The organism is Chelativorans alearensis (assembly GCF_010993735.1).
Classification (GTDB): Bacteria; Pseudomonadota; Alphaproteobacteria; order Rhizobiales; family Rhizobiaceae; genus Chelativorans; species Chelativorans alearense.
The window spans coordinates 110260-166432 of the sequence record NZ_WQNI01000006.1 but is presented as its reverse complement, the minus strand read 5'-3'; the positions used below and the strand labels follow the sequence as shown (position 1 = coordinate 166432).

52 protein-coding genes and 1 other RNA gene (2 of these 53 running past the window's edge) are annotated in these 56173 nt (G+C 65.7%); 15 read left to right on the top strand and 38 right to left on the bottom strand.

Going from position 1 to position 56173, the window contains the following annotated elements; all coding sequences use genetic code 11:
- From recN to mraZ, 19 genes are all read right to left on the bottom strand, one after another.
- Window positions 1-539: the start of a DNA repair protein RecN gene (recN, locus tag GPJ75_RS11210; RefSeq protein WP_163268104.1), read on the bottom strand. 1135 nt of this gene lie to the left of the window's left edge; 539 of the gene's 1674 nt are visible here — the first part of the coding sequence; it begins with the start codon at window positions 537-539; its stop codon lies beyond the left edge, outside the window.
- A gap of 12 nt (window positions 540-551) precedes the next feature.
- Window positions 552-1418 carry an outer membrane protein assembly factor BamD gene (locus tag GPJ75_RS11205; RefSeq protein WP_163268102.1) on the bottom strand — a complete coding sequence of 289 codons (867 nt, stop codon included), beginning with the start codon at window positions 1416-1418 and terminating at the stop codon, window positions 552-554.
- Between the two features lie 166 nt (window positions 1419-1584).
- Window positions 1585-2535, bottom strand: coding sequence for a UDP-3-O-acyl-N-acetylglucosamine deacetylase (lpxC, locus tag GPJ75_RS11200; protein ID WP_163268100.1), 951 nt, complete (start codon window positions 2533-2535; stop codon window positions 1585-1587).
- A gap of 274 nt (window positions 2536-2809) precedes the next feature.
- On the bottom strand, window positions 2810-4435 hold the full coding sequence (gene ftsZ / locus GPJ75_RS11195) for a cell division protein FtsZ (RefSeq protein ID WP_163268098.1): 1626 nt from the start codon (window positions 4433-4435) through the stop codon (window positions 2810-2812).
- A gap of 67 nt (window positions 4436-4502) precedes the next feature.
- Window positions 4503-5813, bottom strand: a complete 1311-nt coding sequence (gene ftsA, locus GPJ75_RS11190; RefSeq protein ID WP_163268096.1) for a cell division protein FtsA — start codon at window positions 5811-5813, stop codon at window positions 4503-4505.
- A complete protein-coding gene (locus tag GPJ75_RS11185; protein WP_246249024.1) occupies window positions 5810-6709 on the bottom strand; it encodes a cell division protein FtsQ/DivIB in 900 nt (299 codons plus the stop codon). The genes ftsA and GPJ75_RS11185 overlap by 4 nt, the downstream gene beginning before the upstream one ends.
- The gene (locus tag GPJ75_RS11180; RefSeq protein ID WP_163268092.1) at window positions 6697-7623 is read right to left on the bottom strand and encodes a D-alanine--D-alanine ligase; all 927 of its coding nucleotides are present in this window, start codon (window positions 7621-7623) and stop codon (window positions 6697-6699) included. The genes GPJ75_RS11185 and GPJ75_RS11180 overlap by 13 nt, the downstream gene beginning before the upstream one ends.
- Before the next feature lie 591 nt (window positions 7624-8214).
- On the bottom strand, window positions 8215-9177 hold the full coding sequence (gene murB, locus GPJ75_RS11175) for a UDP-N-acetylmuramate dehydrogenase (protein WP_205602506.1): 963 nt from the start codon (window positions 9175-9177) through the stop codon (window positions 8215-8217).
- Window positions 9174-10571 carry a UDP-N-acetylmuramate--L-alanine ligase gene (murC, locus tag GPJ75_RS11170; RefSeq protein ID WP_163268090.1) on the bottom strand — a complete coding sequence of 466 codons (1398 nt, stop codon included), beginning with the start codon at window positions 10569-10571 and terminating at the stop codon, window positions 9174-9176. The genes murB and murC overlap by 4 nt, the downstream gene beginning before the upstream one ends.
- Window positions 10568-11692 carry an undecaprenyldiphospho-muramoylpentapeptide beta-N-acetylglucosaminyltransferase gene (gene murG, locus GPJ75_RS11165; RefSeq protein WP_163268088.1) on the bottom strand — a complete coding sequence of 375 codons (1125 nt, stop codon included), beginning with the start codon at window positions 11690-11692 and terminating at the stop codon, window positions 10568-10570. Before murG ends, murC begins: the two co-directional genes overlap by 4 nt.
- A 2-nt stretch (window positions 11693-11694) precedes the next feature.
- Complete coding sequence (gene ftsW, locus GPJ75_RS11160; protein WP_163268086.1) at window positions 11695-12849, bottom strand: putative lipid II flippase FtsW; 1155 nt, start codon at window positions 12847-12849, stop codon at window positions 11695-11697.
- Window positions 12846-14249: a UDP-N-acetylmuramoyl-L-alanine--D-glutamate ligase gene (murD, locus tag GPJ75_RS11155; protein WP_163268084.1), complete on the bottom strand. Its 1404-nt coding sequence runs from the start codon at window positions 14247-14249 to the stop codon at window positions 12846-12848. Before murD ends, ftsW begins: the two co-directional genes overlap by 4 nt.
- 25 nt (window positions 14250-14274) lie before the next feature.
- Window positions 14275-15357: a phospho-N-acetylmuramoyl-pentapeptide-transferase gene (gene mraY / locus GPJ75_RS11150; RefSeq protein ID WP_163268082.1), complete on the bottom strand. Its 1083-nt coding sequence runs from the start codon at window positions 15355-15357 to the stop codon at window positions 14275-14277.
- A gap of 32 nt (window positions 15358-15389) precedes the next feature.
- Window positions 15390-16817 carry a UDP-N-acetylmuramoylalanyl-D-glutamyl-2,6-diaminopimelate--D-alanyl-D-alanine ligase gene (locus GPJ75_RS11145; RefSeq protein WP_163268080.1) on the bottom strand — a complete coding sequence of 476 codons (1428 nt, stop codon included), beginning with the start codon at window positions 16815-16817 and terminating at the stop codon, window positions 15390-15392.
- Window positions 16814-18268, bottom strand: a complete 1455-nt coding sequence (locus GPJ75_RS11140) for a UDP-N-acetylmuramoyl-L-alanyl-D-glutamate--2,6-diaminopimelate ligase (protein WP_163268078.1) — start codon at window positions 18266-18268, stop codon at window positions 16814-16816. Before GPJ75_RS11140 ends, GPJ75_RS11145 begins: the two co-directional genes overlap by 4 nt.
- A 53-nt stretch (window positions 18269-18321) precedes the next feature.
- Window positions 18322-20028: a peptidoglycan D,D-transpeptidase FtsI family protein gene (locus GPJ75_RS11135; RefSeq protein ID WP_163268281.1), complete on the bottom strand. Its 1707-nt coding sequence runs from the start codon at window positions 20026-20028 to the stop codon at window positions 18322-18324.
- Between the two features lie 2 nt (window positions 20029-20030).
- Complete coding sequence (gene ftsL, locus GPJ75_RS11130; protein WP_246249023.1) at window positions 20031-20396, bottom strand: cell division protein FtsL; 366 nt, start codon at window positions 20394-20396, stop codon at window positions 20031-20033.
- A gap of 4 nt (window positions 20397-20400) precedes the next feature.
- A complete protein-coding gene (rsmH, locus tag GPJ75_RS11125; RefSeq protein ID WP_425483144.1) occupies window positions 20401-21423 on the bottom strand; it encodes a 16S rRNA (cytosine(1402)-N(4))-methyltransferase RsmH in 1023 nt (340 codons plus the stop codon).
- Window positions 21423-21887: a division/cell wall cluster transcriptional repressor MraZ gene (mraZ, locus tag GPJ75_RS11120; protein WP_163268074.1), complete on the bottom strand. Its 465-nt coding sequence runs from the start codon at window positions 21885-21887 to the stop codon at window positions 21423-21425. The genes rsmH and mraZ overlap by 1 nt, the downstream gene beginning before the upstream one ends.
- A 514-nt stretch (window positions 21888-22401) precedes the next feature.
- Between mraZ and GPJ75_RS11115 the strand changes: the two genes are divergently transcribed.
- Both GPJ75_RS11115 and GPJ75_RS11110 read left to right on the top strand, forming a co-directional pair.
- Entirely contained in the window at window positions 22402-23298 is an 897-nt protein-coding gene (locus GPJ75_RS11115) for a transferrin-binding protein-like solute binding protein (protein WP_163268072.1), read from the top strand.
- A gap of 1 nt (window position 23299) precedes the next feature.
- Window positions 23300-24463, top strand: a complete 1164-nt coding sequence (locus GPJ75_RS11110; RefSeq protein ID WP_163268070.1) for a surface lipoprotein assembly modifier — start codon at window positions 23300-23302, stop codon at window positions 24461-24463.
- A 44-nt stretch (window positions 24464-24507) separates the two neighbouring features.
- Here the strand turns inward: GPJ75_RS11110 and rnpB are convergent.
- The 8 genes from rnpB to GPJ75_RS11070 all read right to left on the bottom strand — a co-directional run bounded on the left by rnpB (window position 24508) and on the right by GPJ75_RS11070 (window position 30464).
- An RNA gene (gene rnpB, locus GPJ75_RS11105) (RNase P RNA component class A) lies at window positions 24508-24920 on the bottom strand.
- A gap of 146 nt (window positions 24921-25066) precedes the next feature.
- The gene (locus GPJ75_RS11100) at window positions 25067-25795 is read right to left on the bottom strand and encodes a polysaccharide deacetylase family protein (RefSeq protein WP_163268068.1); all 729 of its coding nucleotides are present in this window, start codon (window positions 25793-25795) and stop codon (window positions 25067-25069) included.
- A gap of 13 nt (window positions 25796-25808) precedes the next feature.
- Window positions 25809-26585: a glycosyltransferase family 25 protein gene (locus tag GPJ75_RS11095; RefSeq protein ID WP_163268066.1), complete on the bottom strand. Its 777-nt coding sequence runs from the start codon at window positions 26583-26585 to the stop codon at window positions 25809-25811.
- Between the two features lie 488 nt (window positions 26586-27073).
- Entirely contained in the window at window positions 27074-27718 is a 645-nt protein-coding gene (locus tag GPJ75_RS11090; RefSeq protein ID WP_163268064.1) for a lytic transglycosylase domain-containing protein, read from the bottom strand.
- 161 nt (window positions 27719-27879) lie between these two features.
- On the bottom strand, window positions 27880-28647 hold the full coding sequence (locus GPJ75_RS11085) for a peptidoglycan recognition protein family protein (protein WP_163268062.1): 768 nt from the start codon (window positions 28645-28647) through the stop codon (window positions 27880-27882).
- Window positions 28644-29351, bottom strand: a complete 708-nt coding sequence (locus GPJ75_RS11080) for a J domain-containing protein (protein ID WP_163268060.1) — start codon at window positions 29349-29351, stop codon at window positions 28644-28646. The genes GPJ75_RS11085 and GPJ75_RS11080 overlap by 4 nt, the downstream gene beginning before the upstream one ends.
- Before the next feature lie 232 nt (window positions 29352-29583).
- Window positions 29584-29796, bottom strand: coding sequence for a hypothetical protein (locus tag GPJ75_RS11075; protein ID WP_163268058.1), 213 nt, complete (start codon window positions 29794-29796; stop codon window positions 29584-29586).
- Between the two features lie 146 nt (window positions 29797-29942).
- On the bottom strand, window positions 29943-30464 hold the full coding sequence (locus tag GPJ75_RS11070) for a winged helix DNA-binding protein (RefSeq protein WP_163268056.1): 522 nt from the start codon (window positions 30462-30464) through the stop codon (window positions 29943-29945).
- Window positions 30465-30595: 131 nt separating this feature from the next.
- On the opposite strand from GPJ75_RS11070, the gene GPJ75_RS11065 reads away from it, so the two are divergent.
- Complete coding sequence (locus tag GPJ75_RS11065) at window positions 30596-34246, top strand: hydantoinase B/oxoprolinase family protein (RefSeq protein WP_163268054.1); 3651 nt, start codon at window positions 30596-30598, stop codon at window positions 34244-34246.
- A 50-nt stretch (window positions 34247-34296) separates the two neighbouring features.
- Here GPJ75_RS11065 and GPJ75_RS11060 read toward each other — a convergent pair whose 3' ends face one another.
- Both GPJ75_RS11060 and GPJ75_RS11055 read right to left on the bottom strand, forming a co-directional pair.
- Window positions 34297-34695 (bottom strand): type II toxin-antitoxin system HicB family antitoxin, encoded by a 399-nt coding sequence (locus GPJ75_RS11060; RefSeq protein WP_163268052.1) that lies wholly within the window; start codon window positions 34693-34695, stop codon window positions 34297-34299.
- Between the two features lie 29 nt (window positions 34696-34724).
- Window positions 34725-34934 carry a type II toxin-antitoxin system HicA family toxin gene (locus GPJ75_RS11055; RefSeq protein ID WP_163268050.1) on the bottom strand — a complete coding sequence of 70 codons (210 nt, stop codon included), beginning with the start codon at window positions 34932-34934 and terminating at the stop codon, window positions 34725-34727.
- A 192-nt stretch (window positions 34935-35126) separates the two neighbouring features.
- Between GPJ75_RS11055 and GPJ75_RS11050 the strand changes: the two genes are divergently transcribed.
- The gene (locus GPJ75_RS11050; protein WP_163268048.1) at window positions 35127-36371 is read left to right on the top strand and encodes a BtaA family protein; all 1245 of its coding nucleotides are present in this window, start codon (window positions 35127-35129) and stop codon (window positions 36369-36371) included.
- On the top strand, window positions 36371-37039 hold the full coding sequence (locus GPJ75_RS11045; RefSeq protein WP_163268046.1) for a class I SAM-dependent methyltransferase: 669 nt from the start codon (window positions 36371-36373) through the stop codon (window positions 37037-37039). Before GPJ75_RS11050 ends, GPJ75_RS11045 begins: the two co-directional genes overlap by 1 nt.
- Window positions 37040-37066: 27 nt before the next feature.
- On the opposite strand, the gene GPJ75_RS11040 is transcribed toward GPJ75_RS11045, so the two are convergent.
- Window positions 37067-38467 carry a serine hydrolase domain-containing protein gene (locus tag GPJ75_RS11040; protein WP_163268044.1) on the bottom strand — a complete coding sequence of 467 codons (1401 nt, stop codon included), beginning with the start codon at window positions 38465-38467 and terminating at the stop codon, window positions 37067-37069.
- Window positions 38468-38529: 62 nt separating this feature from the next.
- On the opposite strand from GPJ75_RS11040, the gene GPJ75_RS11035 reads away from it, so the two are divergent.
- From GPJ75_RS11035 to GPJ75_RS11025, 3 genes are all read left to right on the top strand, one after another.
- On the top strand, window positions 38530-39336 hold the full coding sequence (locus tag GPJ75_RS11035; RefSeq protein ID WP_163268042.1) for a glycoside hydrolase family 25 protein: 807 nt from the start codon (window positions 38530-38532) through the stop codon (window positions 39334-39336).
- Between the two features lie 33 nt (window positions 39337-39369).
- Window positions 39370-40548 (top strand): lytic murein transglycosylase, encoded by a 1179-nt coding sequence (locus GPJ75_RS11030; protein WP_163268040.1) that lies wholly within the window; start codon window positions 39370-39372, stop codon window positions 40546-40548.
- A 170-nt stretch (window positions 40549-40718) separates the two neighbouring features.
- Window positions 40719-41639, top strand: a complete 921-nt coding sequence (locus tag GPJ75_RS11025; protein ID WP_163268038.1) for a DMT family transporter — start codon at window positions 40719-40721, stop codon at window positions 41637-41639.
- A gap of 497 nt (window positions 41640-42136) precedes the next feature.
- Here the strand turns inward: GPJ75_RS11025 and metF are convergent, their stop codons facing one another.
- Window positions 42137-43057, bottom strand: coding sequence for a methylenetetrahydrofolate reductase [NAD(P)H] (metF, locus tag GPJ75_RS11020; RefSeq protein ID WP_163268036.1), 921 nt, complete (start codon window positions 43055-43057; stop codon window positions 42137-42139).
- Window positions 43057-44076: an ArsR/SmtB family transcription factor gene (locus GPJ75_RS11015; RefSeq protein WP_163268034.1), complete on the bottom strand. Its 1020-nt coding sequence runs from the start codon at window positions 44074-44076 to the stop codon at window positions 43057-43059. The genes metF and GPJ75_RS11015 overlap by 1 nt, the downstream gene beginning before the upstream one ends.
- A 173-nt stretch (window positions 44077-44249) precedes the next feature.
- On the opposite strand from GPJ75_RS11015, the gene GPJ75_RS11010 reads away from it, so the two are divergent.
- Entirely contained in the window at window positions 44250-44567 is a 318-nt protein-coding gene (locus GPJ75_RS11010; protein WP_163268032.1) for a DUF2293 domain-containing protein, read from the top strand.
- 22 nt (window positions 44568-44589) lie between these two features.
- Here GPJ75_RS11010 and GPJ75_RS11005 read toward each other — a convergent pair whose 3' ends face one another.
- Together GPJ75_RS11005 and ettA are read right to left on the bottom strand one after the other, a co-directional pair.
- Window positions 44590-45729, bottom strand: coding sequence for a beta-ketoacyl-ACP synthase III (locus tag GPJ75_RS11005; RefSeq protein WP_163268279.1), 1140 nt, complete (start codon window positions 45727-45729; stop codon window positions 44590-44592).
- Window positions 45730-45947: 218 nt separating this feature from the next.
- Complete coding sequence (ettA, locus tag GPJ75_RS11000) at window positions 45948-47597, bottom strand: energy-dependent translational throttle protein EttA (RefSeq protein ID WP_163268030.1); 1650 nt, start codon at window positions 47595-47597, stop codon at window positions 45948-45950.
- Window positions 47598-47729: 132 nt separating this feature from the next.
- Between ettA and GPJ75_RS10995 the strand changes: the two genes are divergently transcribed.
- From GPJ75_RS10995 to GPJ75_RS10980, 4 genes are all read left to right on the top strand, one after another.
- Window positions 47730-48665 carry an alpha/beta fold hydrolase gene (locus GPJ75_RS10995; RefSeq protein ID WP_163268028.1) on the top strand — a complete coding sequence of 312 codons (936 nt, stop codon included), beginning with the start codon at window positions 47730-47732 and terminating at the stop codon, window positions 48663-48665.
- Window positions 48666-48788: 123 nt separating this feature from the next.
- Window positions 48789-49964, top strand: a complete 1176-nt coding sequence (locus GPJ75_RS10990) for a CaiB/BaiF CoA transferase family protein (RefSeq protein WP_163268026.1) — start codon at window positions 48789-48791, stop codon at window positions 49962-49964.
- Window positions 49961-51610, top strand: coding sequence for a thiamine pyrophosphate-binding protein (locus GPJ75_RS10985; RefSeq protein WP_163268024.1), 1650 nt, complete (start codon window positions 49961-49963; stop codon window positions 51608-51610). Before GPJ75_RS10990 ends, GPJ75_RS10985 begins: the two co-directional genes overlap by 4 nt.
- 172 nt (window positions 51611-51782) lie before the next feature.
- Window positions 51783-52667, top strand: a complete 885-nt coding sequence (locus GPJ75_RS10980) for a YdcF family protein (RefSeq protein WP_163268022.1) — start codon at window positions 51783-51785, stop codon at window positions 52665-52667.
- Window positions 52668-52740: 73 nt separating this feature from the next.
- On the opposite strand, the gene GPJ75_RS10975 is transcribed toward GPJ75_RS10980, so the two are convergent.
- From GPJ75_RS10975 to GPJ75_RS10960, 4 genes are all read right to left on the bottom strand, one after another.
- On the bottom strand, window positions 52741-53073 hold the full coding sequence (locus tag GPJ75_RS10975) for a DUF2019 domain-containing protein (RefSeq protein WP_246249022.1): 333 nt from the start codon (window positions 53071-53073) through the stop codon (window positions 52741-52743).
- A gap of 104 nt (window positions 53074-53177) precedes the next feature.
- On the bottom strand, window positions 53178-53252 hold the full coding sequence (locus GPJ75_RS27730; RefSeq protein WP_425483143.1) for a hypothetical protein: 75 nt from the start codon (window positions 53250-53252) through the stop codon (window positions 53178-53180).
- Window positions 53253-53432: 180 nt separating this feature from the next.
- Window positions 53433-53633 carry a hypothetical protein gene (locus tag GPJ75_RS10965; protein ID WP_159589239.1) on the bottom strand — a complete coding sequence of 67 codons (201 nt, stop codon included), beginning with the start codon at window positions 53631-53633 and terminating at the stop codon, window positions 53433-53435.
- A gap of 58 nt (window positions 53634-53691) precedes the next feature.
- Window positions 53692-54306: a TetR family transcriptional regulator C-terminal domain-containing protein gene (locus GPJ75_RS10960; RefSeq protein WP_163268020.1), complete on the bottom strand. Its 615-nt coding sequence runs from the start codon at window positions 54304-54306 to the stop codon at window positions 53692-53694.
- Window positions 54307-54530: 224 nt separating this feature from the next.
- Here GPJ75_RS10960 and aptA point away from each other — a divergent pair, with 224 nt between their 5' ends.
- Together aptA and GPJ75_RS10950 are read left to right on the top strand one after the other, a co-directional pair.
- On the top strand, window positions 54531-55859 hold the full coding sequence (aptA, locus tag GPJ75_RS10955) for an omega-aminotransferase AptA (protein WP_163268018.1): 1329 nt from the start codon (window positions 54531-54533) through the stop codon (window positions 55857-55859).
- Window positions 55860-55869: 10 nt separating this feature from the next.
- Window positions 55870-56173, top strand: partial view of a Zn-dependent hydrolase gene (locus tag GPJ75_RS10950; RefSeq protein ID WP_163268016.1) — the 5' portion only. The gene runs 947 nt beyond the window's last position; 304 of the gene's 1251 nt are visible here — the first part of the coding sequence; it begins with the start codon at window positions 55870-55872; its stop codon lies beyond the right edge, outside the window.

Sequence of the window (56173 nt, the reverse complement as noted above, 5' to 3'; positions counted from 1 at the left end):
ACCTTCGCCCGGTGGCGGGAAAGCGCCTGCTCGGCCTCGCGCCAGGCGCGCCATGCCGCCCGCACGGCCTCGGCACGCAGCCCGAGCCCGCCGAAGGCGTCGAGCAGGTCGCGGTGCGCGGCCGTGTCAACCAGCGCGCGCTCGTCGTGCTGGCCGTGGATTTCCACCAGGGCATGGCCGAGCCGGCGCATCAGGGCGACGCTGGTCGGCTGGTCGTTGATGAAGACGCGGGTGCGCCCGTCGGCCGTCTGCACGCGGCGCAGGACGATATCGCCCTCCTCGTCGACCGCGTTCTCGCGCAGCAATTCGCGCGCCGGGTGCGCGGCCGGCAGGTCGAAGACCGCCGTCACCTGCCCCTGGGCCGCCCCATGACGCACCAGCGACGCATCACCCCTGGCGCCGAGCGCCAGGGAGAGCGAATCGAGCAGGATGGATTTTCCCGCCCCCGTCTCGCCCGTCAGCACCGACAGCCCGGAGGAAAAGTCGATGTCGAGCCGTTCGATCAGGACGATATCGCGGATCGAAAGGTGCGAGAGCATCGATTTGCGCGATTAGCTTCCCGTGATGAGGGATGCGGCCCTGGAGATCCAGGAGCCGGTGTTCTCGCGCGGCTCCAGGCCGCCCGATTGCAGCAGCGCGTAGGAATCCTTGTACCAATCGCTCTCGGGGTAGTTGTGCCCCAGCACGGCCGCCGCCGTCTGCGCTTCCGAGGCGACGCCCATGGCGTAGTAGGATTCGGTGAGGCGGGCCAGCGCCTCCTCCACGTGACGGGTGTTGCCGTAGTTTTCCACAACGCCGCGGAAGCGCCGGATGGCGGCGATATACTCGCGCCGCTCCAGATAGTAGCGGCCGATCTGCATCTCCTTGCCGGCGAGCTGATCGTTGGCGAAGCGGATCTTTTCCCGGGCATCGGCCACATATTCCGAATCGGGCCAGCGCTGTACCACCTGCTCCATGGCTTCGATGGTCAGGCGCGCGTCCCTCTGGTCCTGCGTCACTTCGCGGATCTGCCGGAAGTGGCTGAGCCCCGTCAGATATTGCGCGTAGGCGGCGTCCTCGCTCGTGGGATAGAGCGTGACGTAGCGCTTGCCGTTGTTGATGGCCTCGGGGTATTGCCCCTGCCTGTAGTTGGCGAAGGTGCTCATCAGAAGCGCTTTGCGGGCATATTCCGAATAGGGATGCTGCCGATCGACCGCCTCGAACTTGGCGATCGCCTCCTTCATGCGCCCGGAGTTCAGGTTGGCAAGGCCCTGATTGTAGAGCGCGTCGGCCGGCTCCGTCTGCTCGACATAGGTCGACAGATCGAGGTCCTTTTCCGCGTTGCAGGCGGTCAAGAGAAGCGGTGTGACCGTTGCGGCGATCACCAGTGAAGAGAACCGAGGCCGGCGATCGGTGCTGGCAGCGCGTCTAAGGAACATTCGCGGGTCGCCCCTCCGGCGTTTTTCTGAACAGAAATAATGCACGCACTCTTAATGCAAAAACGGCGCGCGCGGCAACGCTATCGAGGTGCAATGGCACTTTTTTGTGGCAAGGGAGGACAGAAAGGCCCTTGTCCCCACATCATCCCGCCCTGGGGCGAAAGGATCAGAGCATCCAGGGCGCGTAGACCGGCGCGTTGACGGCGACCATCTCGGCGCCGCGGCCGCGCTCGCGCCGTGCCGTCTCGACGATCTCGAAGGCCGAACGGTCGGTGAGGAGATGCCTGAGCGCGGTCGCGTTGAGGCGGTGGCCGCCGCGGTAGGAGCGGAAGCAGCCGATGAAGCGCGCCCCGGCCAGCGCCAGATCGCCCACGGCGTCCAGCATCTTGTGGCGGACGAACTCGTCCTTGTAGCGCAGGCCTTCCATATTGATGACCCGATGATCCTCGCCGATGACGACGGAGTTCTCCAGCGAGGAGCCGAGCGCGTAGCCGGCCGCCCACAGCCGCTCGACATCCTTGATGAACCCGAAGGTGCGGGCGCGGGCGACCTCGCGCGCGAAAACCTCGGCGTTGAGGTCGACGGACAGCGACTGGCGGCCGATGGCCGGGCTGTCGAAGTCGATCTCGATCTCGAAGCGGGTGCCGTCATGGGGCCGGAACTCGGCCCAGGAGCTGCCGATGTCGATGCGGACCGGCTTGACGATGCGGATATAGCGCCGCTTCTTGGCGAGCGTCTCGATGCCGGCCTGCTGGAACGCCTCGACGAAGGCGCTGGCGCTGCCGTCCATGATCGGCACTTCGCCGCCGTCGATCTCGATGGCGACGTTGTCGATGCCCATGGCCGACAGCGCGGCCATCAGGTGCTCGACGGTGGCCACGTGGTCGCCCGCCGGATCGCCGAGGCCGGTGCAAAGGTCCGTCTCGCCGACCTCGGCCGCCAGCGCGCGGATCACGCGGCCCGAGGCCTCTTCGTCGACGCGCTGGAAAACGATGCCCGTGTCGGGCTCTGCCGGGCTGAAGTGGACGGTTACGGCTTTTCCGCTATGGACGCCGATTCCGGACAGGCTAAAACGCGACTTAAGCGTGGTTTGGTATTCGAGCAACTCAATCCCCATTGTCCCGCCCCCAACCACACGCACGCCTTTTCCGTGCGGGCGGTCCTTTCAACGAAGCAGGACTAGCCCCAATAACGCCCTTGGCTCCGCAACTGTTCGCGGCGGAAGATAATGTTCCGGTTGGGCGACGCCAAATCACGCTTTCTTACCCTATGTTACGGTATAGCGGCATTGCATTCGACCCGTAATTATTTGTTTTGAAATCGTTTTTTCTATGAACGCAGACGGGCGCCGCAGCACCCGCCCTTACCATCCGTTAACACCTGTGGCCGACTCAGTTCGCCTGCCTTCTGAGGAAGGCGGGGATTTCCAGCTGGTCGTCTTCCTGCGCTGCGCGCGGCTGCTGCTGCGCCACACGGCCGTGCTCGTCGAGCTGTCCGCGGCGCGGCGCGTAGAGCTGGCTCTCGCTGCCGGCCGCGCGGCGCGGCTCCGGCTGGCGCAGCCGCGGCTCCGGCGGCTGGGCTGCGGGCTCTTCCTCCTCGCGGCGGGAAAGGCCGTGGGTGAGCCGCCTGAGCAGGCCTACCGGGCCGCGCTCCTCCTGCTCCTCGGGGGCCGCATGGCGGCCTGCCTCGAGCTCGGCCTGCACCACCGGCGGGAAATCCTCAACGCGCGGCATGCGCGGCTGGGCCGGCGCCGGCTGCGGCTGAGCGACCGCCTCAACGGGCGCTGCCGGCCGGGGAGCGGGCTCGGGCTGCGGCTGCGCGGCCGGCTTGAAGAGCTTGCTCTGCGGCCGGAAGCCGCCCTGCGACTGCGCCGCGTTCTGCTCGGCCGCGCGGATCGCCTCGGCGACCGGGTCCTCCTCGGCCTCGGCCGTCGCCACCTCGCGCGCCGCCTGCGGCTGCGGTGTCTCCGTGCGCGTCTCGGGCCTGTGCTGCGGCTGGATCGGCCGCGGCTGCTGGCGGATAGCGGTGGGCGGCGAGGAGATCTCGGCCGCCGACTTGTCGATGCCGGTGGCAACCACGGAGACGCGGATGACGCCCTCCAGATCCTCGTCGAAGGTGGCGCCGAGGATGATGTTGGCCTCCTGATCGACCTCCTCGCGGATGCGCGTCGCCGCCTCGTCCACCTCGAAGAGGGTGAGGTCGCGGCCGCCGGTGATCGAGATCAAGAGGCCCCTGGCGCCCTTCATGGAGGTCTCGTCGAGCAGCGGGTTGGCGATCGCCGCCTCGGCCGCCGCCATGGCGCGGCCCTCGCCGGAAGCCTCGCCCGTGCCCATCATGGCCTTGCCCATCTCGCGCATCACCGAGCGCACGTCGGCGAAGTCGAGGTTGATGAGGCCTTCCTTGACCATCAGGTCGGTGATGCAGGCGACACCGGAGTAGAGCACCTGGTCGGCCATCGCGAAGGCGTCGGCGAAGGTGGTCTTGTCATTGGCGATACGGAAGAGGTTCTGGTTCGGAATGACGATGAGGGTATCGACGCACTTTTGCAGTTCCTCGATGCCGGCGTCGGCGGTCTTCATGCGCCGCTGCCCCTCGAAGTGGAACGGCTTGGTGACGACGCCGACGGTCAGGATGCCCTTCTCGCGCGCCGCGCGCGCCACGACGGGAGCCGCCCCCGTGCCCGTGCCGCCGCCCATGCCGGCGGTGACGAAGCACATATGGGTCGACGACAGGTGATCCATGATCTCGTCGATGCACTCCTCGGCGGCGGCCTGGCCGACTTCCGGCTGCGAGCCGGCGCCGAGCCCCTCGGTCACCGCCGCGCCGAGCTGGATGATCCGTTCGGCCTTGGAGGTGGTCAGCGCCTGGGCGTCCGTGTTGGCCACCACGAATTCGACGCCGTCGAGGCCTGCCGTGATCATGTTGTTGACCGCATTTCCGCCGCCGCCGCCGACACCGAACACGGTGATCCTCGGCTTCAGCTCGGTAATGTCCGGCTTCTGCAGGTTAATGGTCATTTCCTCGTCCTTTCCGCCTTGTCCGCCGCCTCGCCGCCGCGGCCATAGTTGTGGGGCCCATCCCCCGTCAAAAACTCTCACGCAACCACTGACTGACGCGCTGCAACCGTCCCCCGGTCCCCGTCGCGCGTGTGAACATGCCGCCCTTGGAGATGCGGCTTTCGAAATCCGCCACCTGCGGATAGATCAGGAGCCCGATGGGGGCTGCGAAAGCCGCCCCCTTGGCCGCTTCCGGCAGGCCCTTCACGCCGAGCGGCCGGCCAAGACGCACATTGCGGCCGAGAAGCCGCCGCGCCGCTTCCGGCAGGCCGGCAAGCTGGCTCGCGCCTCCCGTCAGCACAACGCGGCGCCCCACCAGATGGCCATAGCCGGAGCGGTTGAGCCGGTCGCGCACCATCTCCAGCGTTTCCTCGACGCGGGCGCGTACGATGCGTGTCATCACCGCGCGCGGCACCTGCAGGCTTCCTTCGCTCTCCTCGCCGCCGATGGGCTGGATGGCGATGACGTCGCGGTCGTCCGCGCTGGCCGGCAGCGCCGAGCCATGCATGACCTTCAGCCGCTCGGCATCCTCAAGGCGCGTCGAAAGCCCCCGCGCAAGATCCATGGTCACATGATTGCCGCCGACCGGCAGCGCGTCCGAATGCACGAACTTGCCGTCGACGAAGACGGAGATCGTCGTGCAGCCGCCGCCCATGTCGATGCAGGCGGCCCCCATCTCGGCTTCGTCGTCCACCAGGGCCGCAAGGCCGCTGGCATAGGGCGTGGCCACCATGCGCTCGACCGAGAGGTGCGCGCGGTTGATGCAAAGCTCCAGATTGCGCAAGGGCACGCTATCGGCCGTCACCACATGCATGTCGACGCCCAGCGTATCGCCCACCATGCCGCGCGGATCGCGGATGCCGCGCTCCGAATCGAGCGAGAAACCGACGGCCAGCGAATGCACGACCTCGCGCTCGGCGCGCAGCGCCTGGCGCGCGCCGGCAGAAAGCACGCGGTTGACGTCCGATTTGGCCGCCTCGTGCCCGCCCAGATTGATGGTGGCCGAGGCCGTCTCGCTCTTCAGCCTGCCGGCCGAAACGTTGACGATCAGGGAATCGACGGTCAGCCCCGCCATCCGCTCCGCCGCGTCGACGGCGAGGCGGACCGCCTGCTCCGCGCGTTCGAGATCGACGATCACGCCCGACTTCACGCCTTCCGACTTCTGATGACCGATGCCGATCACCTTGATGCGGTGCGTGCGGTGCGGCAGCGCCCTGCCGCCCTCGCTGGGCAGCAGGCGGGCAATGATGCAGCAGACCTTGCTCGACCCCACGTCGAGGACCGTGATGATGCCCGAACGCCGCTGCGCGGCGTTGCGATCGCCCAGAAGCCAGCTCATATCCTGGCTCCCTTCTTGCGCCGGTCCATCAGTTCCTCGAACGCCGCGTTGCGCTTTTCCGCCGCATCCGGCGTCAGCGCCACCGTCACGCGGTCGGGCAGGCGCAGGTCGATAGCCTCGATATCGCGCGCGAAAAGCGCATATTCGGCATCGAGCCGCGAGGCCTCCGCCAGCGCCGCCTCAAAGCCGTTTTCCGGCAGCTTGACGGTGATGCCGTTGTCGAGCCGCAGATCCCACCGCCGATCGGCAACGCGGATATAGGCGCGCACGCGTCCGTCAAGCCCGCGCACCCGCGATACCTTTTCGATGAAGGCGGGTCCGGCCCCGTTGGCGCCCGCGCCGATGAGCAGCGGCAGCCCCGCCAGACGCCCGCCGTAGAACGGAGCGATGGTATCGCCGTCCTCCTCGATCACCGAGAGCCGGCTTCCCTGCTGCCACAGGGCAAAGGGCTCGCGCTCGACGATGTTCACCACGACCGTCGCCGGATAGACCTTGCGCACCTCGGCACGCTCGACCCAGGGAAGCTCGGCGATGCGCTCGCGCGCCGCCCGCACGTCGAAACCCACCATCGACGTCCAGCCGTCGAGGCCGATCTGCTGCAGGACGTCGATCTCCGAGGCATGGTGGTTGCCGCGCACATCGACATCCTCGATGGCGAAGCCGACGCGCGACGTGGCTGCCCGCACAACCTCGTCCATATGCCCGCCCTTGAGCCCGCCATAAAGCCCGGCGAGCGCAAAGAGGACGCAGGTCGCCATCGTCGCGGCGAAGCGCGGCGGCTCGATGCGGTCGATATCGACACGCTGGAGCATGCGCGCCGGGCGACGCAGCCACCGCGGCAGCACCAGGCCGGCCTCGCCCGGGCGACCGCCCTTATCCGACCTCAGCGCGAACACGACGCGTCCTCCACCATCCAACTCAACAATCCACCAAATCCAATTCCTGCCTCGACTGCGATGTCCGGCACCAGGGAGGTCGGCGTCATGCCCGGTTGAGTGTTGAGTTCGAGCCAGACCAGCTCACCCTCTTCCGAGAAACGGTCGTCGTAGCGGAAGTCGGAACGGCTCACGCCCCGGCAGCCGAGCACCTCGTGCGCAGTAAGGGAGAGTGTCTGTATTTTTTGGTAAATATTCGGTGAAATTTTTGCCGGGCATTCGTGTTTTGATCCACCCGGAACGTATTTCGAATCGTAATCGTAGAAGGAATGCCCCACCGGCACGATCTCGCACACGCCGAGCACCTTCTCCCCCATCACCGCGCAGGTGAGCTCGCGCCCGGCGACGTAGCGCTCCACCATCACCTTTTCGCCGTATCCCCACTCGTCCGAGCCGAGGATTTGCGGAGGGTGCGACTGGTCTTCGCGCACGATGACGACGCCGAAGCTCGATCCCTCGTTGACCGGCTTGACGACATAGGGCGGCTCCATCGGATGCGTATCGGCGATCTCGAAACGGTTGACGATGCGCGAGGGCGCAACGGGGATGCCGGCCGCCCGCGCAATGGTCTTCGCCAGATCCTTGTCCATGGCGAGCGCCGAGGCGAGCACGCCGGAGTGCGTGTAGGGAATGGCCAGGTATTCCAGAACGCCCTGGATGGTCCCGTCCTCGCCATAGGGCCCGTGCAGGGCGTTGAAGGCGACATCCGGCTTCAGGTCGCCGAGCACGCGGGCGATGTCGCGGTCGACGTCCACGCGCGTCACGCGGTAGCCCTCCGCCTCCAGGGCGTCGGCGCAGGCGGTACCGGAAGAAAGACTGACCGGCCGCTCGGACGAGAACCCGCCCATCAACACGGCCACGTGCTTCTTCTTCATCTACCGGTGCCTCTCTCAGGCCCTTGCCGGTTCGGCGTCTTCACGAATCCATTCCCCTCGCTCCAGAGAAGCCCCCTGGCGCAAACACCGCCGACTCAAATCAGGAAAGCTTATGCCCAAAGAATCAGAGAGTTGATTCAGTGGCAAGGCCTTGAGATTCCGTTGGATTCAAATTTTCGGTAAATTTGCAAAATGTGATCGTAAAAGGGCGCATTCCTTCCGGCGTCGCCGGACCCCTACCCTCAATCCCTCCCTTTGGACGGGAAGGCGTAGCGTTGCGGCCGGCAACTCCTCGCCCCCACCACGTGGGGGAGAGGTGTATCGGCCGTAGGCCAAGACGGTGAGGGGGCCGGCTCGGCAGCGCCATTTGCACAGTGTTGCCCGCGGGTGGTGCCTTGTCGGATCGAGACGGGCGCGGATGGAAAAGGCGGCGCCATCTCCCCCTCACCGACCCCGCTTACGCGGGGCCACCTCTCCCCCACATTCGTGGGGGCGAGGAGCCGCCGGCCGCAGCGCCGGCGCCTTCCCATCCACGATATGGAATCCCATAGCCCTTGTGGGGTATGCCAGCGATCCCGTACAAACGGGAAGCTAAAGCAGCTGCCCCAGGAACGGGTCGATCGCGTGGCCCGGTTTGAAGGCGCCGATGCGTTTGATTTCCCATTCGAGGTGGATGCCGGAATTCTCCAGCACCCGCGCGCGCACGGTCTCGCCCAGGAACTCCAGATCGTAGCCGGTGGCCGTCCCCGTGTTGATCATGAAGTTGCAGTGCATGGGCGACATCTGCGCTCCGCCGATCATCAGCCCGCGGCCGCCGGCCTTGTCGATCTCTTTCCAGGCCGACGTGCCTTCCGGGTTCTTGAAGGTCGAGCCGCCGGTCTTCTCGCGGATCGGCTGCACCGTCTCGCGGTGGTGCTGTACGGCGTCCATCGCCGCGCGGATGGCCTTTTTGTCTTCCGCGTAGCCCTCCATCACCGCCGAGGTGAAGATGAGGCCGGCGGGCGCGGAGGATTTACGATAGGCGTATCCCATGTCCTCGTTCGTCAAAACGTGGAGGTCGCCCTTGCGGTCGAGCGCCCGCACTTCGACGACGCGCTCGCGCGTTTCCACGCCGTTGGCGCCGGCGTTCATGCGCAGCGCACCGCCCAGGCCGCCGGGGATGCCGTGATAGAAATGAAAGCCGCCGATGCCCGCTTCGAGCGCGGCCGCCGCAAGCCGCTTGTCGGGGATCGCCGCCCCGGCCCTGATCCGCGTCGGCGAAATCACCTCGGCCTGGCCGAACCCCTTGGTCGACAGGCGCACGACGAAGCCTTTCAGGCCGCCGTCGCGCACCAGGAGGTTGGAGCCGATGCCGACGACGGTGATCGCAACCTCTTCCGGCACGGCGCGCAGGAAGGCCGCGAGGTCCTCCTCGTCCTGCGGCTGGAACAGGACTTCCGCCTCGCCGCCGGCGCGGAACCAGGTGATCTTGTCCATGCCGGCGTCGGGCGTAAGCTTGCCGCGCAGGCCGGCAAGCCGGGTGCCGAGCTTCCTGACGAGTTCCTCACCATTCATGATGAGAGCTCCTCGGGCAGTAGATAGGCCCACTGGGTGATGTTGCCGGCGCCCAGGAAGACGACGAAATCGCCTTCCTTGGCGATGGCGCGCACCAGCGGCGCGATCTTCTCCGGCCCTTCGATGAAGCGGGCGTCGCGGTGGCCGGCCGCCCGCAGGCTCGCCACCAGCGTTTCGGAGGAGATGCCGTTGATCGGCGTCTCGCCCGCCGCGTAGACGGGCGCCACCAGCACCGTGTCGGCATCGTTGAAGCAGGAGGAGAAGTCGTCGAAGAGGTCGCTGAGGCGCGTGTAGCGGTGCGGCTGGGCGATGGCGATGATGCGCCCGCTCGTGGCCTCGCGCGCGGCCCTGAGCACGGCGCGGATCTCGACCGGGTGATGGCCGTAGTCGTCGAAGATCTGCACGCCGTTCCAGGTGCCCGTCTGCGTGAAGCGCCGCTTGACGCCGCCGAAGGCGGACAGCCCCTTGCGGATGTCCTCGGCCGAGATGCCCATCTCATGGGCGACCGCGACCGCCGCAACCGCATTCGTCACGTTGTGCCGGCCGGGCATGGGCAGGCGCAGGCCCTCGATCGTCTCGACCGTCTCTGCCTTGCGGCCACGGATGGTCACGTCGAAGACCGACACCGCCCCGTCCATGCGGTGGTTGGAGAAGCGGATGTCGGCCTGCGGGTTCTCGCCGTAGGTGATGACGCGGCGGTCCTCGATGCGGCGCACCAGCGCCTGCACCTCCGGATGGTCGATGCACATGACGCCGAAGCCGTAGAACGGCACGTTCTCCACGAACTGGCGGAAGGCCTCGCGCACCTTGTCGAAGGAGCCGTAGTGGTCGAGATGCTCGGGATCGATGTTGGTGACGACGGCGATCTCGGCCGGCAACTTCAGGAAGGTGCCGTCGCTCTCGTCGGCTTCCACCACCATCCAGTCGCCCTTGCCCATGCGGGCGTTGGTGCCATAGGCGTTGATGATGCCGCCGTTGATGACCGTGGGGTCGAGCCCGCCGGCATCGAGAAGGGCGGCGACCATGGAGGTGGTCGTCGTCTTGCCGTGCGTGCCGCCGATGGCGACCGCCTGGCGGAAACGCATGAGCTCGGCCAGCATCTCGGCACGGCGCACGATGGGCAGAAGCCGCTCGCGGGCCGCCTTGTGCTCCGGGTTGTCGCGCTTGATGGCGGTGGAGATGACCACCACTTCGGCTGCCCCGAGATTCTCCGCCTTGTGGCCGACGAAGACTTCGATGCCCTTCTCGCGCAGGCGCACGACATTGGCGTTTTCGGCCTGGTCGGAGCCCTGCACCTGATAGCCGAGCGTGAAGAGCGCCTCGGCGATGCCGCTCATGCCGATGCCACCGATGCCGATGAAATGCACGACCCCGATTGTCTGCGGCATCTTCATGCGTCCGCTCCCTCTCTCATAGTGGCTGCCGATTGCCCCGACGCAATAGCCTCTGTCAGGTCGGCAAGCAATGCGGCGGCATCGGGCCGGCCGATACCGCGCGCCGCCACGGCCATGGCCGCAAGGTGCCCGCCGTCGCCGAGCAGCGCCGCAAGGTCGCCGGCAAGGCTCTCGGCGGTGATGTCCGGCTGCCGCCTCATCAGCGCTCCACCCACGTCCACCAGAAGCTGTGCGTTGTGGCCTTGATCGTCGTCAAGGGCGTGCGGCAGCGGCACCAGGATCGCTGGCCGACCGATGACGGAGAGTTCGAGCACGGTCGAGGCGCCCGAGCGGGCGACGACGAGGTGGCTTGCCGCCATGCGCGCCGGCAGGTCGGCGAAGAAGGGCGAAACCTCGGCCGCGACACCTAGTCCATTATAGCGCTCCCTGACGCGCGCCTCATCTTCCGGCCGCGCCTGGTGGGTGATGAGGAGGCGCGAGCGCAAGGTTTCGGGCAATCCCGCGACCGCTTCCGGCACCATGTCGGAGAAGAACCGCGCGCCCTGGCTGCCGCCGAAGACGAGAAGGCGCAGCGCTTCCCCTTCCGATGGCGCGGCATAGGGCGTGTCGGCGACGTCTAGGACTGCCTGGCGGACCGGATTGCCGGTCACGACGATCTTCTCAGCAAAAGGGCCCTCGGCCTTCAGGAAGCCGCCGGCGATCGCCGTCACGCGCCCGGCGAGCGCCTTGTTGGCACGCCCCATCACCGCGTTCTGCTCGTGGATGATCGTCGGCACGCCGCGCCGCGTAGCGGCGAAGAGGGGCGGCAGCGTCGGGTAGCCGCCGAAGCCGACGACTGCCCTGGGTTTCAGCCGCGCGATCAGTGCGGAAGACTGGCGCACGCCGCGCCAGATGGCGAGCCCGCTGCGCAGGAGGGTGAGCGGGTTGCGCGAGCCGAAGGTGGCGGCATCGACGGCGTGTACGGCCTCGGCCGGAAAGCTGTCGGCAAAGCGTGCGGCGCGGGCATCGGTGACAAGGTGCACGGACCAGCCGCGCTTGCGCAGCGCGTGGGCCAGTGCCTCGGCTGGAAAGAGGTGCCCGCCGGTGCCGCCGGCGCTGAGAAGGACGGTCCTGCCTTCCATCGTCAACCGGCCGTCGCCGCCCGCCCGGAGACGCTGGAGAAGCTCATGGGCTTCCGCTTCTCCGGCCGCCGCCGGGCAAGCGCCAGGACGATGCCCATGGAGATCGCCATGGCGACGAGCGAGGAGCCGCCATAGGAGATGAAGGGCAGCGTCATGCCCTTGGCCGGCATCATCCGGACGTTGACGGCCATGTTGATGATCGACTGCAAACCGAACAGGATGACGAGGCCGGAAAGCGCGTAGCGCGTGAAGTCGTCGCTCTCGCGCTTGGCCAGCGCCAGCCCGCGCAGGACGATGAAGGCGAACAGCGCCAGGATGACAAGGCACATGAGGAGGCCGAACTCCTCTCCGGCGACGGCGAAGACGAAGTCGGTATGGCTGTCGGGCAGGATTCGCTTGACCGACCCCTCGCCTGGGCCCTGCCCCAGCCAGCCGCCGCGCGTCATGGCCTCAAGGCTCATATCCACCTGATAGGTGTCGCCCTCGCCGGTGACGAAGCGGTCGATGCGGTCGGCCACGTGCGGGAAGAGGGAATAGGCGGCGGCCGCGCCCGCCGCACCGAGCGCGCCCAACACGGCAATCCACAGCCACGGCATGCCGGCGATGAAGAACATCCCGCCCCAGGTGCCGAGCACCAGCATGGTCTGGCCAAGGTCCGGCTGGGCGACCAGCAGCGCCACGACGAGACCGAGCAGGATCATGGCGAAGAGGTTGCCGGGGATTTCCGGCTGCCGCGCGTGCTCGGCGAAGAGCCATGCGCAGATGACGACGAAGGCGGGTTTCAGATATTCCGACGGCTGGATGGAGATGCCGAACAGGTAGATCCAGCGCCGCGAGCCCTTCACCTCCATGCCGATGAACAGTGTCGCCACCATCAGCACCAGAGAGCCGACCAGCATGACGAGCGCCAACCGGCGCACATGGCGCGGCTCCAGGAACGAGACGCCGATGAGCACCGCCAGCGCCGGGATCATGAAGATGACCTGCCGTGTGACGAAATGGAAGCTGTCGAGGCCGATCCTCTCGGCCACCGCCGGGCTCGCCGCGAAGGAAAGGACCACGCCGAGCCCCATGAGCAGGAGAAAGGCGGCGAGGAACCAGCGGTCGACGGTCCACCACCAATTGGCCACAAGACTGCGATCGGTACGGCTGATCATTCCCTGGTCTCCCCGAGTGTCTCGACGCCGGAAAGCGAAAGCACCGCGTTGCGGAACGCCTCGCCCCTCACTTCGAAATTCCTGAACTGGTCGAAACTCGCACAAGCCGGCGACAACAGGACCACGACTTCGCCCGCGGGATCGCCCGCCGCATCCCGCGCGGCATGCTCGACGGCGGCGTCTATGGTACCCGAAATCTCGTAATCCGTCGCCTCCCCCAGCGTGGCGGCGAAGGCGGGGGCCGCCTCGCCCACCAGATAGGCCTTGGCGATGCGGCCGAAGAAGGGCCGCAGGCTGCCGATGCCGCTCTCCTTCGGCAGGCCGCCGGCGATCCAGTAGATGCGCGGGAAGCTCGACAAGGCACGTCCGGCCGCATCGGCGTTCGTGGCCTTCGAATCGTTGACGAAGAGAACGTGCTTGAGCCGCCCCACCTGCTCCATGCGGTGGGCAAGGCCGGGAAAGCTTTCAAAGCCGGAGCGGATCTCCTCGACCGCGAGCCCGCAGGAAAGGCAGGCGGCAAGGGCGGCAAGCGCGTTCTGCGCGTTGTGCCGACCGCGCAGGGAGCCGATGCCTTCGAGCGTGAACAGCCTTTCGGTCCTGCCGCCCTCGGCGCGCAGAAGCACGGCCTCACGGGCGAAGAACCCCTCTTCGAGCGTCTGCGTGACGGAAATCCGCGTGACCTTGCGCCCGGCCTGTTCCAGCCGTGCGGCAATAGTGCGGCAGTGGGCGTCATCCATGCCGACGATGGCCGTGCCGCTGCCGGCGGCCAGCCTCTCCTTGATCGCCGCGTAGTCCTCCATCGTCCCATGCCGGTCGAGATGGTCCGGCGACAGGTTGAGCAGGACGCCGGCGGAAGGATCGAGCGTCGGCGCCAGGTCGATCTGATAGGAGGAGCACTCCACCACATAGTGGCGCCCCGCCGTCGGCGGCTCCAGCGTCATGACGGCGCGGCCGATATTGCCGCCCATCTGCACATCGCGCCCCGCCGCCTTCAGCACATGGGCGATCAGCGCCGTCGTCGTCGATTTGCCGTTGGTGCCGGTGACGGCGACGAAAGGCGCATCGGGCGCCCTTGCCCGCCGCTCGCGCGCGAAGAGTTCGATGTCGCCGATGATCTCGACGCCGGCCGCCCGCGCCAGCTCCACGCTCCAGTGCGGCCGGGGGTGGGTAAGCGGCACGCCCGGCGCCAGCACCAGGGCATCGAAATCCTTCCAGTTCGCCGCGCGCAGGTCGCGGGTCTCGACGCCTTCCTCCCCGGCGCGGGCGACGCTCTCCGGATTGTCGTCCCAGGCGAGAACGGTGGCGCTGCCCGCAATCAGCGCTTGCGCGGTGGCAATGCCGGAGCCGCCGAGGCCGAAGACGGCGATGTTCTTGCCGGCGAAGGTAGAGGCGGGGATCATGACGGGCGCCGCATAGCCGGACCTACTACCTCAGCTTCAACGTCGAAAGCCCGATCAGCGCCAGGACCACGGCGATGATCCAGAAGCGGATGACCACCTGGCTCTCCGTCCAGCCCAGCTTCTCGAAGTGGTGGTGGATCGGCGCCATCAGGAACACGCGCTTGCCGGTCATCTTGAAGACGGCGACCTGGATGATCACGGACAGGATCTCGATCACGAACAGGCCGCCGATGATGGCCAGCACGATCTCGTGCTTGGTGGCGACGGCGATGGTGCCGATAAGACCGCCGAGGGCCAGCGACCCCGTGTCGCCCATGAAGATGGCGGCCGGCGGCGCGTTGAACCAGAGAAAGCCGAGGCCGGCGCCGATCACCGCGCCGAGGACGACGGCAAGCTCTCCCGTGCCCGGCACGAAGTGGATCTGCAGATAGTCGGCGAAGATGGCATTGCCCGAAAGATACGCGATCACCCCGAAGGAGGCGGCCGCCACCATCACCGGTACCGTGGCCAGCCCGTCGAGCCCGTCGGTCAGGTTCACCGCGTTGCCCGCGCCGACGATGACGAAGGCGGCGAAGGGAATGAAGAAGATGCCGAGGTTGAGCAGGAACTCCTTGAAGAAGGGGAAAGTGAGCGAGGAGGAGAAAGGCGCCTGCCCCGCGCGCATGATCAGCCAGGCGGCAAGGCCGGCGATGAGAAACTCCAGCGCCAGCCGTATCTTGCCGGAAAAGCCCATATGCGACTGCTTCGTCACCTTCAGATAATCGTCGTAGAAGCCGACGGCGCCGAAAACCACGGTCACCATCAGCACGATCCACACATAGACGCTGGAAAGGTTCGCCCACAGGAGGGTGGAGCCGAGGATGCCGGAGAGGATCATCAGCCCGCCCATGGTGGGCGTGCCGGCCTTCTTGAAATGGGTTTGCGGCCCGTCGGCGCGGATCGGCTGGCCCCGTCCCTGGCGCACACGCAACGAATTGATGATGGCCGGGCCGAACAGGAAGACGATGAAGGCGGCCGTGATCAGCGCCCCGCCGGTGCGGAAGGTGATGTAGCGGAAAACGTTGAAGGCGGTGAATTCATCGGCGAATTCCACGAGCAGCGTCAGCATAATGAAAGTCCCTCAGGCGGGCGTCCCGCCTCCTAAATCCGTGCCGGCGTCGCCGCCGGAAATTGCTTGAGAAGGGCCTCGACCAGCTTGGAGAAGCCGATGCCCTTGGATGACTTGATCATGATCGCGTCCCCCGGCCTTGCCGCATCGAGGAGGAGCGGCTGCAGCTTCTCCGCGTCCTCGCGATATTCGACGGTGAGGCCGGCCGGCGGATTGTCGGCCAGCGCCTTCATTTCCGCCCCACCGAGGTAGAGCAGGTCGACATTAGAGGCCGCAACAAGGTCCGCGAGCGCGGCGTGCAGCTTCGCCGAGTGCGGGCCAAGCTCCAGCATGTCGCCCAGAACGGCGATGCGCCGGCCCTCGCCGGCGACCGGTGTGCTGCTAAGAAGCTGCATCGCCGCCCGCATGGAGGCGGGGTTGGCGTTGTAGCTCTCGTCGATCAGCGTGAAGGTGCCGGCATCGAGGCGCAGAAAGTGGCGCTTGCCGCGCCCCGGCCCGGCGGAAAAATCCCCAAACGCCAGAAGGAGCTTGGCGACGTCCGCGCCTGCCAGGTAGCCGGCACCGACCGCCGCGAGGGCGTTCTGCACCATGTGCCGCCCCGGCGCGCCGACCCGCGCCGCCAGTTCCTGGCCGGCGATCTTCACCGTCACGGCCGAGCCCTCTTCCTGAGGCTCCCACTTGACGAGCCTGAACTGGGCCCGCGCGTTCTCGCCGAAGCCCCAGATGTTCTTGATGCCGGCATCGCCGGCCATCTTCGACAGGATCTTCCAGCGCTGGTCGTCGCGGTTGAGGACGGCATGGCCGCCGCGCACCACGCCGGAGAAGATCTCGCCCTTGGCCCGGGCGATCTCGTCAAGGCTCTTGAAATAGCCGAGATGGGCGGCCGCCACCATGGTGACAATGGCAATGTGCGGCTTCACCAGCCGTGTCAGCGGCTCGATCTCGCCAGGATGGTTCATGCCGATCTCGAAGACGGCGTAGTCGCAATCGGCCGGCAGGCGGGCGAGCGTCAGCGGCACGCCCCAATGGTTGTTGAAGGAGCGGTCGGCGGCGTGCACGCTGCCGGCGCTTTCCAGCATATGCCGCAGCATCTCCTTGGTGGTCGTCTTGCCGGCCGAGCCGGTGACGGCGATCACCTTGGCGCGCGTACGCTCGCGTGCCGCCGCCGCCAGCCCTTCGAGCGCCTTCAGCACATCCGGCACCACCACCTTGGGCACGGCGAGGCGACCGAGTGCCGGCAGCTTCTCTTCCGAGACGACCAGGAGCCCGGCACCGGCCGCCATGGCCGCGGTGGCGAACTGATGGCCGTCGAACTTATCGCCCTTGATGGCGAAGAACGCTTCGCCGCGCTCCAGCGTGCGGGTGTCGATGGAAATGCCCGTCACCCCCTCGGGCAGGTTTCCGAAGGGGCGGCCTCCGGTGGCGTTCACCAGCGCCTGGCTGTCCCAAAGAAGCCTCACGCGCCCTTCTCCTCAAGTGCCTGCCGCACCTCCTCGTGATCGGAAAAATGATGCTTTCTGCCGGCGATCTCCTGCCCGACCTCGTGGCCCTTGCCGGCGACGACCAGCGTGTCTCCCGTCTCGAGCATGGCGACCGCGGCGCGGATCGCTTCGCGCCGGTCGCCGATCTCGCTCGCCGTGGGGACCGCTTCCATGATGGCGGCACGGATGGTGGCGGGATCCTCCGAGCGCGGATTGTCGTCGGTGACGATGACGACGTCGGCGAGCCGCCCGGCGATCTCGCCCATGATCGGCCGCTTCAGCCTGTCGCGGTCACCGCCGCAGCCGAAGACGACGATAACGCGGCCCGTGGTGAAGGGCCGGACCGCGAGAAGCACGTTCTCCAGCGCCTCGGGCTTGTGCGAATAATCGACGTAGCATTGTGCACCGTTTGCCGCCGTGCCGACAAGCTCCAGCCGGCCGGAGGCGCCTTCGAGATGCTCAAGCGCCGAAAGGGCCTTGTCGGCGGCAAGCCCGGTGGCGATGGCAAGCCCCGCCGCCACCAGCGCGTTGGACACCTGGAAGTCGCCGGCGAGCGGCAGGTCAATCTCGTGGATCAGCCCTTCGTGCTCCACCTCGGCGCGCTGGCGATGGCGCTCGTGCTCGACGCGCTTCAGCGTCAGGAACGCGCCCTTGCGCCCGACGGTGAGCAACTCCAGCCCGGCGTCGCGGACCGCCTTCTCCGTCGCCTCCGACCAGGCATCGTCGGCGAAGACGACGGCCGGCGCGCCCTTCGGCAGGAGCGTGTCGAACAGGCGCATCTTGGTGCGGTGGTAGTGCTCCACCGTGGGGTGGTAATCCATGTGGTCGCGGCCGAGATTGGTGAAGCCGCCGGCGGCGAGCCTGACACCGTCGAGCCGGCGCTGGTCGAGCCCGTGGCTGGAGGCTTCCATGGCGCCGTGGGTGACGCCGGCCTCGGCAAGTTCCTTCAACAGACGGTGCAGCGACACCGGATCCGGCGTCGTCAATTCGCCGTAGTCCTCGCGTCCCGGCGCCACGACGCCGGTGGTGCCGATCGAGGCCGCGGCAAGCCCGGCTTCTTCCCAGATCTGCCGGGTGAAGGAGGCAACGGAGGTCTTGCCACTGGTGCCGGTCACCGCCACCATGGTCGCCGGCTGGCCGGCATGGAGGCGGGCGGCCGTCAGCGCCAATATGCGGCGCGGGTCCTCCACCTCGACGACCGGAGCACCGATATCGGTGCCCACGGCACCCGGCCGGGCGACGATCGCCGCCGCGCCTTGGCGCACGGCCTCCGCCGCGAAGGCCGCGCCATCCGCCTTGGCGCCGGCAAGGGCGAAAAAAAGGTCGCCGGCGGAAAGCTGCCGCGTATCCGATGAAAGACCGGAGACTTGCATATCGTCGGATAGTGCCGCGCCATGCGGCAAGATATCGGCAAGTTCACCCAGCTTCATCACACCCCAGAATTCTTTTTGCGGCCAGCCGCACGAGCCTCGGCTTACCGGAATCACTGATACGAAACCAGCAAAGCCTCACTTTCATGGCCGAAATCTGGCTGCACGCCAAGTAGTGGCGCGGTGCGGCGGATAATATTGCCGGCCAGGGGAGCGTTGGTTATGCCCGAGGTCGCGGACATGCCTGGCTTCTCCGGCTTCGGTTCGTCGAGAACCACGAAGACGACATAGTCCGGATCATTGGCCGGAAAGCTGGCGATGAACGTATTGAAGCGCGTGTCGTTGGAATAGCGGCCGTTGACCACTTTCTCCGCCGTGCCGGTCTTGGTGCCGACATGGTAGCCGGGCACCTCGGCGCGCCGCCCGGAGCCCTTCTCCGTGTTGTAGCGGAAGAGATAGCGGACCGCGGCGCTGGTCTCCTCGGAAATCACCTTTTCGGCAATCGCGTTCGCCTCTTCCTCGGTGCGCGGCAGGAAGGTCGGCGGAATGAGTTTTCCGCCGTTCAGCATCGCCGCCGCCGCGGTTGCGGTCTGCAGCGGCGTTGTGGCGACGCCGTGGCCGAAGGAGATGGTGACGGAGTTGATCTTCTTCCACTTCGCCGGTTCGGTGGGATGCGCGACTTCCGGCAGTTCCGTCTCGATGCGATCGAGAATGCCGATCCGTTTCAGGAACTCCCGGTGCCCCTCGACGCCGACGACATCGGCCATCTTGGCCGTGCCGATGTTGGAGGAATAAATGAAGATCTCCGGCACGCTCAGAACGCGTCCCTTGCCGTGGAAATCCCGGATTGTGTGCCCGCCGATGCGCAAGGGGCGCGTCGCGTCGAATTTGTCGTTGATGCCCACGAGGCCGGAATCGAGCGCCATCGACGTCGTGAAGAGCTTGAAGGTCGAACCCATCTCGAAGACGCCCGCCGACATGCGGTTGAGCCGGTCCTTCTCGAGCGCGTTGAAGGGGTTGTTGGGATCGTAGTCGGGCAGCGAGGCCATGGCCATCACTTCGCCCGTGCGCGCGTTTAGGACGACGCCGCCGGCGGCGATGGCCTGGTGGCGCTCCATGGCCTGCGTGAGCTCGTCGTGCAGCACGTGCTGCACCCTCAGATCGATGGAAAGGCGCACCGGATTGAGCGTGTCCGGCCCGGCAAGGCCCAGCGCCTGCAGGTCGGCGAGGCCCTGTTCGTCGACATATTTCTCCATGCCGGCGATGCCCTGGTTGTCGATGTTGACGAGGCCGAGGATGTGCGCGGCGGTCGCCCCGCCGGGATAGAAGCGGCGCTTCTCCGTGCGGAAGCCCAGCCCTGGAATGCCGAGCGCCAGGATCTCGCTCTGCTGGCGCGGCGAAAGCTGGCGGCGCAGCCACACGAATCCGGCATCGCTATCGAGCCGCCGGTAGGCCTGCTCATAGTCGAGGTCCGGCAGCACCGTCTGCAGTTTCTCGATGGTCTCGTCGATATAGGCGATGCGCCGCGGCTCGGCGAACAGGGAAGCGGTCTTGATGTCGGTCGCCAGCACCTCGCCGTTGCGGTCCACAAGGTCGGGCCGCGAGGCCGTCGCCCGGCTCTGCGGCAGGTTGACCACCTCCTCCTCGACCAGGCCGAGATGCACCAGCCGCGCGCCGATGGCCGCGTAGATGCCGAAGAGCACGGCCATCGCCATCACCACCCGGTTGCGCGACCGCCCGCCGGTGGCCTTGCGCGCGCCGTCGACGACGATGGCGCCATCGCCTTCCATAGCCCGCCGGTTCTTCCACAGCCTCGGCATCTTCATGGCCGCACCCCTCCCGTCACCACCGGTTCGTCCGCGCCGTCCGCGCCCTCGACCATCAGCGTCTCCTCGGAGCGGAAGGGGAGCTCGCGCAGCGATGCCGGCGTGGCGATCTGCTTGGGGTCCATGATGCCGAGGCCGAGCTCGTCCTTGTAGATATTCGCCAGCTTCTCCAGGCGCCCCGGCTGGGTGAGAAGGCTGCGGTCCGCCCTCAGGACGTCGATGGCGTCCTTTTCGAGCTGGATCTGCGTCTCCAGCTCACGGGCGCGGCTCATCATCGCTTCCGCCTCGTGCTTGGTCTTGTAGGTGAACGCCGCCGCCGAAAGCATGACCGCTATCAGGATGATGTCGCTGGTCCGGAACAACTGCCTACCTCGCCTTCTCGCCGAGCTGTGCCGTGACGAAAAGCGCCGGCACGCCCAGGCTGTCGAAATCCTCCGCTCCCGCCGGCGCATCCGTGCGCCGCGCCGCCCTCAGCCGCGCCGAGCGGGCGCGCGGGTTCTGATCCGTCTCGGCCTTGCCGGGCGCCACCGGCTTCTGCGGCTTTTCGAAGATCGGTTGCGGAGCCGCCGCCTCCGGCAGATGCCGGGAGCCGCCCACAGCGCCCGAGCGCGCGGTGAGGAACCGCTTGACGATGCGGTCCTCCAGCGAATGGAAGGTGACAACGGCAAGCACACCGCCCGGCTTCAGGATGCGCTCGGCCGCGAACAGCGCGCGCGCCAGTTCGCCGAGTTCATCGTTGACGAAGATGCGCAGGGCCTGGAAGACGCGCGTGGCGGGATGGATCTTGTCGGTCGGCTTGCGGCCGATTGTGCGCTCAACGAGCGCGGCCAGGTCCCCGGTGGTCTCGAACGGCTTTTCGGCCCGTCGCCGCTCGATGGCGCGGCCGATGCGGCCGGCATGGCGCTCCTCTCCGAGCAGGCCGAAGATGCGCGCCAGATCCCCCGCCTTGAGGCGGTTGACGACATCGGCGGCACTTGGGCCTTCGCGGCCCATGCGCATGTCGAGCGGGCCTTCCTTTCGGAAGGAGAACCCGCGTTCCGCCTCATCGAGCTGCATGGACGACACGCCGACATCCAGCACCACCCCGTCCACCGCGCCGCCGGCGATGGCCTCCATTTCCGAAAATCGGCCAAGCTCCAACCGCAGCCGGCTGCCGAAGCGCGCGGCCAGCGCCTGACCACCGGCGATAGCGTCGGGATCGCGGTCGATCGCCACCACACTCGCGCCCCGCTTAAGGAGCGCGCCCGTATAACCGCCGGCACCGAACGTGCCGTCGACGATCGTCTTTCCCGGTGCCGGGTCGAGGGCGGCGATCACCGCCTCGAGAAGGACCGGAATGTGGCGGGCCAGTCCGCCACCGGCCGAGCTTTCGCCGCCGGGGCCCGCCATCATTCCGTACTTGCGGCCCGGGCCTGAGAGGCCTGCTGCCGCAATTTCAAGAGCCGTGCGCGAACCTGCGCGCCGTGGGCACTGAGCCGCTCCGGCTCCCATATCTGAAAGAAGAGGCCGCGCCCCACGAAGGCGACCTGCGATGTAATCCCCGTATGCTCGCGAACGAAGTCCGTTACGGTAATGCGCCCGTCCTGGTCCAGTTTCAGGAAGCTGCCGTCGCCATGGACGAAGAAGGACATGTCGTCCGCCGTTTGCAGGAACGGGTCCTCCACCGCGATCCGCTCCTCGTAGCGGTCGAGCAGGTCCGGGCCGCCCACATCCATCGCCGGCACATCCAGCGCCCTCAGCGCGTAGAGGTCGGCAAAGCCGCGCCTCTGCACCACGGAGCGGAAGTGAGCCGGCACGGAGACCCGCCCCTTCGCGTCGATCCTGTTGATCGCACTGGATAAGAACCGATCCATGATCTGCGACGGCCGCTGTTGGCGTCATGCCCCTCTGCATTGCTTCGACCGCGCAGAAACGCGGCTCCTCGATCCGTTCCCCGCCCCGGGCACAACGCCCGGCACCCCGCCGAAAACGCGGCGGCGCGGCCTTCAAACTCCCGCTGAAACAATAATCTGACTGATTTGATGGGATAACATGGGCGTTCATGGGCGTCAACGGGATTGATAGACATAGGTAGCGAATTCGCCCCGGATTCCAGCAGCTTGCGAGCCATCGGACGTTTATCCCCTGTTAAGCCTAACGAAGGGTTAGCCTTACAGGGGCCTTACGGTGACATGCCTTGCCCGCCGCTTGTGCGACCGCCGGAACGCGCGAAGCGTGGCCGCAGGCAACTAGGCTCATAAACACGTGGAAGAATGCGCCTAAACGCTTGAAACGCGGGTACAACTGTATATGTTCCCCGCGGCCGCGCCGTACACCAAAAGGTAGTTCGACCAAGCGTTGTTTAGATAAAATTGGAGTTAGTAACTCATGAAAAAGCTGTTTTTTCTTATTCTTCCATTCGCACTTGCAGGATGCGGCGGGGGATCGGGCGGTCCCGGCGGCCCTGACGGCCCCACTTTCACGAGTTTCGCCGAAATGAAGGCCGGCGAGACCACCACGATTAAGGGAAAGGGACGCGAGGCCACGGCCACCGGCGAGGACGACAGCGACTTTGCATTGACATCCTTCTCGAGCGCAAAAGTCTCCACAGAAGTAACAACGAATTCCGATGGAGACATAACGTCGATTGCATTAACGACGCCAACATCGAAGAAGGTTCTTAATGAAGAAAATATATCTGAATATTCATCAATTTCAGACGATGGGAAATTCCTGTCCCTCGAGTCGAAAGACGATAAGATCGACATCGCTTTTGCCGAACCGGGAGCCGACGGGTTTGAGTATCAGACTTATGGCACGTGGTTCGAACGTGACTTCGTAGTATCCGAGGCCAACATCGGAGCGGCAAGCATAGGATCCGACACGCCGGTGGCCAACATTCCCTCGTCTGGAAAAGCGACATTCAAAGGGACTGCGGGGGGAGAATATATCGACTACGACGAAAGCAACATTCCCGAATGGCATTACATGACGTCTGAGGCGACGTTGAATGCTGATTTTGCAAGGCGTTCCGTGGACTTCAAAACCGACGACACGAAATCCTTGGGAGGCGTTGCGAAGGATCATCTCGACCTCACCGGCACCATGACCTACTCGGCCGGAAGCAACGAGATGTCTGGTAATGTCCGCACCGCCAACGGCATGACCGGTAAGATCGACGGCCGTTTCTATGGCCCGGGCGCCCAGGAAGTCGGCGGCACGTTCGCCGTGAAAGGCGACGGCATCGAGCGGTACTACGGAGGCTACGGGGCCAAGAAGCAGTAATATGAAGATACTGGCTGCATTCGCCTTTTGTCTTGTCTTCAGTACGGTAGCGAACGCAGAGAGGCTGGCCCCCGAACAAGCCGACGCCATCTTCAAGGAAAGCCTGTCTGCCGCCCAGGCCGGGCGGCACGATATCGCTATCCGCAACTATCGCCACTTGCTGGGGACAGTCCCGACCGCGCGGATAAAGCTGGAGCTCGCGCGGTCCTATTTCAGCGTCGGCGAATTCAGGCAGGCGCTGGCGCTTTTCCGGGAAGTGTACGACCACCCCAGCACGCCAAAGGCGGTCAAGCGCAACATCCTGCCCTTCATCGAAGAGGCGGAGCTGCACATTCTGCGCGTCCGCTTCGGCGCCAGAATCGTAAGCGACAGCAATCCCGCCCGAGCCCCCTCGGGCGGGACGATCTTCTTCAACGGAATTCCGCTCGAGTACGAACCGTCCTCGCCACGGAGGTTGGCACACGGTCTCGAGCCGTGGCTTTCCGTCGAGAAGCTTTGGGACAACGGCGTGCTGACCAAGTTCAACGGCAACGCGCGGCTTTTCGAGCGCGACGGGCTCAACGTGTTGCGCGGCCAGTTCTCCGTCGGCCGCATGCTGCCCTCGAAGCTGTTTGTCGAGGCGAGCATGGATGCGGAACTGAACGAGGACAGCCCCTTTATACGCCCCACGCTCGGCGCCTGGCGGCGCTTTACCCTGTCCTCGACGAGCCGGATCGGCCTGGGTGGCGACGTCGGCTATACGTTTTCCAAGGACCACGACAGATCGGGCCAGTTTTACAGGCCCTATTTGTTTGGCGACTGGACGTTCCGTCCGAACGCGACCTTCTTCTGGAATGCCTCGCTGGAGCACCTGAACGGCGTCAACGACTACTACACCTACTACAGGCCAAGCACGACCGTCGGGCTGGACATGAAATTCGGCGATTGGAACCTGTCGCCGAGCCTGTCGGCGAGTTGGACGAGATTCACCGAATATGATCCGTTCTGGAGGCTGAACCGGAAGGACGTAACGGTGCGCCCCTCCTTCTCCATCGCCCACGACCGGCTGGAATGGAAAGGGATCAAGCCGGAATTGACGGTCTTCCACGAGCGGCGCGACAGCAATGTCGACATCTACGACTATCACCAGACCGGCGGGTTTATCTCCCTTCGCAGGGCATATTAGAGCCGATTAAGAGACAGGGCCGTACCGCCCACTATGCAAAAAGAAAAACCAGCCGGTCTGTAAGCCGGGTTCTGTATGGCCGCACGGCCCGTGGGCTGTGCGACGTGACGACCATTCCTCTGGGACCGGCGTTGCCGCCGGCCTCAAGCAACCTACCCGAACGGCCGGGCCGGAAACCGCCCTTGAAGGTTTCCCTTCATGCCGTTCCTATTCGGTCTTGCTCCCGGTGGGGTTTGCCGTGCCGCCCCTGTCGCCAGGCGCGCGGTGGGCTTTTACCCCACCCTTTCACCCTTACCCGGCTTCGCCCTTCGGGCTTTGCCGGGCGGTCTGCTTTCTGTGGCACTTTCCCTGGGGTCACCCCCGCCGGGCGTTACCCGGCACCGTGTTTCCTTGGAGCCCGGACTTTCCTCACGCGCGGCCTTTCGGCGCTTGCGCGTGCGGCCGTCCGACCGGCTGGTGCCTCGTATAAAGGGATTCGAGCGCCAAAAGGCAATGCTTCGAGCTGGAGTATCGGACATTTAATTGGGGTAATTGGGGCATATCCGATCGCAGCTGTTTCCGATTGCCTTACAAAGGGTTGGGGGCGGTATGCTTCGGCATGGTTCAATCCATCGACGCCGGGGCTGAACTGTACCCCGCCAGACATTTCTTCAAAAAGTGCAGCCATGTGTCATTGCGCCGTACCGTGGCGCGTGGAAGCCCGAAGACATCGTCACCGGGCCCTGCGCTGCCGCGGCGGGTTGTTGTGGCGTAACGATATCCCGCTTCCCGAACCATCCGGCGGCATCTTTCTCCTTCCTGTCCGTAAGGGTAAGAAAAGGAAAGCACCTCCTCTCCCAGAATATCCTCGAGCATGCCGCGCGAGCGGACAATCTGGCGCCTGGCTTCATCCGCCGGCTGCTCCGGCAGGTGCACGTGATCGAGCGTGTGCGAGCCCACTTCGTTGCCAAGCGCTGCCCATTCGCGCAATTGGGCCGCCGACATGCAGCGAGCTTCGGGAACGCCGATTACCCTATCCCATTCGTTGCTGCCGCCGATCTGGCTGACCACGAAGAAGCCGGTCGCCGTGAAACCCAATTCCCGCAATACCGGAAGAGCGTTCTCGAACACGTTGAGAAAGCCGTCGTCGAAAGTGATCGCAGCGACCTTCCCGGTCCGCTCTCCACGAATGTAGGGCATGGCTTCGCGGAGCGAGAGACCCCTGTAGCCGAGCCGCTTTAACCAGAGCATCTGATTGCGGAATGCATGCGGATGCACCACCATGCTGCGGAAGGGGGTCCGCCGGGATGGCGGAATGTCGATCTGATGGTAGAGCAAGATCGGAGCCGGCATGCGGTCTTGTACCTTATCTGCGCGATCGGATCGCGATCCTGATCCGGTAAAGCGGCCTCAGAATCTCGTGGCGGAGCTTGTCAGGCACCGTTTTCTTCCGCCGGATCATGCTGCCGCCAAGCTTGCGGGAAATTTCGTGCACGCCACCCGGTACGACCGACTTGGGCGCGACGCCGGTTACCCATTTCATCTGAACGGTCGTGTCGACGGGCCGGTCGAACCGCTGCGTTGCGGCGAGAAGATGCCGGGCCGCGCTTCGGCCCACGAGCTGTGCCACCATGCCCAATCCGACGGGGCTCGGCGCGATGATGCGCGTTTTGCCGTCATTGAAAAGTTCCGGCCCGGCCTCGCGGTCCGCGCGGAACGGAAAGCGCACGAAATCTTCCGGCTCCAGGCACGCCAAAGCACTGGCGAAGGAGCGCGGGAAGAATTCGTCGAGCTCGACATCGTCTTCTACAACGAAGCCGGCATCGAGCTCCTGATCGACGATCGCCTGCCATGCCTTGCGATGCGAGAGAAAGCAGGCGATTTCGCTCTTGCTCAGCCGGAATGGATAACGGGGATTGTGAAGACGAGGACGGTAGACCTTGCCGGCTTCCGCCACATCGAGACACTCTCCGTCGACGGCATCCACGATTTCTGCCGGTATAGGCAGCGCCGCAACCAGCCTTTCGACCTGCGGTCGGCGTTCTACCGCACGCTTCAGATGAATGATAAACGCCTTTAGTCGAGGACGGGACGACTCTTCGATGGTTCCCGACAGGGACCACGGCTCGGTCGCAGATCTCATGTTTCCTCAATTTGCTACGAAATGAAATAGCTTAAACTATCATTTGATAGTCAGGGAGTAAACAGGCTCGCTCGCCCGAGCCCACGAGCGGCAAGCCAGCGCACTCGGTTAAACCGGCCGCAACCATGGGCCGATCCCCGAAGTGCGCACTGCCGACATCCAGTTGGGGAGGACATTGCCGGAATGAAAGGATATCGTGAAATAAGTCTGCTTATTGCTTCTACTATCAATACTATCGAGCGGCGCTGTACGCGCGACTATCCCGGCGCGAACAGGCCGTCAACACCCTACAGAACGATGTCCCCCGGGACGCCAAAAGAGAGGCTGTAGGGTGCTGAATCTGCGTATCGTGTTCCGAGGGGCCGATCCCGGATTTCAGGCCGATGCGTTAGATCGTGATGCCTTTTCATGGAATCGGCATCACGGTCTATCCTTTTGTTTTAGCATGATCTTTTCCGAAAACTGCATCCACTTTTCGGGATCATGCTCTAGTTCTTCGCCAAAATGCGCTTCACCTTGGCGCAATAGGCCGAGGAGACGGGGTTCATGCGCTTGGCGCCGTGGCCGGCATTGTACCGCAGGATGGCGCCGCAGGTGTCGGTGCCCCCCAGCCGGTACGCGCCGGCGAGATATTTCATGCCGTATTTGATGTTCGTCTCGGGGTCGTAGAGCGCCTTGACGGACCCGCGGTAGCCCATACCGCGAGCGGTGGACGGCTTGATCTGCATCAGGCCGATTTCCCCGGCCCTGCCACGCGCCGAGGCGCGGTAGTTGCTCTCTACCGAAATGACGGCGTGCGCGAGCGCCACCGGCACGCCGTATTCGCTGGCATAGCGTGAGACGATCGCATGGTAGGCGTGCCTGGCGTCTGGCTGCTTGGCTGTGCTCACTTTCCTGGCGGTGCCTCCGGCGAGTCCTTCAAGGCGCGCGATCTTTTCCTCGCTTTTGGCCGTGGACGCGGTCTTTCCGCCGCGCGCAACCTTCTTGATCAAAGGGGCGAGCGACCCCTTGTCGGCGCCGTCTGCTTTGGCCTTCACAATGGCAGGCGTCTCGGGAGAATCGTTCGCGGCCTCGGAGCCGCCCGTCGTCATGCCGACAACGAGCGTTGCCGCAACAAGAATTTTGATGTGCATTGTAATCCGTTATTTTTGCCGCTGCGGGCGCAGCGTATTTGTTGATTGAAACGGCGTGGAAAAAACCCCGCCGCCGACCCAGCGGGGCGTGTTGCAGGCAAAAATGCGCCAATGAGGGCTTGCCCACTCAATAAATGTATCACTTTGGAATATTTAGAGATTCAGCCGACGGCGTTCTTCGGCAGCGCGGACAGGAGCCGTGCAAGCGTATCGCGGGTCGAGGGATCGGCGGCGCCATCCACCCGCGCCGGGCGGAAATGGCGCTGGAAGGCGCTCACCACGGCCGCTGTCGCGGCATCGAATAGACCCGATATCTCAACGCCGTACCCATAGAGCGCCAGCATCGTCTGCAGCGCCTCCACAGCCTCGCCCCGGTCTCCCTCGGCGAGCACCGGACCGTCCGTCAGCGGCGCCGGCACGACATGGTGGCCCACCCCCTCGCGCGCCAGGAGATCCCAGGGGAACTTTTCGCCCGGGTCGACCTTGCGACCAGGTGCCACATCCGAATGGGCAAGCACCCTTTGCGGCGCAATCGGATGCCGCCGGCACAAATCGCGGCACAAGGCGATCACCGCGGCGATCTGCTGGGCGGGAAAATCCGGATAGCCGAGTTCGTGGCCGGGATTAACGATCTCGATACCGATGGAAAAGGAGTTGACGTCGCTTATCCCCTGCCAGGAGCCCCTGCCGGCGTGCCACGCGCGCGCGCCCTCGCGCACCATCTGCACGACGCGCCCATCCTCATGCACGAGATAGTGTGCCGAGACCTCGCTTTCGGGATCGCACAGCCGGCGCTCGGCCGCCTCGCCGCTCTCCATGCCCGTATAATGCAGGATCAGCGCGTCAGGCCGCATCCCGCTGCGCCGCTCGCCGAAATTGGGGGAGACGCGCACGTGCGCCGGCGCGTATTCGGCGGTGAAGCCGATCATGCCGGCCGCCGGCTTTTCTCGAGCTGCTCGTAGGCCGCGTTGAACGCGGCAACGCGGGTGTTGGCGATGGCGATGAACTCCTCCGGCACGCCGCGCGCGATCAGGCGGTCGGGATGGCTTTCGGCCACCAGTTCCCGATAGCGGCGCCTGATCTCCTGAAAGGGGGCATCGCGCCCCACGCCGAGCAGGATATACGGATCGCCCTCCCCCGCCGCCACGTGCCTGGCGCGGATTTGCGCATAATGCCTCTCGCTGATGCCGAAGATCTCCGCCACGCGGGCGAGAAACGCCTGCTCCCCATCGTGCAGCACGCCGTCGGCCTTGGCGATGTGGAACAGCCCGTCGAGAATGTCCTCCAGCATCGCGCAGTTGGGCTTGCCCGAGCCGCACAGCCCGGCCATCTGCCGTGCATAGGCCTCGAAGCCGGCCACGTCCTTCTTGGCAAGGTCATAGAGGCGGGCGACATTGCGCATTTCCTCGCGCGGCACCGAGAATATTTCGTGGAAGGCACGCACCTCGTCCGGCGTCACGATGCCGTCGGCCTTGGCCATCTTTGCCGACAGCGCGATCAACGCGATGGAAAAGGCTACCCGCCGCCGCAGCTCCGGATCGCCCTTGAAAGCCGTGCGCACCGCCTCGACCAGCGCCGATACGCCGCCGGATGCGCGGGTCAGGAGTTCGGAAAGGCGGACAAGGATGCTCATCGCCGGCACTTTTAAAGCGATTTGCCGTCGAATTCGAGGCTGGATTTTCGCTATGCCCGGCCGTGACGGGAACGCCCGTCTCCAACCGCCCGCGCGCGCAAAAAAGAAAGGCCGGTTACCCGGCCTTTCTCATGGACGAAGCCCAACGGAAACCCTTCTCCCCTGGCGACCTTAAGACAAACGCCGTGGGAGGAAGATTTCGGTGCGGACCTCGAACTGTTAGGGGAAGCGTTTACTGCTGTGTGTCTCCGCCCGCCTCGCCTGTATCGGGCGTAAGGCCCTGTGTCGTTGTGTCGTCCGTTCCCTGCGCGGGCTCTTCCGCCGGCGCCGTCTGCTCGGCATCGCCGGTGTCGCCAGCCGGCGCAGCCGTATCACCGCCCTCGCCGCATGCCGCAAGCCCCACAAGGGCCGCCGCGGACAAGAGCCCGATGAAAACCTTGTTCATTTCACGTCTCCTTTTCAGGCAAGCCTGATGGCGGGCACAAAACCCGCCTCGGGCAGCCGGGGCAGAAATGCGCGCCGTCGTTCCGGAGTTTCCTCACATTTCGTGAAGAGCGGTTACGGTTGGATGATCAGCCGCGGCGCCGCCTCTCACAAAATGGTGGCGCTGCGGGCTGCCTGATCGTACTGGCCGGAGATGCTGCGCATGGTGGCGGCGATGCCCGACAGCGCCTTTTCATCCAGGTTGAGCCGCTTCATGCTGTCCACCAGCAGCGCCTCGCGCACCTCGTGATAGCGCCGGCAGGCTTCGACACCCTTTTCCGTCGCCTTGACCGTCTTCTCCTTGCCGCGCCGGCTGCTCTTTACGAGGTCGAGCGCCGCCAGCTTGTTGATGGCGTAGGTGACGACGTGGGTGTCCTCGATGTTGAACATCATGCACAGTTCCGACAGCGTCTTCTCGCGCCCGCGGTGGGCGACGGCGTGCAAGAGGTGCACGGCCACCGGCTGCAGCCCCGACACACCGGCCGCCGCCATGCAGCGCACCATCCATCGCTGGAAGGAGTGGTGCATGAGGGTCATGGCGAACTCGATCTCCGACAGCGCCGGCATCGCGCCGGCCGCCAGATGCGCCGCCGCAACCACGGGCCCCACCTTTTCCCCGGCATCGCTCATCGTCACCTCGTATCCCTTCTCGTCACGGCCGGCAGAGTGGCATACATGCATAATTTGTCAATAAATTATTGACGTTTTGCCTGTGACGTGATTTTTGCCGAGGTAGTGGCCGATGCAAAAGGAGCGAGCGCATGACTTCCGGCAGGTGGGATTTCTGGATCGACCGTGGCGGCACCTTCACCGACGTCATCGGCCGCGACCCCGAAGGCACGCTTCATGCGCGCAAGCTGCTGTCGGAAAACCCCGAAGCCTATCGCGACGCCGGCATTCAAGGTATCCGCGACCTGTTGGGCGCGAAGGCCGGCGAGCCCATGCCTTCGCACCTGATCGGCGAGGTGAAGATGGGCACCACGGTCGCCACCAACGCGCTTCTGGAGCGCAAGGGCGACCGCGTTCTCCTGCTCATCACCAAAGGTTTTCGCGACGCCCTGAAGATCGCCTACCAGGCCCGCCCCGACATCTTCGCCAAGGAGATCGTGCTGCCCGAGCAACTCTACGAGCGCGTGGTCGAGGTGCCGGAGCGCGTGCGCGTCGACGGCACGGTGGAGACGGCGCTCGATCTTGCAGCGGTGCGCACCGAGATGGAGGCGGCGAGAAAGGACGGCATCGACGCCGTGGCGGTCGTTTTCATGCACGCATGGAAATACCCGGAACACGAGAAGGAGGCCGCCGAACTTGCCCGCGCCCTCGGCTTCTCGCAGATCTCTGCGAGCCACGAGACGTCGCCCCTGATAAAGCTCGTCGGCCGCGGCGACACGGCGGTGGTGGATGCGTATCTTTCGCCGATCCTCGCCCGTTATGTGCGGCTGGTGGCGGCGGAGCTTGGGATCCAATCGCATGATATGCCGGCGCCCGCCGCGCCCCCCTTCCCCCGCCTCAAGTTCATGATGTCGTCCGGCGGGCTCACCGCCGCCGACATGTTCCAGGGCAAGGATGCCATCCTCTCCGGCCCCGCCGGCGGCGTGGTGGGCATGGTGGAGACGGCGCGCATCGCCGGTTTCGAGAAGGTGATCGGCTTCGACATGGGCGGCACCTCGACTGATGTCGCCCATTACGAAGGCGAATACGAGCGCGCCTTCGACACGGAGGTGGCCGGCGTGCGCATCCGCGCGCCGATGATGCGCATCCACACGGTGGCGGCCGGCGGCGGCTCCGTGCTGCATTACGAGGACGGCCGCCTGAAGGTCGGTCCCGATTCGGCCGGTGCCAACCCTGGCCCCGCCTGCTACCGCCGCGGCGGCCCGCTCGCAGTCACCGACGCAAACCTCATGCTGGGCAAGCTGCAGCCGGATTTCTTCCCGGCGATCTTCGGCCCCGGCCAGGACCAGCCGCTCGACGCCGACACGGTGCGCGAGCGCTTCACGGCCCTGGCGGAACAGGTCGGCGACGGTCGTGGCCCGGAGGTCGTGGCCGAGGGCTTCGTCACCATCGCCGTCGAGAACATGGCCAACGCCATCAAGAAGATCTCCGTCCAGCGCGGCTATGACGTCACCCGCTACCTGCTCAACTGCTTCGGCGGCGCCGGCGGCCAGCATGCCTGCCTGGTAGCCGACGCGCTGGGCATGGAATCCGTCCTCATCCACCCCCTCTCCGGCCTTCTCTCGGCCTACGGCATCGGCCTTGCCACCGTCTCGGCCTCGCGCCAGAAGGCGCTGATCAAGCCGCTCGCTGAGGCCGCCCTTCCCGAGATCGAGGCGCTGATCGCCGAATTGCGCAAGGAGGTCGGGAAGGAACTCGCAGACCAGGGCATCGCGGCCGCGACCGCCGAATGGCGCCTGCGCCTCGAGGTCCGCTACGACGGCACCGACACCACGCTCTCCGTCCCCTTCGACGAGCGCTCCATCGACGCCGCCAAGACCGCCTTCGAGAGCGCCCACAAGGCGCAGTTCGGCTTCGTCTACGACGACAAGCCGATGGTCGTCGAGGCGGTCAATGTCGAGGGCGTGGACGCCCGCGCGGCGGGGCCGGAAGAGCCGGCCCTTGCCGTCAACGACGACGCGCCGGAACCGCATGTCACCCGCCGCATCTTCTGCGACGGTAAATGGCGCGAAGCCGGCGTCTTCCGCCGCGCCGACCTTTCCCCCGGCAACCGGATCAGTGGCCCGGCGCTTGTCATCGAGGACAACCAGACGATTGTCGTCGAGCCCGGCTGGCAGGCCGGGATCACGGCGCGCAATCACGTGCTCATGCGCCGCGTCGAGAAGAAGCCGCGCCAGGCCGCGCTTGGCACTGCGGCCGATCCGGTCATGCTGGAGGTCTTCAACAACCTCTTCATGTCGATCGCCGAGCAGATGGGCGTGACGCTCCAGAACACCGCCTATTCGGTGAACATCAAGGAACGGCTCGACTTCTCCTGCGCCGTCTTCGACCGCAACGGCGCGCTGGTCGCCAACGCCCCGCACATGCCGGTGCATCTGGGCTCCATGGACCGCTCGGTGGAGACGATAATCCGCCTCAACGAAGGCGACATCCGCCCCGGCGACGTCTTCGCGCTCAACGCTCCCTATAACGGCGGCACGCACCTGCCCGACATCACCGTCGTGACGCCGGTGTTCGATGAGACGGGCGAAAAGATCCTGTTCTACACCGCCTCGCGCGGCCACCATGCGGACGTCGGCGGCACGGCGCCCGGCTCCATGACGCCGCTCGCCACGAACGTGGACGAGGAAGGCGTGCTGTTCGACAATTTCCGCCTCGTCGAAGGCGGCCGCTTCCGCGAGAAGGAGCTGCACGGCCTCCTCACCGACCATCCCTACCCCGCCCGCAACCCGCATCAGAACATCGCCGACCTGAAAGCACAGATCGCCGCTAACGAGAAAGGCGTGGCGGAACTGAAAAAGATGGTGGCGGATTTCGGCCTCGACGTGGTGGAGGCCTATATGGGCCACGTCCAGGACAATGCCGCCGAAAGCGTGCGCCGTGTGCTGGAACGCCTGCCCGACGTCTCCGAATACGAGTACCCGACCGATACCGGCCAGGCGATCAAGGTGAAGATCACGGTGGACCGGGAGAAGCGCGAGGCGACGGTGGACTTCACCGGCACCTCGCCTGTGATGAAGAACAACTTCAACGCGCCGGAGCCCGTCGCCCGCGCCGCCGTGCTTTATGCCTTCCGCGTCATGGTGGAAGGCTCCATCCCGATGAACGCCGGCTGCCTGCGGCCGATCAGGATCGTCATCCCGGAAGGGTGCATGCTGCGCCCCGCCTACCCGGCCGCCGTGGTGGCCGGCAACGTGGAGACCTCGCAGCACGTCACCAACGCGCTGTTCGCCGCCATGGGAGCGCTTGCCAACGCGCAAGGGACGATGAACAACCTGACCTTCGGCAACGAGACCTACCAGTATTACGAGACCATCTGCTCCGGCTCGCCCGCCGGCCGCATGAACGACGGCCGCGGCTTTAACGGCACCAGCGGCGTCCACACCCACATGACCAACTCCCGCCTCACCGACCCGGAGATCCTGGAGCTGCGCTTCCCCGTGCTTCTCGAGGATTTCCACATCCGCGGGGGCTCCGGCGGCACGGGCAAGTGGAACGCCGGCAACGGCACGCGGCGCACCCTGCGTTTCCTGGAAACCATGGAATGCGCCATCCTCTCCTCCCACCGCACGGTGCCGCCGCGCGGCGTCGACGGCGGCGGCGACGGCCAGCTCGGCAAGACGGAGGTGCGCCGCAAGGACGGCCGCATCGAGCGGCTGAAGGGCTGCGACCAGACCGTGGTGGAGGCCGGAGAAGCGGTGATCGTGACGACGCCGACTGCGGGGGGATTCGGGCGGGGGTGAACGCCCGTTACCCGGTCAGCCTCCTCGAGCGATCCGTTGGGGCTCGGCGCCTACCGGCCAAGCCGCCGACGCGCCGCCTCCGCCAGAAAGCCCGAGCGGCTGGAGCCTTGCGCGCCCGCCGCGCGGTCGATGGCGGCCAGGAGATGCTCATCGAGTGTGATGTTGACGCGCACGGCCTTGCCTGGAAGCTCCACCGGCACAGCCACCAGAACGGCGCCTGCGGTATCCTCCGCCAGCTCCGGGTCTGCCTTGATCTGGGCCGGCGTGCGTAAGAGGGGAAGGCTTTCCTCGTCCTCGACCATTCCCTCGATATGGAAGGTGAGAGCCTGCGCACCGCGGGCCATCGCCTCATCGAGCGTGGCGCCGGTCGAAACGCAGCCCGGAAAATCCGGAAAGGAAATGCCGAAGACGCCGTCCTCTTCATGGATCAGTGCGATCGCATAAGACATGATAGCCTTTCCTTCCATCCAAGACCGGATCACCACTCCCATCCGGCCTGCCTGTAGATCGAGCGCAAGGTGCCGGTTGGAATCTCCCGACTGCCCTGGTCAATGGTTACCCGCCCTTTTCTCTCCGTGTGCTTATACTGCACATGATCGCCCGGCCCGTAGCGCACAATGCGCCAGCCCTCTGCCCGCAGTCTCCTCTCCACATCCCTTCGCTTGCTGCCGTGCTGCTTGCGGCCCATGCGCACCCCTCCCTATGTATAAATACACACCAAGAACAGCGCGTTCAAGGTGGGAATGTGTAGTTATGCGTATAGCGGTGTGCCACCGATGATGGGTGTTGCCTCGGTCGTGCACACGGCATCGCAAATCCGTCACGCCCCTGTCACGCACCTCCGTTAGCCCCTTGGACAGTGTCCAAGGGGGATTCTCCCATGACTGACCTTTCAGCCGATATCGGCCTCTCCTCCCGCCGTCGCATCGGCAGCGCCGTTTATCAGAACGCCGCCTTGACGAAGGCGGGCCTTTCGGAGCGCGTCTTCGCCCTGCTCTTTTCCGGTCTCGTCTACCCGCAGATCTGGGAAGACCCGGAGGTCGACATGGAGGCAATGGCGCTTGCCGAGGGCCACCGCGTCGTCACCATCGCCTCGGGCGGCTGCAACATGCTGGCCTATCTGACGCGCGCGCCTGCCCGCATCGACGTGGTCGACCTCAACGCCGCCCACGTGGCCCTCAACCGGCTGAAGCTTGCCGCCTTCGCCGCGCTCCCCGCCTACGGCGACCTCCTGCGGTTCTTCGGCCGGCCGGGCGAGACGGCCAACGAAGAAGCATACGACCGCTTCATCGCACTGAGGCTGGACGCGACGAGCCGCCGCTACTGGGAGGCGCGCGACCTTTTGGGCCGGCGCCGCATCGGCGCCTTCGACCGCGATTTCTACCGCACCGGCCTGCTCGGCTTTTTCATCGCCACGGGCCACCGCCTCGCCCGCCTGCACGGCGTCGACCCTTCCGAGATCATGCGCGCGAAAAGCATCCGCGAGCAGCGCCGCTTCTTCGAGGAGCGGCTGAGGCCCCTGTTCGACAAGCCGCTGGTGCGCTGGGCCACCTCGCGCAAGGCCTCGCTCTTCGGCCTCGGCATCCCGCCGGCACAATATGACGCGCTTCTGGGCGCCAGTGGCTCCATGGCCGAGGTGCTTTCCGCGCGGCTGGAAAAACTCGCCTGCCATTTCCCGCTGAAGGACAACTACTTCGCCTGGGCCGCCTTTGCCCGCCGCTATCCGAAGGAGGGCGAAGCAACGCTTCCCGCCTATCTCCAGCGCGCCAATTTCGAGACCATCCGCGCCAATGCCGGCCGCGTCGCCGTCCACCACGCCAATTTCATAGAGTTGCTCGCCATAAAGCCCGCGGCGAGCGTCGACCGTTTCGTGCTGCTGGACGCCCAGGACTGGATGAGCGACCGGCAGCTGAACGCGCTGTGGAGCGAGATCACCCGCACCGCCGCCCCCGGCGCCCGCGTCATCTTCCGCACCGCCGCGCAGCCGACGCTCCTGCCCGGCCGCCTCCCGCAGGCGCTGCTCGACCAGTGGCATTACGAATTCGCCCGCTCGCGCGATTATTCCGCGCGCGACCGCTCGGCCATCTATGGCGGGTTCCACCTCTACGTGAAGAAGGACGCCTGATGGCCGTCGCCGACAGCCCCGCCCATGCGCGGCTGATGGACGGGGTCTACCGCCGTCAGCGCCACATCTACGACCTCACCCGCAAGTTCTACCTGCTTGGCCGCGACGGCCTCATCGCCGGCCTTGCCGTGCCGCCGGGCGGCAGTGCGCTCGAACTCGGCTGCGGCACCGGGCGCAACCTGGCGCTCGCCGCCGAACGCTATCCCGACGCCCGGCTCTTCGGCCTCGACATCTCCCGCGTCATGCTGGAGACCGCCGAAAAGCGCATGCGCCGCGAAAAGATCGCCGGCAAGGTGCGGCTCGCCGAGGCCGACGCCTCCGCCTTCGATGCCGAAAAGCTCTTCGGCCGCCGTCACTTCGACCGTGTCTTCCTCTCCTACGCGCTCTCGATGATCCCCCCTTGGGAACGCACCGTCGCCGCCGCGCTGGACTGCGTCGCCCCCGGCGGCTCGCTGCATATCGTCGATTTCGGCCGCCAGGAGAAGCTTCCCGGCTGGTTCCGCACCGGCCTCACCCGCTGGCTCGCCGCCTTCCACGTGGCGCCGCGCGATTCACTGCGCGAGGTGCTTGAATCGGAATGCGAGAGGCGCGGCGCAAGCCTTTCGTTCGACTCGCGTTTTTGCGGGTATGCAGTGCATGCGGTGGTGCGGGTGCCGGGCGAGGATTGAGGGAGGTTGGCGCGCGCCGACCTCCAGCTAGTCCCTCCCATCCAACGCCTTCACCACCGCCTCCACCAGCGTCTGCGGCTTATAGCCCAGCACGTTCGGCGTCAGGCCCATGCGCACCACCACCAGGCGGCGCGAGGGGATGATGGTGATGGTCTGCCCGTCATGGCCGATCATCCAATAGGCGTCCTCCGGCAGATCGAAACCCTCGTCCTGATGCTGGTCCCGCGGCGTCGTCACGCGCGGGCCCTGCATCCACACACCGCGGCCGTATTCGCCGTCGGAGGCCCGTGTCGGCGTGCGCATCCATTCCACCCAGCCTTCCGGCAGGACGCGCCGCCCCTCCCATACGCCGTCCTGCAGGAGAAGCTGGCCGAAGCGCGCCCAGTCGCGTGGCGAGGCATAGAGATACGAGGAGCCGGTAAAGGTGCCGCGCGCATCGGTCTCGAAGACCGCCGTCTCCATGCCCACGGGATCGAACAGCGCCCGCCGTGGCCATGCGAGCGCTTCCTCCTCGTCGGCGAATGCGTTCTGCCAGACGCGCGACAGGATGACGCTTGTCCCGCTGGAATAGGAAAAGTGCTCGCCGGGCCGGTAGAGCAGAGGCATGTCGGCGGCGAAACCCGCCATGTCCGGCTCCAGGTAGAGCATGCGCGTGACGTCGCTGACCCCGCCGTAGTCCTCGTTGAAGGCAAGACCGCTTTCGAGGCCGAGGAGATGGGCGACCGTGATCTCGGAACGCTGGTCGCCGGCCCATTCGGGAAGAAGACCGTCCTCTTCCACCGACAGCCTGCCCGCCCCCACCAGCGTGCCGGCGATGGCTGCGTTGACGGTCTTGGTCATGGACCAGCCGAGAAGCCGCCGTTCGGGGCCGGCATCGCCCGCGCCGAAACGCTCGCCGACGACGCGGCCGTCGCTGACCACCACCGCGGCACGCAGTCCGGGACCGACGATCGCCGGATCCTCGAGAAGGGCGGCGATCTCGGGATAGCCGGCGGTATCCACCTGCTCCCCTTCCGGCCACAACGCCGCGTCGTCATGGGAGGCCGCCGCCGGCGCCTCAATTGCCGCGCCGCGCGCCGCCGCAACGTCGCCGTCCGGCACGGCGGCGCAGCCCGTGCCGCCGCGGGAGACGGCAAGCCCCTCGCCGAAGACACCGAAGAGCCCCGTCCGCACGCCCCCCTCTTCCGTGTCCACCCGCACCCGCATCAGCCTCAGGAGCGGATGGCCCGGCGCCTGCACGTCCTCGGCCAGAACGCTTTCGGCCTCGCGGCCGGCCAGGAAGACGTTGGAGCAGACGATCTTGGCGGTATAGCTCGCGCCGACGCGGATCAGCTCCGGCGGCGCCAGCCATAGCCATAGCGCCAGCGCCGGAACCGCAACGACGAGAAGGCCCGCGAGCCATTTGACGATGGAAAGAACGATCCGCATGGCTTATCCCCGGAAGAACAAACGCACGATAGCGATTCGCCGCCGGGGAGGCTCCCGCAAAAATGCGCCTGTTGACGGTTTTGCTGCTGCTCATGTCGGTGACGGCCTGTTCGCGGGTGAGCTACGATTTCGCGGACCTTGCGCCCTCGCCTTCAGCCCCGGCACCAGCACTCACCGGCGGTGGGCTGCGCTTTGCCGACAACGATCCCCATGAATGGGAGAAGCGCCCGCCCTGGACCTATCCGGTCCACGGCACCGACGTCTCAAAATACCAGGGCGAGGTCGACTGGCGCCGCCTGGCGCGGGGCGGCATCTCCTTCGCCTTTGTCAAGGCAACGGAAGGCGGTGACCGCTTCGACGAGACCTTCAACGCGAACTGGCAGGGCGCCAGGGACGCCGGCATCGCCCGCGGCGCCTATCATTTCTACTATTTCTGCCGCCCGGCGATCGAGCAGGCACGCTGGTTCATCCGCCACGTGCCGCGCGATGCGGCAGCCCTGCCGCCGGTGCTGGATATGGAGTGGAACCACCTCTCCCCCTCGTGCAAGCTGCGCCCGCCCGCGGAAGTGGTGCGCAAGGAAATGCAGATTTTCCTCGACGCGGTGGAGCGGCACTACGGCAAGCGCCCCATAATCTACACATCCGTCGATTTCTTTGACAAAAACGGCCTCTCGCACTTCAAGGGCTATCCTTTCTGGCTGCGCTCGGTGGCCGGTCATCCGGATGACAAATATGGCAATCACCCTTGGGTTTTCTGGCAATATACGGGAACGGGCGTCTTGCCCGGCATCGAGGGAAATGCCGACATCAATGTTTTCCACGGCAGCGCCAATGCCTGGCGCGAATGGCTGAAGGCCTATACCAGCTGACGGTGCCCGTGGTCATTATGGAGGGAGATAGGCATGTATTTGCGAAGCCCCTTGTTCGCGGCCGTGGCCGCCCTTTCAATACCGACGACGGCCCTTGCCCAAGAATGCGGCGGTGATTTCGCCGCCTGGCGCGCCGGCGTCGAGGCGGAGGCTGCAAGCCAGGGCGTCGGCGCTGCCGGGCTTTCAGCGCTCGGCCGCACCTCCTTCGACCAGCGGGTGATCGACAGCGACCGGGCGCAAGGCGTCTTCACGCAGACCTTCCGCGAGTTCGCCAGCCGCATGATCAACGACTACCGCCTCACCCACGGTCGGCGGAACCTGGAAAAATACGCCGACACCTTCGCCCGCGCCGAGCGCGAGTTCGGCGTTCCAGGGCCGGTCATCGCCTCCTTCTGGGCGCTGGAGACGGATTTCGGCGCCGTGCAGGGCGACTTCTCCACCCTCAACGCACTCGCCTCGCTGGCCCACGACTGCCGGCGGCCGGAGATCTTCCGTCCCGAGCTGATCGCCCTCCTGAAGCTCATCGATGAGGGCGCGGTGACGGCCGAGGTCACCGGTGCCTGGGCCGGCGAGATCGGGCAGTTGCAGATGCTGCCGAGCGACTACCTTGAAAAGGGCGTGGACGGTGACGGCGACGGCCGCGTCGATCTCAAGGGCAGCGCGCCCGACGCCATCCTGACGGCCGCGCACGCCATCGGCGCGCTCGGCTGGAGGCCTGGCGAGCCGTGGCTCGACGAGGTGCGCGTGCCGGGCGATCTTCCGTGGGGAGAGGCCGGGCTGACGAACAAGCTGCCGCGCGGCCAGTGGGCTGGGTTCGGCATCACCCGCCGCGACGGCAGCCCGTTGCCGGCCGACGCCCTTCCCGCCCGCCTCATCCTGCCCATGGGCCATAAAGGCCCCGCCTTCCTGGCCTACGACAATTTCGACATCTACCTCGAATGGAACCAGTCGCTGGTCTACACGCTGACCGCCGCGCACCTGGCCGCCCGCTTCGACGGCGCACCCGCTTTCGACCCGCGCAGCCCGGAGCCCGGCCTGGCGCCGGAGGTCATCAAGCAGCTCCAGCAGAAACTCGCCGACCGGGGCTATAACGTCGGCGGCATCGACGGCATTCTGGGCTTCAACACCCGAGAGGCGGTGCGCCAGGAGCAGCTGCGCCTGGGCCTGCCGGCGGACGGCTGGCCCACGGCGACGCTTTTCTCGAACTTGTAGCCGGCGCCTCTTCGCGCGCCCAACGCAACTCGCTTTAGCCGTGCATTCGCCCCACGCCTCGCCGCCGCCTCGGGCCACGGCGGCGATCGCCGTTGTGCCAGCGGCGAAAACGGGTGGTGGCGGATGGTACCGGTGTTAAGGATGCCCTTCCTTTCACGAGGGAGAACGCCATGACCACCGGGACCAGCGCCGCGACCGCCCGCCCGATGTCGCTGCAGGACTGGACGCTGCTGATCCTGCTCGGCGCTATCTGGGGCGGATCCTTCTTCTTTGCCCGCATAGCGGTGGCCGAGATCGCGCCGCTGGCGCTCGTCATGTTCCGCGTGTCGATCGCCGCCCTCGTGCTGCAGCTCTGGCTTGCCCTGCGAGGCCCGAGCTTCCGCCTCGCCTTTCCCATGGCCGGCAGCTTCTTCGTCATGGCCACGCTCAACAACATTATCCCCTTCTCCCTCATCTTCCTCGGCCAGACGGAACTCGGGGCGGGGCTTGCCTCCGTGCTCAACGCCACCACGCCGTTCTGGACGGCGATCCTCGCCAACATGCTGACGCAGGACGAGAAGCTCTCCTTGAACAAGCTTGCCGGCATTGGCTTCGGCATCGCCGGCACGGCGGTGATGATCGGTCCCGGCCTCGTTGCCGGCCTCGGCGGGCCGATCTGGGCCAAGTTCGCCCTCGTCGGCGCGGCCGTCTCCTACGGCTTCGCCTTCATCTTCGCCCGCCGCTTCCGCGCCATCCCGCCGCCCGTGGTGGCGACGGGCCAGCTGACCGCCTCGACCGTTGTCATGGTCCCCCTGGTGATGCTGGTGCACGGGCCGGAGGGCCTGTTCTCGGCGAGCGCGCATGTCTGGGCGGCGGTCGTCGCGCTCGCCGTGCTCGCCACCTCCTTCGCCTACATCCTCTATTTCCGCATCATCGCGTCCGCCGGCGCCACCAACGCATCGCTCGTCACCCTCATCGTGCCGGTCAGCGCCATCCTGCTCGGCGCCCTGTTTCTAAGCGAAAGGCTGGAGACGTTCGAGATCGCCGGCATGGTTTTGATCGGGCTGGGGCTGATCACCATAGACGGCCGCCTTCTCAGACCGCGTGTGTGAAGTTGTTAACACAACGTGAAGGGGAGCGTTTGCGCAGGAAATTCAAGCGGCAATGCAAGGTCGCGAGAAGCGTTTTTCACAAAGCTGCTGCAGCGCAGCATAGAAAGCTCTTGGCAATGCCGTGTGGAAAACCGTAGAATCCGGCTTCAGTCTGCAGAGGAGGCATTCGCTTATGGGACTGACACGGCCACTAAACGCGCTCGTGATATGTGCAGCTTTCGCATTCATCGGCGCAGTCATCATGGGGGTCCTTCCGTAAGCAGCACAATAAGAAAAGACGGGAAGAAGCTGAAACAGTTCAGGAAAGGCCGGGGCGACCCGGCCTTTTCTGTTGCGCGCTACGCCTCGGCCCGAAAATCGGAATCGATTTTCGGGCCGAGGTGTAGGTTCAAAGACTTAGAGCATGATCCCGAAACGTGGATACCGGTTTTCGGATAAGATCATGCTAAAATAAAGAGATGGATCGTGATGCCGATTCCACGAAAAGGCATCACGATCTAGGCGGCCGCCGGCTGCACGCCGATCCTCTCCGCCGCCGGCCGTATGCCGATCATGTGGCAGATGGCGAAGGCGAGATCGGCGCGGTTCATCGTGTAGAAGTGGAAATCCTCCACGCCGCGCTCGACGAGGTCGAGCACCTGTTCCGCCGCGACCGCGGCTGCCACGAGCTGGTGCGTGGCCGGATCGTCCTCCAGCCCCTGGAAGCGCTCGGCCAGCCACGCCGGCACATGCGCCCCGCACTGCCCGGCAAAGCGCGTCATCTGCGTGAAGTTGTGCACCGGCAGGATGCCCGGCACGATGGGGATGTAGATGCCGGCGCGGCGCGCCCGCTCGACATAGCGCTCGTAGACGTCGTTGTCGAAGAAGAACTGGGTGATGGCCCGCGTGGCGCCGTTGTCCACCTTGCGCTTCAGCATCTCGATGTCGGTGGCGAAATCCGGGCTTTCGGGGTGCTTTTCCGGATAGGCGGAGACGGAGATGTCGAGATCGCCGTGGCGCGAAAGCGCCCCCACCAGCTCCGCCCCGTTGGTGTAGCCGTTCGGATGCGGCCGGTAGTTGGCACCCACGCCTTCGGCCGGATCGCCTCGCAGCGCCACGAAGCGCTTCACGCCCATCCCGGCGAACTCGCGGATGACGGCATCGACCGCATCGCGGTCCGCGTCGACGCAGGTCAGGTGCGCGGCCGGCGTCAGCGCCGTCTCCTCAAGGATGCGCCGCACGGTGCGCGCCGTGCGCTCGCGCGTCGTGCCGCCGGCACCGTAGGTGACGGAGACGAAGTCGGGATCGAGCGGCGCCAGCCGCCTCACGGTCTCCCATAGCCGGCGCTCCATCTCGTCCGTCTTGGGCGGAAAGAACTCGAACGAGACGCGGATTTTCTCGCCCTTGTCCGTGCGGCGGGAAAAGCGGTACCGGGACATCACGCAATCTCCTCGCGCGCCTTGGTTTCTGTTTCGCTGCCGGCGATCAGGATGCGTCGGTCGCGCGCCAGCCACAGCTTCACCGTCAGTCCGTCCGTTGCCTCGCCCCGGGGCGCGAATGCACGCGTCTCCTCAAGGTCGAGTTCGGCCTCGCCCAGCCATTCGGCGATCTGCCGGTCGGTGAAGCCGAGACGCAGATGCGCATGCTCCTCGCGCAGGAATTCGTGCCCGTGCGGCGCGAAGTCGACGATCAGCAGCCGCCCGCCGGGGCGCAAGAGGCGCGCCGCCTCGCGAATCGCCAGCGCCGGGTCCTCCAGGTAATGCAGAACCTGGTGGATGGTGACGAGATCGTGCGCGTTGCGCTCCACCGGCGGCGCATAGATGTCGCCGAGGCGCACCTGTGCCTGGCCCACGCCGGCGCGCTCCAGATTGGCGCGCGCCACGGCCAGCATCTCGCGCGACAGGTCGATGCCGACGCCGCGCCGGTAAAGCGGTGCGAACAACTCCAGAAGGCGCCCCGTGCCGGTGCCGAGATCGACCATCGACTGGAAAGAGCGCTCCCCCACCAGCGCCTTCAGCCCCGCCTCGACGGCGGCATCCGGCACGTGCAGGGAGCGGATCTGGTCCCAACTCGCCGCGTTCTTGGCGAAATACTCCGCCGCCCGCTCTTGCCGGCGCCGCTTGATGGCTTCGAGCCGCTCCAGATCGCGGTCGGTCACCGGGTCGGTGCGGTCGATGCGGGCCACCACGCCGTCGACGAACTCGCGCGCCGCATCCGCCTCCGACAGGCGGAAGAAGGCCCACGAGCCCTCCTGGTAGCGGGCGATGAGATCGGCATCGAGCAAGAGCTTCAGGTGGCGCGAGACGCGCGGCTGCGACTGGTTGAGGATTTCGGTCAGATCGGAAACGGTCAGGTCCGCATGCGACAGGAGAACGAGAATGCGCAGCCGGCTCGGCTCGGCCGCCGCCTTCAGGATATCCACCATCGCGTCCAGCCGTATCGTCGGTCGTGTCAGCATGCGCCTCTCCAACAAAGATATAAAGATATGTTTATATGGATTACGTCGGATTGGCAAGCCCCGCGCGCTTGTGAAACCCTTCGCGGCACGTCAAAGAGCAGATGCGTTTCAATAGGGCTTGGCCGACGGGAAAGCAGAATGCACGAATCGTTCGGCAGCAAGGAGAGAGCGCAATGAAGGTCTCGACCGCCCGCCAGCGCGCGGTGAACAAGGCGCTCACGGCGCTCCTGCCCCAGGCGCCTTATTCCGACACGGAGAAGATCCGCGCCCTGGCGGGCGACCGCAAGCTGCGCGGCCTGCCGCCCTCAATCGCCGTATGGCTGGCAACGGTCGCCCATGTGCGCCACGAGCACAGCGACTACGACGATCTTCTGGCCGAGGGCTACGACCGCGACGCGGCGCGCTTTTTCGTGGTTGACCGGATCAACGACGTGCTGACGGGCTGGCGGGCGACACGGCTACTCGATGCGGAGGAGGATGACGAGGTTTAAGGAGGGGGCCTCCCGAGCCTGCTCACATCATCCTGAGAAGCGCACCGCCGATGGAGTAGCCCGCCCCGAAGGCGCACAGGAGGCCGAAGTCGCCGGCGTGCATGTCCTCGTGGTTTTCCTTGAGCGCCACGATGGCGCCGGCGGCGGCCGTGTTGCCGAGGCGTTCGAGCACGGTCGGCGCCCGGTCCTGGCCCACTTCCTTGCCGAAGGCGAGCTTGAGGATCATGGCGTTCATGCGGGCGTTGGCCTGGTGCAGCCAGAAGCGGCGGATGGTGCGCGGGGTGTGGCCGTGCTCGGCCAGGAAGTCGACGATGAACTGATGACCGGCCACCGTCACGTCCTTGAAGACCTTGTTGCCCACCTGCTTGATCATGTTGCCTTCCATCTCGAGCACGGAAGGGTTGTCCTGCGAGAGGCGGGCAAGGAAGCCGAAATTGGTGCGGATGTTGTTGGAGAACTGGGTCCAGCTGCGCGTGTCGACGATCTCGAAGCGGCCCGGCCGCTCCTCCCCCTCCTCCATGCCCTCGACGAGCACGGCGACGGATGCGTCGCCGAAGATGAAGTGGGTCTGCCGGTCGCGGAAGTTCAGGAGCCCGGTGATCAGCTCCGGCGTGATCACCAGCACCCGCTTGTGCGCGCCGGTGCGCACAAGGTTTGTCGCCACATGCAGCCCGGCCAGCGCCGAGGAGCAGCCGAGCCCCATGTCGAAGGCCGCGCCTTGCGTCCCCAGCGCCTGCTGGATCTCGATGCCGACCGCCGGATAGGGCCGCTGGTGGTGCGCGGCCGAGCAGATGACGAGGTCGACGTCGCCTGGCGCGACCTTTGCATGGGCGAGCGCCTTTTGGGCCGCCTTGAGGCCGAACTCGGCCATCACCGACAATTCGTCGTCGCCGCGCGCGGGGATGTGCGGCGCCATGCGGTTCGGATCGAGGATGCCTTCGCGCTCGTAGACGTGGCGGCGGCGGATGCCCGAGGCCTGGACGATGAAATCGGCGTCCGAACGCGGCAACGGCTCCTCGCCGCGTATCGCCCGCTTGGCGTTCTCCGCCTCCACCCAAGTATTGTAGGTATCGACCAGCTCTTCGTTGGAAATGGAGGCCGGAGGGATTTCGACGCCGATGCCGCCGATCGCCACGCGGCTGAACGTCCTGCGCGCAGTCATCACCGCGAAATCCGTCGCCTCGCGCTCGCTCGTCCGCCGTAGCATGGTTCGGCCTGCCTTCTTGCGTTGTATCTTCACGCGCGGAGCCGACGAGGCGGCAGTCCCCGCTTCCTCCCGGGGCAATCGATACTATGAAAGAATAACTAAGGGAATGCGAATGCGGCGTTATTCTGACCGCAGGACGCCGAAGCGGGCGGGCGACGCCCGCCCCGCTGCGCCTACCGCGTCAGCGGCTTATACGTCACCCTTCTCGGATTGACGCTTTCCGGCCCCAGACGGCGCACCTTGTCGGCCTCATAGTCCTCGAAGTTGCCCTCGAACCATTCCACGTGGCTGTCGCCCTCGAAGGCGAGGATGTGCGTTGCCAGGCGGTCGAGGAACATGCGGTCGTGCGAGATGATGACGGCGCAGCCGGCGAAATTTTCCAGCGCGTCCTCCAGCGCCGCCAGCGTCTCGGTGTCGAGGTCGTTGGTCGGCTCGTCGAGCAGGATGACGTTGCCGCCCTCCTTCAGGAGCTTGGCCATGTGCACGCGGTTTCTCTGGCCGCCGGAGAGCGTGCCCACCTTCTGCTGCTGGTCGCCGCCCTTGAAGTTGAACGAGGAACAGTAGGCTCTGCTGTTCACCTCGTGCCTGCCGAGCTTGATGATGTCGTTGCCGCCGGAAATCTCCTCCCACACGGTCTTTTCGGGATTGAGCGTGTCGCGGCTCTGGTCGACATAGCCGAGCTTGACCGTGTCGCCGATGCGGATTTCGCCGCCGTCCGGCCCCTCCTGCCCCGTCAGCATGCGGAACAGCGTCGTCTTGCCGGCGCCGTTGGGGCCGATCACGCCGACGATGCCGCCGGGCGGCAGCTTGAAGGACAGATCGTCGATCAGAAGGTGATCGCCATAGCCCTTGGAAAGCCCCTCGGCCTCGATCACCTGATTGCCCAGCCGTTCGCCGGCCGGAATGATGATCTGCGCGTCGCCCGGCCGCCGCTCGGAGGCCGACTGCACCAGTTCGTCATATGCCCTGATGCGCGCCTTGGACTTGGCCTGCCGCGCCTTGGGGCTGGCGGCGATCCACTCGCGCTCGCGCGACAGCGCCTTGAGGCGGGTGGCCTCCTCGCGGCCCTCCTGCGCCATGCGCTTGGCCTTGGCCTCAAGATAGGCCGTGTAGTTGCCCTCGTAGGGAATGCCGCGCCCGCGGTCCAGCTCGAGGATCCAGCCCGTCACGTTGTCGAGGAAGTAGCGGTCGTGGGTGATGATGAGGACGGCGCCGGGATATTCGCGCAGGTGCTTTTCGAGCCACGCCGTCGTCTCGGCGTCCAGATGGTTGGTCGGCTCGTCGAGGAGTAAGAGGTCCGGCTGGCGCAGGAGGAGCTGGCACAGCGCCACGCGCCGCTTCTCGCCGCCCGACAGGTTGTCGACCGAGGCATCGCCCGGCGGGCACCGCAAGGCCTCCATGGCCATCTCCACCTGGGAATCGAGGTCCCACAGGTTCTGGCTGTCGATCTGGTCCTGGAGCTTTCCCGCCTCCTCCGCCGTCTCGTCGGAGTAGTTCATCATCAGTTCGTTGTAGCGGTCGAGGATGGCCTTCTTGGCCGAAACCCCCTCCATGACGTTGCCCATCACGTCGAGCGCCGGGTCGAGCTGCGGCTCCTGCGGCAGGTATCCGCACGTCGCCCCCTCGGCCAGCCACGCTTCGCCGGTGAACTCCGTGTCGAGGCCGGCCATGATCTTGAGCACGGTCGACTTGCCCGCGCCGTTGGGGCCCAGAATGCCGATCTTGGCGTCGGGATAGAAGGAAAGGTGGATGTTTTCGAGAACCTTCTTGGCTCCGTAGGCCTTGCTGAGGCCGGCCATGTGGTAGATGAATTGGCGTGCCATGAGGGCCGTCGCGCTCCGTTAAGGTGTGGGTGGGGAAAGATGAATTCGCCCGCGTATTTAGGCGAAACGCGGCCGCGGGGCAATGCGGGAAACGCGGCGAAGGGTGCCAGGAGAGTGGGCAAGGGGATGGGGATGCAGTTCGACGCCGCGACGACCCTTAAGACACCGACGGGTGCCACCCTCCGCCTCTACGTCCAGCGCCCTGAGGGCGAGCCGCGGGGTATCGTCCAGATCAACCACGGCCTTGCCGAGCACGCCGCCCGTTACGCCCGCTTCGCCGCCTTCCTTGCCGCCCGCGGCTTCGCAGCTTACGCGCACGACCACCGGGGCCATGGCCGCACGAAGGCGCCGGGGGCACCGCTCGGTTCCTTCGGGCAGGAGCCAGCGGCGGACAAGGTGCTTGCCGACGTGTTGGCGGTTAACGAGCGCATCGCCGCCGATTATCCCGGCCTGCCCGTCATCCTCTTCGGCCATTCCATGGGCGCCATGATCGCGCTCACCTTCCTCATGCGCCATCCCGACCGCATAGCAGCCGCCGCGCTGTGGAACATGCCGCTCGCCAGCCGGCCGGAGGCGCGCGCGGCAAAGCTCCTGCTCGCCTGGGAGCGCTTTCGGCTTGGCTCCGACGTGCCCTCGCGCCTCATGCCGCGCCTCACTTTCCGCGCCTGGGCGAAGGCCCTTCCCGATGCCCGCAGGCCCTTCGACTGGCTGTCACGGGACTCAGGAGAAGTGGAAAAATACATCGCCGACCCGCTCTGCGGCTGGGACGCCACGGTGGGCATGTGGCGCGGGGTCTTCGGCCTTAACCTGATGGCCACCGACGACCGGGCGCTCGCTTCAATTCCCAAATCCTTTCCGATTCAACTCGTCGGCGGCGCCGCCGACCCCGCCACCGCCGGCGGCATTGCGTTGAAGAAGCTCGAACGGCGCTTCCGGCGAGCCGGCTTTTCGAATCTGGAAACAAGCATTTATCCCGAAACCCGGCACGAATCTCTCAACGAGTTGAACCGGGAGCGCATCATGGAGGATTTCGCGCGCTGGGTGGGTCGGGCTATTGCTCCAGCTTAGCAGTTGTCATTTACCGCCAGCGCCCTACGTCCGCCGCAGATCGCCGCTCGGGCTCCGACACGCCTTTCGGGGCGTGGCAAGTTCTGCTAGGCACCGGGCCTCGTCACAGGAGCATCCCCTTTCATGGCTGAACCCCCGCTCAAAGGCATCCGCGTCGTCGAACTGGCGCGCATCCTTGCCGGCCCCTGGGCCGGGCAACAGCTCGCCGACCTTGGCGCCGACGTCATCAAGGTGGAAAACCCGAACGGCGGCGACGATACGCGCCGCTGGGGCCCGCCCTTCGTGACGGGCAGGGACGGCGAGAACCTTTCGGCCGCCTACTACCACGCCACCAACCGGGGAAAGCGCTCCATCGCGCTCGATTTCGCGGAAGCGGACGACCGCGCCACGCTCCTGAAGCTCATCGCCTCGGCGGATGTGCTGATCGAGAACTTCAAGCTCGGCGGCCTGAAGAAATACGGCCTCGACTACGAGAGCCTGAAGGCGCTCAACCCGCGCCTCGTCTACTGCTCCATCACCGGCTTCGGCCAGGATGGGCCCTATGCCCCGCGCGCAGGCTACGACTTCATCATCCAGGGCATGTCGGGGCTGATGTCGATCACCGGCCCCGCCGACGGCGAACCGCAGAAGGTGGGCGTTGCCGTCTCCGACATCTTCACGGGCCTCTACGCCGTCATCGCCATCCAGGCCGCACTCCGCCACGCGGAGCGGACGGGTGAAGGCCAGTTCATCGACATGGCGCTCTTCGACACGCAAATCTCCGTGCTCGCCAACCAGAACCTGAACTACCTGGTCTCCGGCAACGCACCGACCCGCATGGGCAACGCCCATCCGAATATCTGCCCCTACGAGGTGTTCGAGGTGGCGGACGGCCATTTCGTCCTTGCGGTCGGCAACGACGCGCAGTTCGCCCGCTTCTGCGCGGTCATCGGCGCGGAAGATCTGGCCGGCGATACGGATTTTTCGACCAACGCGGCGCGCGTCGCCAACCGCGAACGCCTGCGCGGCGAAATCGCACCGAAGCTGAAGACCTTCACCCGCAACGCGCTGCTCGAAAAGCTTGACGCGGCCCATGTGCCGGCAAGCCCGATCAACACCATCGAGGAGATGTTCGCCGACCCGCAGACCGTCGCCCGCGGCATGCGCATCGAATTGGACGACGGCCACGGCAATGCCCTGCCCTCGGTGCGCGCGCCCATGCGCCTGTCGGGAACGCCGCTCGCCTATGACCGGCCTTCCCCGCGGCTGGGCGAGCACAGCCAAGAAATCCTGCGCGAACTGGAAGAGAGGAAGCCATGAAGACGGGCGGCCAGCTTATCGTCGAGGCACTTGAGGCGAACGGCGTCGACCGGCTCTATTGCGTGCCAGGAGAAAGCTATCTCGCCGTGCTCGACGCGCTCCACGATTCCGATATCCGCACCATCGTCTGCCGCCAGGAAGGCGGCGCGGCCATGATGGCCGACTGCCATGGCCGGCTCACCGGCCGTCCCGGCATCTCATTCGTCACCCGCGGCCCCGGCGCCACCAACGCGTCGGCCGGCGTCCACATCGCCATGCAGGACTCGGTACCGATGATCCTCTTCATCGGCCAGGTGGCGCGCGGCATAAAGGAGCGCGAGGCCTTCCAGGAGGTGGATTACAAGGCCTTCTACGGCTCGATGGCCAAATGGGTGGTCGAGATCGATGATGCCGCCCGCATCCCCGAGCTTGTCACCCGCGCCTTCGCGGTCGCCACCTCCGGCCGCCCCGGCCCGGTGGTCGTCTCGCTGCCCGAGGACATGCTGACCGACGCGGTGGAGGCGCCCGCCGCCCTGCCCCACATGCCGGTGGAGACACGGCCGGGCGATGAGGAGATGGAAAAGCTCGCCGCCCTTCTGGGCGAAGCCAAACGCCCCTTCGTCATCCTCGGCGGCACGCGCTGGGATGAGGCCTCCGTCGCCTCGTTCAAAGGTTCGGCCGAGCGCTGGGCGCTCCCCGTCGGCTGCTCCTTCCGCCGGCAGATGCTGTTCGACCACCTGCACCCCTCATATGCCGGCGACATCGGCATAGGCCCCAACCCGGCGCTTGCGGACGCCATCAGGAACGCCGACCTCGTCCTCCTCCTCGGCGGGCGCCTCGGCGAAATGCCCTCCTCAGACTACACGCTTCTGAAAAGCCCCTACCCCGATCAGCCGCTCGTCCACGTCCACCCGGATGCCGGCGAGCTTGGCCGCGTCTATCGCCCGACGCTTGCCATCAACGCCACGCCGTCGGCCTTCGCCGCCGCCTTCGCCGCGTTGTCCCCCGCGACCCCACCCGCCTGGCGGGCCGAGACAGAGCGCCTGCACGCCGCCTATCTGGCATGGTCCACCCCGCCTAAGACCGGCCCCGGCCCGGTGAAGATGGGCCCCATCATGGCCTGGCTGGAAGAGAACCTTCCCGACGACACCATCCTGACGAACGGCGCCGGCAACTACGCCACCTGGCTGCACCGCTTCCACCGCTTCCGCCGCTTCGCCACCCAAGGCGCTCCCACCTCCGGCTCCATGGGCTACGGCACGCCGGCGGCGGTGGCCGCGAAGGACCTCTTTCCGGAGCGCGAGGTCATCGCCTTTGCCGGCGACGGTTGCTTCCTCATGAACGGCCAGGAATTCGCCACCGCCGTGCAATACGGCCTGCCCATCATCGTCGTCGTCGTCAACAACGGCACCTATGGCACCATCCGCATGCACCAGGAGCGCCACTACCCCGGCCGCGTCTCCGCCACGGACCTTAAGAACCCCGATTTCGCGGCGCTGGCCCGCGCCTATGGCGGGCACGGGGAGACGGTGGAGAGAACGGAGGAGTTCGCGGGCACCTTCGAGCGCGCACGGGCGAGCGGCAAGCCGGCGATCATCGAGGTGAAGCTGGACGCCGAGGCGATCACGCCGACGAAGACGCTAACGGAGATTAGAGAGGGGCGGTAGACCAACTCCAGGAAAAGTGGGAACCGGCTCTCCGTCCGCAATTGCGACAAAGCAAGGAGAGAACGCAAGCCCACCGGCAGCGGCGCTCGCCGCTCCGGCTTATACCAGATCGACCCGAGTGGGTACTCGGCTCGACCGTATGGTCAGGTTAACCGGTCGCACCGGCTCTGGCATGCTCATCGGGCCGGGCGAATTGTCCTCCAACGAAATGCCGCGATCCGCTCACGGAGCTGTCGACAGCGTACCCTCGGACCCGCACGTGTTCTTCGTTCTTTCAAAGCTTTTCTCGGCCTTGACATTCCCATCCAATCTGATTGGTCTGACGGCGCTCCTGGGCCTTGTGTTCCTTGTGTTCCGCTGGAGGAAGGCGGGGGGATTCCTCCTGATCGCGGCGGCCGTTCTGCTCTTCGTCATTGGATGGTCGCCTATCGGAAGCCTCGCCTTGCTCGCGCTGGAAAACAGGTTTCCACGGCCCGCCATCGAGGGTTCCGTGACGGGCATTGTCGTTCTCGGCGGACAAATCGATACCGACATCTCGCAAGACCGCCAGACGGTCGCCTTGACCGATGCAGCCGAGCGGCTCACCAAAACGGCCGAATTAAGCCGCCTCTATCCCGATGCCAGGATTCTCATCTCGGGCGGGATCGGCGACCTCTTGCTTGAGCAAGGGAAATCGGAAGCCGCCCTTGCACGCGACCTTCTTGTCGAGATCGGTATTCCGCGGGAGCGGATCGAACTCGAAGAGCGCTCGCGAAACACCTGTGAGAATGCGGTCGAGAGCAAGGTTGTGGCAAAGCCCGAGCCAGGGGCGACGTGGTTGCTCGTCACATCCGCCTTTCATATGCCAAGGGCAGTCGCCTGTTTCCGCGCCGCCGATTTTTCAGCAACCCCCTACCCCGTGGATTATCTCGTCCGCCGGTCCGACCTGCACCGCCCGGCACCTTCGATATCCGTTGGGCTGTACCTCACGGATATAGCCGCCCACGAATGGATAGGGCTCCTGGCCTACCACCTTGCCAAGGGAACCGAGCTTTTCCCCCTCCCTGAAAGTCAGTGAAGTTTCGAGGCCAGCGGCTGAAAGCAAGCATATGCCTGCTGCCCGCGCACCGAGGCGGCACCTCTACCCATCACTACTCAGCGACATATCTGCCGTCAGCCAACGCCCGCAACATTCCACGAGCATCCCCAGACTGTGGGTAGCCCGTCTCATCGGCAACCTCCTTAAGCACGTTGCGCGCCTCCTCCGGCCGGACAGCAAGCGTGTGGATTGCCGCCTTCAGGCGAACCTGGATGTTCGGGTGCTTGTATAAGGCGGAAAGACGCCGCCGCTCGTCTCCGGTTCGTTGTTTCAACTCCTGCGAAACAAGCCTCATCTGATGAAAAAGACGATTGTAGCGGCGGGTATTCAAATCGAGCTCCGCATCGTACTGGGCGACGCCGATTTCAGCGAATTTTGCGACCAACTACTCGATGGACAAGGAGCTAAGCTCTGTCCGCTTCATGGTTTCAAAATCCCTCTATCAATCAGAGCCTTGAGCCCGACAGGATATCTTTCCCGCTTCTACCGCTACGTCCGCAAGAGCTTGTCATATTCGGCGTGGGAACCGATCCAAAACCAGACGAAGTCGTCTCCATCACGCACGGCCAACGCTCGGTAGCCTCGTCCGATCCGGGCGGACCAATAACGTCCTGCCCGCTTGAAATGCAGGGAGGGGATGATGGGGATTCTCTTTCAGGCGCGCGAAATTTCTTTCAGCAATTGTGCGGACCGCCTTCGGCAGGCTTTCATATGCTTCCCTGAATTCGGGTGCAGCAAAATGCGTCACAACGGTCTGGTACGCCCGGCACGGTGGGCGGTAATCGCCTTTTCACCGAGGGCGTCCAGCTTACCGGAGGCCGCATCGGCCTCAATCTGCGAATCCCAGCGCGCCGCATCAAACGCTTCGAACCATTCACGAAAGCGGCGCAATTCCTGCGCGTCGAGCGCCTCGATCTCTTTTTCAATTCTTTCCAGCTTCGTCATGATCAGTGGTCCCAGGCTCACGAAAACATAGCACGGCGTGCGCCGAACGAAACGCCCATCACCCCAGAAACAACCTCTCCAGAAACGCCGCCGCGTCCTCGAACCGTCCCTCCCCGCCCTTGTCCGGCCCCAGCACCGCGCGCACCTGCACGTCGAAGTCCGCGTAGTGCTGTGTCGTCGCCCAGATGGCGAAGATGAAGTGGTGGGGGTCGGTTTTCTTCAGCCGCCCCTGGCGTATCCATTGGCGGATGATCTCGGCCTTCTCGTCCACCAGTTCCTTCAGTTCCCCCTCCAGAAGCGGCAGGATGCGCGGGGCGCCTTGCAGGATCTCGTTGGCGAAGAGGCGGCTTTCGCGCGGGAAGTCGCGGGCCATCTCGATCTTGCGGCGGATATAGGAGCGGATTTCGGTGATCGGGTCCCCGTCTGCGTCCATCTCGCGCAAGGGGGCGAGCCAGGCTTCCATCAGCCGGTCGATGAGGGTGACGAAGATTGCCTCCTTGCTCTTGAAGTAGTAGAGGAGGTTGGGCTTCGACATGCCCGCGGCCTCGGCGATCTGGTCGATGGTCGCGCCGCGGAAGCCGTGCTGGGCGAAGACTTCGAGTGCGGCTTCCAGGATGAGCTCGCGCTTCTCGCGCTGGATGCGCGTGCTCCTCGGCTTCGTCGGCTTATCCATCGTCTCGACCCCGCCTTCCTTGCCGCACCCTGGGCCGCGGCGCCCTGGCCCAGCGCATCGCCGGAGGCTGGAGCGCCAAGCCGCGGGCTGAAAACCCTAGAATGGTCTTGACCGCCCGAATGGCGGTGCTAACGTTTGTCCAAACGGTCAAAAATTGCGTATCACACCTTCGCCAAGAATACCAAGCTTGACCGGGACAAGGGGAATATAACGGAGGCTTGGTCATGTCCAACCGGCTTAGCGTAAAGCCGAACGATCTCAGTGCATTCTGGATGCCGTTCACGGCGAACCGGCAGTTCAAGCAGGCACCGCGCATGCTGGTGGCGGCGAAGGACATGCATTATACGACAGACGACGGCCGCAGGATACTCGACGGCACGGCGGGGCTGTGGTGCGTCAACGCCGGCCACTGCCGGCCGAGGATCACCGAAGCGATCCAGCACCAGGCGGCCGAGCTCGACTATGCGCCGGCCTTCCAGATGGGCCATCCGATCGTCTTCGAATTCGCCAACCGGCTGGTCGACATGGCGCCGGAAGGCATGGACCATGTCTTCTTCACCAATTCCGGCTCCGAGTCGGTCGACACCGCGCTGAAGATCGCGCTTGCCTACCACCGGGCGAAGGGCGAGGGCTCCCGCTTTCGCCTGATCGGCCGCGAGCGCGGCTATCACGGGGTGAATTTCGGCGGCATCTCCGTCGGCGGCATCGTTTCCAACCGCAAGATGTTCGGCACGCTTTTGACCGGCGTCGACCACCTGGCGCACACCCACCTGCCGGCCAGGAACGCATTCACCCGCGGCGAGCCGGAGCACGGCGCGGACCTGGCGGACGAATTGGAGCGCATCGTCACGCTCCACGACGCCACAACGATAGCCGCCGTCATCGTCGAGCCGGTGGCCGGCTCGACGGGCGTTCTCATCCCGCCCAAGGGATACCTGAAGCGCCTGCGCGAGATTTGCGACAAGCACGGCATCCTGTTGATCTTCGACGAGGTCATCACCGGCTTCGGCCGCCTCGGCACGCCCTTTGCGGCCGATTATTTCGACGTCGTGCCCGACATCATGACGACGGCCAAGGGCGTGACCAACGGCGTCATCCCCATGGGCGCGGTGTTCGTGCGGAAGGAGATCCACGACGCCTTCATGAGCGGGCCGGAGCACCTGATCGAGTTTTTCCACGGCTACACCTATTCGGGCAATCCGATTGCCTCGGCCGCCGGCATCGCCACGCTGGAGACCTACAAGGAGGAGGGCCTTCTTGCCCGCGGCGCCGAGCTCGGCCCCTACTGGGAAGACGCGCTCCATTCGCTGCGGGACGCGCCACACGTCATCGACATCCGCAACATCGGTCTCGTCGGCGCCGTCGAACTGGAGGCGATCCCCGGCCAGCCGACCAAGCGCGCCTTCTCCGCCTTCCTGAAGGCCTTCGAGAAGGGCGTGCTCATCCGCACCACGGGCGACATCATTGCGCTGTCGCCGCCGCTCATCATCGAGAAGGGCCAGATCGACGAGATCGTCGACTGCCTGCGCGGCGTGCTGAACGAAATCGAATAGGGGAACGGACATGGCTGCACCGGGCGAGAACCTGAGGATCAACGCCGACCGCCTGTGGGACGCGATCCACGAGATGGCGAAGATCGGTCCCGGCGTCGCCGGCGGCAACAACCGCCAGACGCTGACCGACGAGGACGGCGAAGGCCGCCACCTCTTCAAGCGCTGGTGCGAGGAAGCCGGCATGAGCGTGGCCGTCGACGAGATGGGCACCATGTTCGCCCGGCGCGAGGGGACGGACCCGGACGCGCTGCCCGTCTATGTCGGCTCCCACCTCGACACGCAGCCGACCGGCGGGCGCTATGACGGCGTTCTGG

Bases quoted from the DNA above. Each gene is read 5' to 3' on its own strand.
- GPJ75_RS11205 (WP_163268102.1), bottom strand. From the start codon at position 1,418: ATGTTCCTTAGACGCGCTGCCAGCACCGATCGCCGGCCTCGGTTCTCT.
- lpxC (WP_163268100.1), bottom strand. From the start codon at position 2,535: ATGGGGATTGAGTTGCTCGAATACCAAACCACGCTTAAGTCGCGTTTT.
- ftsZ (WP_163268098.1), bottom strand. From the start codon at position 4,435: ATGACCATTAACCTGCAGAAGCCGGACATTACCGAGCTGAAGCCGAGG.
- ftsA (WP_163268096.1), bottom strand. From the start codon at position 5,813: ATGAGCTGGCTTCTGGGCGATCGCAACGCCGCGCAGCGGCGTTCGGGC.
- GPJ75_RS11180 (WP_163268092.1), bottom strand. From the start codon at position 7,623: ATGAAGAAGAAGCACGTGGCCGTGTTGATGGGCGGGTTCTCGTCCGAG.
- murB (WP_205602506.1), bottom strand. From the start codon at position 9,177: ATGAATGGTGAGGAACTCGTCAGGAAGCTCGGCACCCGGCTTGCCGGC.
- murC (WP_163268090.1), bottom strand. From the start codon at position 10,571: ATGAAGATGCCGCAGACAATCGGGGTCGTGCATTTCATCGGCATCGGT.
- murG (WP_163268088.1), bottom strand. From the start codon at position 11,692: ATGGAAGGCAGGACCGTCCTTCTCAGCGCCGGCGGCACCGGCGGGCAC.
- ftsW (WP_163268086.1), bottom strand. From the start codon at position 12,849: ATGATCAGCCGTACCGATCGCAGTCTTGTGGCCAATTGGTGGTGGACC.
- murD (WP_163268084.1), bottom strand. From the start codon at position 14,249: ATGATCCCCGCCTCTACCTTCGCCGGCAAGAACATCGCCGTCTTCGGC.
- mraY (WP_163268082.1), bottom strand. From the start codon at position 15,357: ATGCTGACGCTGCTCGTGGAATTCGCCGATGAATTCACCGCCTTCAAC.
- GPJ75_RS11140 (WP_163268078.1), bottom strand. From the start codon at position 18,268: ATGAAGCTGGGTGAACTTGCCGATATCTTGCCGCATGGCGCGGCACTA.
- GPJ75_RS11135 (WP_163268281.1), bottom strand. From the start codon at position 20,028: ATGCCGAGGCTGTGGAAGAACCGGCGGGCTATGGAAGGCGATGGCGCC.
- rsmH (WP_425483144.1), bottom strand. From the start codon at position 21,423: ATGGCGGGCCCCGGCGGCGAAAGCTCGGCCGGTGGCGGACTGGCCCGC.
- mraZ (WP_163268074.1), bottom strand. From the start codon at position 21,887: ATGGATCGGTTCTTATCCAGTGCGATCAACAGGATCGACGCGAAGGGG.
- GPJ75_RS11115 (WP_163268072.1), top strand. From the start codon at position 22,402: ATGAAAAAGCTGTTTTTTCTTATTCTTCCATTCGCACTTGCAGGATGC.
- GPJ75_RS11110 (WP_163268070.1), top strand. From the start codon at position 23,300: ATGAAGATACTGGCTGCATTCGCCTTTTGTCTTGTCTTCAGTACGGTA.
- GPJ75_RS11100 (WP_163268068.1), bottom strand. From the start codon at position 25,795: ATGCCGGCTCCGATCTTGCTCTACCATCAGATCGACATTCCGCCATCC.
- GPJ75_RS11095 (WP_163268066.1), bottom strand. From the start codon at position 26,585: ATGAGATCTGCGACCGAGCCGTGGTCCCTGTCGGGAACCATCGAAGAG.
- GPJ75_RS11090 (WP_163268064.1), bottom strand. From the start codon at position 27,718: ATGCACATCAAAATTCTTGTTGCGGCAACGCTCGTTGTCGGCATGACG.
- GPJ75_RS11085 (WP_163268062.1), bottom strand. From the start codon at position 28,647: ATGATCGGCTTCACCGCCGAATACGCGCCGGCGCACGTGCGCGTCTCC.
- GPJ75_RS11080 (WP_163268060.1), bottom strand. From the start codon at position 29,351: ATGAGCATCCTTGTCCGCCTTTCCGAACTCCTGACCCGCGCATCCGGC.
- GPJ75_RS11075 (WP_163268058.1), bottom strand. From the start codon at position 29,796: ATGAACAAGGTTTTCATCGGGCTCTTGTCCGCGGCGGCCCTTGTGGGG.
- GPJ75_RS11070 (WP_163268056.1), bottom strand. From the start codon at position 30,464: ATGAGCGATGCCGGGGAAAAGGTGGGGCCCGTGGTTGCGGCGGCGCAT.
- GPJ75_RS11065 (WP_163268054.1), top strand. From the start codon at position 30,596: ATGACTTCCGGCAGGTGGGATTTCTGGATCGACCGTGGCGGCACCTTC.
- GPJ75_RS11060 (WP_163268052.1), bottom strand. From the start codon at position 34,695: ATGTCTTATGCGATCGCACTGATCCATGAAGAGGACGGCGTCTTCGGC.
- GPJ75_RS11055 (WP_163268050.1), bottom strand. From the start codon at position 34,934: ATGGGCCGCAAGCAGCACGGCAGCAAGCGAAGGGATGTGGAGAGGAGA.
- GPJ75_RS11050 (WP_163268048.1), top strand. From the start codon at position 35,127: ATGACTGACCTTTCAGCCGATATCGGCCTCTCCTCCCGCCGTCGCATC.
- GPJ75_RS11045 (WP_163268046.1), top strand. From the start codon at position 36,371: ATGGCCGTCGCCGACAGCCCCGCCCATGCGCGGCTGATGGACGGGGTC.
- GPJ75_RS11040 (WP_163268044.1), bottom strand. From the start codon at position 38,467: ATGCGGATCGTTCTTTCCATCGTCAAATGGCTCGCGGGCCTTCTCGTC.
- GPJ75_RS11035 (WP_163268042.1), top strand. From the start codon at position 38,530: ATGCGCCTGTTGACGGTTTTGCTGCTGCTCATGTCGGTGACGGCCTGT.
- GPJ75_RS11030 (WP_163268040.1), top strand. From the start codon at position 39,370: ATGTATTTGCGAAGCCCCTTGTTCGCGGCCGTGGCCGCCCTTTCAATA.
- GPJ75_RS11025 (WP_163268038.1), top strand. From the start codon at position 40,719: ATGACCACCGGGACCAGCGCCGCGACCGCCCGCCCGATGTCGCTGCAG.
- metF (WP_163268036.1), bottom strand. From the start codon at position 43,057: ATGTCCCGGTACCGCTTTTCCCGCCGCACGGACAAGGGCGAGAAAATC.
- GPJ75_RS11015 (WP_163268034.1), bottom strand. From the start codon at position 44,076: ATGCTGACACGACCGACGATACGGCTGGACGCGATGGTGGATATCCTG.
- GPJ75_RS11010 (WP_163268032.1), top strand. From the start codon at position 44,250: ATGAAGGTCTCGACCGCCCGCCAGCGCGCGGTGAACAAGGCGCTCACG.
- GPJ75_RS11005 (WP_163268279.1), bottom strand. From the start codon at position 45,729: ATGACTGCGCGCAGGACGTTCAGCCGCGTGGCGATCGGCGGCATCGGC.
- ettA (WP_163268030.1), bottom strand. From the start codon at position 47,597: ATGGCACGCCAATTCATCTACCACATGGCCGGCCTCAGCAAGGCCTAC.
- GPJ75_RS10995 (WP_163268028.1), top strand. From the start codon at position 47,730: ATGCAGTTCGACGCCGCGACGACCCTTAAGACACCGACGGGTGCCACC.
- GPJ75_RS10990 (WP_163268026.1), top strand. From the start codon at position 48,789: ATGGCTGAACCCCCGCTCAAAGGCATCCGCGTCGTCGAACTGGCGCGC.
- GPJ75_RS10985 (WP_163268024.1), top strand. From the start codon at position 49,961: ATGAAGACGGGCGGCCAGCTTATCGTCGAGGCACTTGAGGCGAACGGC.
- GPJ75_RS10980 (WP_163268022.1), top strand. From the start codon at position 51,783: ATGCTCATCGGGCCGGGCGAATTGTCCTCCAACGAAATGCCGCGATCC.
- GPJ75_RS10965 (WP_159589239.1), bottom strand. From the start codon at position 53,633: ATGACGAAGCTGGAAAGAATTGAAAAAGAGATCGAGGCGCTCGACGCG.
- GPJ75_RS10960 (WP_163268020.1), bottom strand. From the start codon at position 54,306: ATGGATAAGCCGACGAAGCCGAGGAGCACGCGCATCCAGCGCGAGAAG.
- aptA (WP_163268018.1), top strand. From the start codon at position 54,531: ATGTCCAACCGGCTTAGCGTAAAGCCGAACGATCTCAGTGCATTCTGG.